At 44.9% G+C, this 43,296-nt stretch carries 41 protein-coding genes and 1 tRNA gene (1 of these 42 cut by a window edge); 30 read left to right on the top strand and 12 right to left on the bottom strand.

All coding sequences use genetic code 11. From position 1 onward, the window contains the following. The first annotated feature begins 167 nt into the window (after positions 1 to 167). From C7R94_RS22495 to C7R94_RS22480, 4 genes are read left to right on the top strand one after another with little or no spacing between them, the layout of a single operon-like run. Entirely contained in the window at positions 168 to 596 is a 429-nt protein-coding gene (locus tag C7R94_RS22495) for a MarR family winged helix-turn-helix transcriptional regulator (RefSeq protein WP_012685124.1), read from the top strand. 9 nt (positions 597 to 605) lie between these two features. Then, entirely contained in the window at positions 606 to 1,265 is a 660-nt protein-coding gene (locus C7R94_RS22490) for an HlyD family secretion protein (protein ID WP_047070629.1), read from the top strand. Between the two features lie 6 nt (positions 1,266 to 1,271). Then, positions 1,272 to 2,501, top strand: coding sequence for an efflux RND transporter periplasmic adaptor subunit (locus C7R94_RS22485; protein WP_106784887.1), 1,230 nt, complete (start codon positions 1,272 to 1,274; stop codon positions 2,499 to 2,501). 15 nt (positions 2,502 to 2,516) lie between these two features. After that, positions 2,517 to 4,091: a DHA2 family efflux MFS transporter permease subunit gene (locus tag C7R94_RS22480; protein WP_106784885.1), complete on the top strand. Its 1,575-nt coding sequence runs from the start codon at positions 2,517 to 2,519 to the stop codon at positions 4,089 to 4,091. Positions 4,092 to 4,153: 62 nt separating this feature from the next. Here C7R94_RS22480 and C7R94_RS30090 read toward each other — a convergent pair whose 3' ends face one another. After that, positions 4,154 to 4,294 (bottom strand): hypothetical protein, encoded by a 141-nt coding sequence (locus C7R94_RS30090; RefSeq protein ID WP_157966774.1) that lies wholly within the window; start codon positions 4,292 to 4,294, stop codon positions 4,154 to 4,156. Beyond that, positions 4,257 to 5,201, bottom strand: a complete 945-nt coding sequence (locus tag C7R94_RS22475) for a DMT family transporter (protein WP_106784883.1) — start codon at positions 5,199 to 5,201, stop codon at positions 4,257 to 4,259. Before C7R94_RS22475 ends, C7R94_RS30090 begins: the two co-directional genes overlap by 38 nt. 130 nt (positions 5,202 to 5,331) lie before the next feature. Here C7R94_RS22475 and C7R94_RS22470 point away from each other — a divergent pair, with 130 nt between their 5' ends. Then, positions 5,332 to 6,075: an N-acetylmuramoyl-L-alanine amidase family protein gene (locus C7R94_RS22470; protein ID WP_106784880.1), complete on the top strand. Its 744-nt coding sequence runs from the start codon at positions 5,332 to 5,334 to the stop codon at positions 6,073 to 6,075. Here the strand turns inward: C7R94_RS22470 and C7R94_RS22465 are convergent. After that, a complete protein-coding gene (locus C7R94_RS22465) occupies positions 6,046 to 6,828 on the bottom strand; it encodes a divergent polysaccharide deacetylase family protein (protein WP_106784878.1) in 783 nt (260 codons plus the stop codon). The two genes, C7R94_RS22470 and C7R94_RS22465, sit on opposite strands and share 30 nt — an antisense overlap. A 140-nt stretch (positions 6,829 to 6,968) precedes the next feature. On the opposite strand from C7R94_RS22465, the gene polA reads away from it, so the two are divergent. From polA to C7R94_RS22440, 5 genes are all read left to right on the top strand, one after another. Continuing rightward, complete coding sequence (gene polA / locus C7R94_RS22460; protein ID WP_106784875.1) at positions 6,969 to 9,617, top strand: DNA polymerase I; 2,649 nt, start codon at positions 6,969 to 6,971, stop codon at positions 9,615 to 9,617. Between the two features lie 48 nt (positions 9,618 to 9,665). Continuing rightward, positions 9,666 to 10,493: a DNA-formamidopyrimidine glycosylase gene (gene mutM / locus C7R94_RS22455; protein ID WP_047070636.1), complete on the top strand. Its 828-nt coding sequence runs from the start codon at positions 9,666 to 9,668 to the stop codon at positions 10,491 to 10,493. A gap of 21 nt (positions 10,494 to 10,514) precedes the next feature. Next, entirely contained in the window at positions 10,515 to 11,123 is a 609-nt protein-coding gene (gene coaE / locus C7R94_RS22450; RefSeq protein WP_047070637.1) for a dephospho-CoA kinase, read from the top strand. Beyond that, positions 11,120 to 11,683 (top strand): lytic transglycosylase domain-containing protein, encoded by a 564-nt coding sequence (locus tag C7R94_RS22445; RefSeq protein ID WP_106784873.1) that lies wholly within the window; start codon positions 11,120 to 11,122, stop codon positions 11,681 to 11,683. Before coaE ends, C7R94_RS22445 begins: the two co-directional genes overlap by 4 nt. Positions 11,684 to 11,858: 175 nt before the next feature. Continuing rightward, entirely contained in the window at positions 11,859 to 12,905 is a 1,047-nt protein-coding gene (locus C7R94_RS22440; protein ID WP_106784870.1) for a glyceraldehyde-3-phosphate dehydrogenase, read from the top strand. A 61-nt stretch (positions 12,906 to 12,966) separates the two neighbouring features. Here C7R94_RS22440 and C7R94_RS22435 read toward each other — a convergent pair whose 3' ends face one another. Continuing rightward, the gene (locus tag C7R94_RS22435) at positions 12,967 to 14,100 is read right to left on the bottom strand and encodes an HD-GYP domain-containing protein (protein ID WP_106784868.1); all 1,134 of its coding nucleotides are present in this window, start codon (positions 14,098 to 14,100) and stop codon (positions 12,967 to 12,969) included. 137 nt (positions 14,101 to 14,237) lie between these two features. Here C7R94_RS22435 and nrdR point away from each other — a divergent pair, with 137 nt between their 5' ends. The 3 genes from nrdR (at position 14,238) to dnaI (ending at position 17,257) form a co-directional block, all read left to right on the top strand. Then, positions 14,238 to 14,717: a transcriptional regulator NrdR gene (nrdR, locus tag C7R94_RS22430; protein ID WP_012685137.1), complete on the top strand. Its 480-nt coding sequence runs from the start codon at positions 14,238 to 14,240 to the stop codon at positions 14,715 to 14,717. 152 nt (positions 14,718 to 14,869) lie between these two features. Further along, positions 14,870 to 16,309 (top strand): replication initiation and membrane attachment family protein, encoded by a 1,440-nt coding sequence (locus C7R94_RS22425; RefSeq protein WP_106784866.1) that lies wholly within the window; start codon positions 14,870 to 14,872, stop codon positions 16,307 to 16,309. Positions 16,310 to 16,324: 15 nt separating this feature from the next. After that, on the top strand, positions 16,325 to 17,257 hold the full coding sequence (gene dnaI, locus C7R94_RS22420) for a primosomal protein DnaI (protein WP_088906362.1): 933 nt from the start codon (positions 16,325 to 16,327) through the stop codon (positions 17,255 to 17,257). Here dnaI and C7R94_RS22415 read toward each other — a convergent pair. Beyond that, complete coding sequence (locus tag C7R94_RS22415; protein ID WP_106784864.1) at positions 17,234 to 17,875, bottom strand: YdcF family protein; 642 nt, start codon at positions 17,873 to 17,875, stop codon at positions 17,234 to 17,236. The genes dnaI and C7R94_RS22415 overlap by 24 nt on opposite strands. A gap of 182 nt (positions 17,876 to 18,057) precedes the next feature. On the opposite strand from C7R94_RS22415, the gene C7R94_RS22410 reads away from it, so the two are divergent. The 3 genes from C7R94_RS22410 (at position 18,058) to C7R94_RS22400 (ending at position 22,802) form a co-directional block, all read left to right on the top strand. After that, positions 18,058 to 20,649, top strand: coding sequence for an Ig-like domain-containing protein (locus C7R94_RS22410; RefSeq protein WP_106784862.1), 2,592 nt, complete (start codon positions 18,058 to 18,060; stop codon positions 20,647 to 20,649). Between the two features lie 170 nt (positions 20,650 to 20,819). Beyond that, positions 20,820 to 20,895, top strand: a tRNA-Ala gene (locus C7R94_RS22405). Between the two features lie 419 nt (positions 20,896 to 21,314). Continuing rightward, entirely contained in the window at positions 21,315 to 22,802 is a 1,488-nt protein-coding gene (locus C7R94_RS22400) for a hypothetical protein (protein ID WP_047070645.1), read from the top strand. A 571-nt stretch (positions 22,803 to 23,373) separates the two neighbouring features. Here C7R94_RS22400 and C7R94_RS22395 read toward each other — a convergent pair. Continuing rightward, positions 23,374 to 25,149 (bottom strand): HNH endonuclease, encoded by a 1,776-nt coding sequence (locus C7R94_RS22395; RefSeq protein ID WP_047070646.1) that lies wholly within the window; start codon positions 25,147 to 25,149, stop codon positions 23,374 to 23,376. A 219-nt stretch (positions 25,150 to 25,368) separates the two neighbouring features. Between C7R94_RS22395 and C7R94_RS22390 the strand changes: the two genes are divergently transcribed. From C7R94_RS22390 to C7R94_RS22375, 4 genes are all read left to right on the top strand, one after another. Continuing rightward, positions 25,369 to 26,184, top strand: a complete 816-nt coding sequence (locus tag C7R94_RS22390; protein ID WP_106784860.1) for a hypothetical protein — start codon at positions 25,369 to 25,371, stop codon at positions 26,182 to 26,184. A 108-nt stretch (positions 26,185 to 26,292) separates the two neighbouring features. Beyond that, positions 26,293 to 27,015 carry a hypothetical protein gene (locus C7R94_RS22385; protein WP_047070647.1) on the top strand — a complete coding sequence of 241 codons (723 nt, stop codon included), beginning with the start codon at positions 26,293 to 26,295 and terminating at the stop codon, positions 27,013 to 27,015. A 493-nt stretch (positions 27,016 to 27,508) separates the two neighbouring features. Continuing rightward, positions 27,509 to 27,670 carry a hypothetical protein gene (locus C7R94_RS30085; RefSeq protein WP_158264701.1) on the top strand — a complete coding sequence of 54 codons (162 nt, stop codon included), beginning with the start codon at positions 27,509 to 27,511 and terminating at the stop codon, positions 27,668 to 27,670. A 335-nt stretch (positions 27,671 to 28,005) separates the two neighbouring features. Continuing rightward, positions 28,006 to 29,427, top strand: a complete 1,422-nt coding sequence (locus C7R94_RS22375; protein ID WP_233220634.1) for a hypothetical protein — start codon at positions 28,006 to 28,008, stop codon at positions 29,425 to 29,427. A gap of 170 nt (positions 29,428 to 29,597) precedes the next feature. Here C7R94_RS22375 and C7R94_RS22370 read toward each other — a convergent pair whose 3' ends face one another. Genes C7R94_RS22370 through C7R94_RS22365 form a run of 3 tightly spaced genes read right to left on the bottom strand, consistent with a single transcriptional unit; the run spans position 29,598 to position 32,018 of the window. Further along, positions 29,598 to 30,341, bottom strand: a complete 744-nt coding sequence (locus C7R94_RS22370; RefSeq protein ID WP_106784858.1) for a LytR/AlgR family response regulator transcription factor — start codon at positions 30,339 to 30,341, stop codon at positions 29,598 to 29,600. Further along, positions 30,316 to 30,849, bottom strand: coding sequence for a sensor histidine kinase (locus C7R94_RS30735; protein WP_255577163.1), 534 nt, complete (start codon positions 30,847 to 30,849; stop codon positions 30,316 to 30,318). The genes C7R94_RS22370 and C7R94_RS30735 overlap by 26 nt, the downstream gene beginning before the upstream one ends. Then, positions 30,846 to 32,018 (bottom strand): LytS/YhcK type 5TM receptor domain-containing protein, encoded by a 1,173-nt coding sequence (locus C7R94_RS22365; RefSeq protein ID WP_255577162.1) that lies wholly within the window; start codon positions 32,016 to 32,018, stop codon positions 30,846 to 30,848. The genes C7R94_RS30735 and C7R94_RS22365 overlap by 4 nt, the downstream gene beginning before the upstream one ends. A 270-nt stretch (positions 32,019 to 32,288) precedes the next feature. Here C7R94_RS22365 and C7R94_RS22360 point away from each other — a divergent pair, with 270 nt between their 5' ends. Beyond that, on the top strand, positions 32,289 to 33,620 hold the full coding sequence (locus tag C7R94_RS22360; protein WP_106784856.1) for an MFS transporter: 1,332 nt from the start codon (positions 32,289 to 32,291) through the stop codon (positions 33,618 to 33,620). A 126-nt stretch (positions 33,621 to 33,746) separates the two neighbouring features. Here C7R94_RS22360 and C7R94_RS22355 read toward each other — a convergent pair whose 3' ends face one another. After that, positions 33,747 to 34,277 (bottom strand): ECF transporter S component, encoded by a 531-nt coding sequence (locus C7R94_RS22355; protein WP_106784853.1) that lies wholly within the window; start codon positions 34,275 to 34,277, stop codon positions 33,747 to 33,749. Between the two features lie 326 nt (positions 34,278 to 34,603). Next, positions 34,604 to 35,179 (bottom strand): NAD(P)H-dependent oxidoreductase, encoded by a 576-nt coding sequence (locus C7R94_RS22350; RefSeq protein ID WP_106784851.1) that lies wholly within the window; start codon positions 35,177 to 35,179, stop codon positions 34,604 to 34,606. 142 nt (positions 35,180 to 35,321) lie between these two features. Here C7R94_RS22350 and C7R94_RS22345 point away from each other — a divergent pair, with 142 nt between their 5' ends. The 5 genes from C7R94_RS22345 (at position 35,322) to C7R94_RS22325 (ending at position 39,423) form a co-directional block, all read left to right on the top strand. Next, positions 35,322 to 36,341 carry an AraC family transcriptional regulator gene (locus C7R94_RS22345; protein ID WP_106784849.1) on the top strand — a complete coding sequence of 340 codons (1,020 nt, stop codon included), beginning with the start codon at positions 35,322 to 35,324 and terminating at the stop codon, positions 36,339 to 36,341. A gap of 130 nt (positions 36,342 to 36,471) precedes the next feature. Then, a complete protein-coding gene (locus tag C7R94_RS22340; protein WP_106784847.1) occupies positions 36,472 to 37,128 on the top strand; it encodes a TetR/AcrR family transcriptional regulator in 657 nt (218 codons plus the stop codon). Between the two features lie 11 nt (positions 37,129 to 37,139). After that, positions 37,140 to 37,508, top strand: a complete 369-nt coding sequence (locus C7R94_RS22335) for a DUF4180 domain-containing protein (protein WP_106784844.1) — start codon at positions 37,140 to 37,142, stop codon at positions 37,506 to 37,508. An 83-nt stretch (positions 37,509 to 37,591) separates the two neighbouring features. After that, positions 37,592 to 38,143 carry a MarR family winged helix-turn-helix transcriptional regulator gene (locus C7R94_RS22330; RefSeq protein WP_106784842.1) on the top strand — a complete coding sequence of 184 codons (552 nt, stop codon included), beginning with the start codon at positions 37,592 to 37,594 and terminating at the stop codon, positions 38,141 to 38,143. A 74-nt stretch (positions 38,144 to 38,217) separates the two neighbouring features. Next, the gene (locus tag C7R94_RS22325) at positions 38,218 to 39,423 is read left to right on the top strand and encodes an MFS transporter (RefSeq protein ID WP_106784840.1); all 1,206 of its coding nucleotides are present in this window, start codon (positions 38,218 to 38,220) and stop codon (positions 39,421 to 39,423) included. Between the two features lie 48 nt (positions 39,424 to 39,471). On the opposite strand, the gene C7R94_RS22320 is transcribed toward C7R94_RS22325, so the two are convergent. Continuing rightward, positions 39,472 to 40,932: an MFS transporter gene (locus C7R94_RS22320; protein WP_106784837.1), complete on the bottom strand. Its 1,461-nt coding sequence runs from the start codon at positions 40,930 to 40,932 to the stop codon at positions 39,472 to 39,474. A 276-nt stretch (positions 40,933 to 41,208) separates the two neighbouring features. Here C7R94_RS22320 and C7R94_RS22315 point away from each other — a divergent pair, with 276 nt between their 5' ends. The 4 genes from C7R94_RS22315 to C7R94_RS22300 form a co-directional block, all read left to right on the top strand. After that, positions 41,209 to 41,655 (top strand): SRPBCC family protein, encoded by a 447-nt coding sequence (locus C7R94_RS22315; protein ID WP_106784835.1) that lies wholly within the window; start codon positions 41,209 to 41,211, stop codon positions 41,653 to 41,655. A gap of 240 nt (positions 41,656 to 41,895) precedes the next feature. Next, positions 41,896 to 42,072: a hypothetical protein gene (locus C7R94_RS22310; RefSeq protein WP_233220633.1), complete on the top strand. Its 177-nt coding sequence runs from the start codon at positions 41,896 to 41,898 to the stop codon at positions 42,070 to 42,072. A gap of 83 nt (positions 42,073 to 42,155) precedes the next feature. After that, complete coding sequence (locus C7R94_RS22305) at positions 42,156 to 43,088, top strand: iron-hydroxamate ABC transporter substrate-binding protein (protein WP_106784832.1); 933 nt, start codon at positions 42,156 to 42,158, stop codon at positions 43,086 to 43,088. A gap of 123 nt (positions 43,089 to 43,211) precedes the next feature. Then, positions 43,212 to 43,296: the start of a DUF4253 domain-containing protein gene (locus tag C7R94_RS22300; protein ID WP_106784830.1), read on the top strand. The gene runs 677 nt beyond the window's last position; the window shows 85 of its 762 coding nt (coding positions 1–85); the start codon lies at positions 43,212 to 43,214; the stop codon falls past the right edge of the window.

Raw genomic sequence — 43,296 nt, 5'->3', positions numbered from 1 at the left:
TTCTCCTGTTTCCTCCCCACGACTACAGCCCGACCAACGACTGCTTTTAAAAGGTTGCCTAGTTAAAGTTTAACCTAAAGAAATAGTTGCCACGGAAAGAAAAACATCGTATAGTTTTCATGTGATAAATTTCGTACACGAAATATTACTTAAGAAAGGAGTGCACTATGAATAAATCACTGCATATTCGGGACTTGTTAAAACGGTTGAACAAGACATTTGGAACAATGGCCACAAAAGAACTGTCCCAATATGGTGTGACTGTCCCGCAGCTAATGGTCATTCGAGAAATACATCCTGATCCCAAAACGATCGGTCAGATAAGCAAAGCCGTAGACTTATCCTACAGCACCGTTTCTGGCATCATAGATCGTTTGGAACGAGAACAGCTCGTAGAACGTGTACGTGATGAGAATGACCGGCGTGTTGTCTGGATTCGTAAAACACCGAAGATTTCCGAGCTGTTCGCAAAGGTTGATTTTTTCTCAGAGAACTTTTACAAGCGTATTTTCCATGGATTTTCCGATGAGGATTTAGACATCATTATTCAGTCGATGGAAACATTGATTGCGAAACTAGAAGAACGAGAAAGTTGAGGAGAAACCATGAAGCGAAAACTGGTTTTGTATGTCATTTTGCTCCTGTTCGTGGCAGGTGGTGGAGGAATCGGTTACTACTATTGGTATCAAGGTGCACATTATGTAACCACACAAGATGCCCGGATTACGGGAGACATTTATCGTGTCATGCCGAAAATGACAGGCAAACTGACCGGACTCGCTGTCAAAGAAGGCGACACCGTTATAGCGGATCAAATCGTAGGGCAGCAAGATACAACCAACGTAGCAACAACCATGCTGGAAAACAGCGTGTTGCGTTCCCCCATTACAGGGACGGTAATTAAAACGCAGGCAAAAGAGGGAGAGATTGTTTCGACAGGGCAATCGGTAGCTCTCGTGATTGACGAAAGCAAATTGTACATCTCCGCCAATTTGGAAGAGACTGAAATCGAACGGTTGAAACTCGGTCAAAAAGTCGATTTTACGGTTGACGCTTACCCAGGTAAGAAATTGGGCGGTCATTTGATAGAGATCGGAAAGGCGACGAATTCTACATTTTCCTTGATGCCAGCGACCAACACGAGTGGGAACTTCACCAAGGTAACCCAGCGTATCCCGATCAAAATCGCCATAGATGACACAGCAGGCCTGGACCTCGTTGCCGGATTGAACGCCGAGATAAAAGTGCACGTGAAGGAGATGTAATCAAGCATGAAAAAAACAGCACAATGGAAAACAATCGCTGCAGTCATGGCGGCCGTTTCGCTTATTGCGGCGGGCTGTAGTGAGACATCTTCTGCATCGCAAACGAGCGAGAATGTCCCTGTCGTGAAGACGTGGAAGGTGACCTCTGCCTCTACGGGTGTCATCGCCAGTGGTAAGGTGGCGGCATCTGAGGAGATCCAAGTCGTTTCTAAAGTATCTGGAAAAGCAGCGAGCGTGAATGTAAAAGAAGGCGCAGTCGTCAAGCAAGGAGATGTACTGGTCACACTGGAGGCGGCCGATTTTCAGCAGCAAATTAATCAGGCACAGGCAGCCATTGCAGGCGCTCAAGCAAAGCTGAGAGATACGAAAGCAGGTGCACGCAATGAGCAGCTGACACAGCTTGGAAGTATTGTCACCCAGGCAGAAGCTAGCCTGAAGGTGGTCGAGAGCAACTACAATCGGATGAAAGCCCTGTTTGATGCAGGCGCATTGTCCCAGGCTGAGCTGGAGAAATCTTCTCTGGAATTGGAAAAGGCGCGCACAGGTCTTGAACAGGCGCAAGCCCAATACGATCTGGCAAAAGCAGGCCCAACTGCTGACACGGTAGCGGCTCTGCAAGCAGAAGTAAGCCGTTTGGGCTCCAATCTGGAGCTGGCAAAAAGCAATTATGACAATACCATTATTCGTGCGCCAATCACAGGTATCGTTGCCAAGCGCTCGGTTGACCCGGGAGAAATGGCAGCAGCGGGGACACCTCTCATGGTTCTAGTGAATATGGCAGATGTTAAAGTAGAAGCAAGCGTACCGGAAAACCAAATCAACCAAGTGAAGGTTGGCTCTACTGTTGATGTGAAGGTAGGCAGTCTGGGTGGGAAGGTGCTGAAAGGTACCGTTGAGTTTGTTTCTCCGATTTCGGATACCAACAGCAGTTCGTTCCCAGTCAAAGTGAAGGTAAATAATCAGGACGGCTTGCTGCGCGCAGGTATGGTAGCAGAGGTCATGCTTCAAGGCCAGGCAACAGCAGGAACAAAATTACCGACGTCAGCTGTGCTGGAAAAGGACAGCAAGCATTACGTCTATACTGTAGACGACAACGTTGTACATCAGGTGGAAGTTGCTGTAGAGAATGCAAGCGGCGACTGGACAACTGTCACGAATGGCGTCAAAGACAATGATCAAATTGTGCTGAACCCGACAGACAAACTGTCCGAGGGCAGCAAGGTGATCGCAAACTAACGGAGGTGTTGACACATGGCGGAAGCGGTGGCACACCGAGAGGAGAAAAGCGGGAACGGCGGCATGTGGCTGTCTCTTGTCGCCATCCTCTCAGGAACCTTCGTTGCGATTCTGAACAATAGCTTGATTAACGTTGCCCTGCCTGCCATGGTCAATATTTTTGGTTCAACTACTGAGACCATGCAGTGGGTATTGACCGGATATATGCTGGCAAACGCCGTCATGATTCCTATGAGCGGCTCGTTGTCCGCCAAATTCGGGGCGAAAAAAATATTTGTACTCTCCTTATCCGCATTTACTTTTTCGTCCATCCTTTGCGCCTTGGCGTGGAGTGACTCTTCGCTGATTGCCTTCCGCGTCGTGCAAGGTGTCAGCGGGGGGATGATTATGCCAATCGGGATGTCCATGATTTACATGATCGTTCCGCGTGAAAAGATCGGAATGGCTTTGGGGATATTCGGGATTGCTGCCATGACAGCCCCTGCGTTGGGCCCGACATTGGGTGGGTATCTCATCGAATTTTTAAGCTGGCAATTTCTTTTTCTGGTAGGTGTACCCTTTGGTATTTTTGCGGTGATCATGAGTATCGTTCTGCTCAAGGAAACGCCGAAAAAGCCAGAGTTGAAGTTCGACTTTTTGGGAGCGTTTCTTTCCATCGTCGGTTTCGGGACGCTGCTGCTCGCTTTAAGTAAAGGGCAAGCAGAGGGCTGGACCTCCTTTTTCATCGTCAGTCTGTTTTTCATTGCGGTAATGAGCTTGATCCTGTTTGTCTGGGTCGAGCTGGGGAAGGAAAGTCCGCTGCTTGATTTGCGGCTTTTGAAGATTCCTACCTTCACCATCAGCATTTTCACTTCCGGCTTCGTTATGATGGGGATGATGGGCGGTATCTTCCTGATGCCGATTTTCCTCCAAAACATTCAGGGCTTAACGGCGATGGAGTCAGGAATCCTGCTGATGCCGCAATCAATTGCCATGGCGATCATGATGCCAATCAGCGGAAAGCTGATGGATAAATACGGGATCGGTCCGATTGGATTGATCGGCTTGACCATCATGAGCGTCACGACGTATGAGCTGCACAATCTATCTGCTGACAGCATGCACTCGTGGATCGATATGATCTTGACCATTCGCGGGATTGGAATCGGATTGTGCATGATGACGCTGTCTACTGTAGGGATGAACGCCGTTCCGCGTGCAAGTGTGGGGGATGCTTCTCCGCTGTCCAACGTATTGCGTCAGGTCATGAGCTCGTTTGCCATTGCGATTTTGACCGTGATCATGCAGGCGCGTCAAAATTTCCACATGGCTTCCATCTCTGAAAACTTGAATACGGATATGGCGATGCAGTTTATCAGTGGTATTTCAGGAATGTATGGGCAAGTAGGGGTAGATGCGGCGAGTGCGTCAGGGGGAGCCAGCGCGATTTTGTATGGAATGATGGCAAAAGAATCGTTGGTCCAAGGTATCGGGGATACTTTCCTCGTCTCCGTTATCCCTATTGTTCTCTCGATTCCACTTCTGTACTTCCTGCATAAAAAGCCGAAAAAAACGCAACAGGTGCCAGCAACCGAGAAGGCAACAGCCTAATAGCAAGGGGCAAATTCCGCAAGTCTTATCGAAGACTTCATTGGAATTGCCCCTTTTGTCTTTCAGGACATCATTTTAAATAACCAGTACAAAATCCGTCCTGCAATGTAGCCAAGCAGAATCGTCCAGCCAATCTTCGCCCAAATACTCAGTCCCTTGACGAATTCACGCAAGCTTTTTCGGTTCTCCGGTTGCTTGTTCAATGGAGGACACTCCTTTAGCAGGTTGGTTAAAACGAATGAACACATAAATGCCGGCGATAATGATCAATCCGCCGATCCATTGCGGAGGCGTTACCACTTCACCCAAGATGAAGTAAGCGAGAATCGCAGTCCCGATCGGTTCTCCCAATATCCCCATGGATATCGTCGTCGTATTGAGCCACTTAATGATCCAGTTAAAAATAGAATGTCCAAGCAAGGTCGGGAACAGGGCGAGACAGAAGAACCAGCCCCAATCCGCAGCAGGGTAGCCGACAAGCGAATACCCGAGTGCCAGATCATAGGCGACCAGAATCACGCTGGTGGCCGTATAGACGACGAGTGTATAGGCAAAGGAGGACATATGCTGGCGAACGTACTGCCCAACCAGCCAGTAGCCCGTCACGGTGACAGCTCCCATTAATGCGAGGAAATCCCCCCACAGAGCCATGCCGCCTACTTGAAAATCTCCCCAGCCAATCACGAAGCTTCCTGCAATCGCCAGCAAGCCGCCGGATAGAGCTAAAAATCGAACTTTTTCACCAAAAAAGAAATAACCGCCGATGAATGCAAATAAGGGCTGCAAGGTAACGAGCACAGTAGAACTGGCTACAGATGTGTAGTTCAGCGATTCAAACCACAACAGAAAGTGGCTTGCCAAAAAGGCTCCGGATAAAATACAGAGTAGCCACACTTTTTTGGACATTTTTCCAATCTCTGCAAGGGCACCACGATTCCAGAATAAGAAAGGAAGTGTTAAGAGAACGGAAAAAATCAGACGGTACGTAGCAATAATCGGAGCAGGCGCATCCGATAGCTTTACAAAGATCGCAGAAGAGGAAATGGCGATCACCCCGATTAAGAGAGCCAAATACGGGGGGAATAACGGTTTTTCTAAAGATTGATTCATCAGTACACCTTCTTATGCGGGTAAGGTCATGGTTCATTATTGTAATTGTACAGTTGGATTAAAAAATTCACAATGTTATGTGTACCTTGCCGTTTGAAAGGTTTCTTTTCAATCCGGTTATCCTACTGGCATGAGAAACTTACAGGCTATTTTCCGTACCGCTGCTTTCATGCTTATCCTCATCTGTATCCCGACACGGGGCGAGGCATTGCCGCTCACGCCCTTTCATATTTTGATTGATGTTGGACATGGAGGTGTAGATTCGGGAACATCTTTTGGGGATTTGTACGAAAAAGACATCAATCTGCAAATTGCCAAACGACTCTACCAACAACTCACAGCTGCGGGTTACACCGTGGCTTTGAACCGCCACAAGGATGTCGCCCTAAGTGATGACAATCGTTGGTTAGACAACCGATCCCGCCATATACGTGACCTGGCTCAGCGCAAGAATTTGGCAAAAGAAATTGGCCCGCAGATGATGCTCAGCTTGCATGTAAACTGGTCACCCAGTCCTCGGCGCAGGGGAGCGGTTATTTTGCATCAAAATACAGAAGAAAGCTACCTGTTGGCAGAGCTGCTGCAAAACTCGCTGAACAAGCTCACAGGCACAAACGAAAAGCCAGTGAGGGGCAAGACGTACTACATGCTCCGTCATAACTACTGTCCGTCTGTCATCGTAGAGATGGGATTTATCAGCAACGCGCAGGATCGCGAAATGTTAACGAATCCCAAAGCACAAGAAAAAATCGCTCAGGCCATTACAGAGGCAGTGAGCGAATACGTAAAGCTGTCGGAAAGCAAGAAAACGGAGGCGAGCGTTGAGGAGCGCTGGTGGCGAAAATTAATGAGCAGTTTGCTGGATAAGCTTTGAAATGGTTACAAATTCGGCCTCCTTCTGAATCCGCGGGATGTACTGGCGCAGAACGGAGGCTGTTTTCTTGCCAGGGGGTCCGACATGACCAATCGCGATGCAGATCGGATGGTTTCCGATTCTTTGGCAGATCTTTTCCATTTGCTTGGTAATATGGGGGACCGTATAGATATCATCCAGAAAATATAGATTTTCTGCAAAAGGCACGCCCATTTCAGCTGCAACCTTACCTGCAACGCTCTTGTCGGTCGTTTTGCTGTCCAAATAGATCAGCCCGCGTTCTTTGACCACTTTCATAATGATGCGCATGATCCGCTCATCAGCCGTTATTTTTGAGCCCATATGATTGTTCATGCCAATCGCGTGAGGCACATCGTCTATGGCTTTCTCGACGCGACTGCGAATTTCTTCGTCGGACAGATCAGCGGTAATGGCACCGGGACCAAGCCAGGAGCGTTTTCCTTTCATCGGCTCCATCGGCATATGCAAGATGACATCGTGACCTTTTTGATGGGCGAGCTCGGCATCCTTCTTTGTACTTGGCAGAAACGGCATGACGGCGATAGTCAGAGGGACGGGCATCGATAAAATTTCCTCTGTCCCTTGCATGTTGTTTCCGAAATCATCGATAACAAATGCGATCACCTTTTTTCCAGCGGGTTTGGGCTCCACACTAGGGTTGGCCGTCGCTGGCAACCAGCCAAAGGATAGAAATAATGCGAGCAAGAGAGGAAGCGATTTCCTCCAATTCATCGAATCACCTTCCTTGTCTATTTTTTCATAGTCTGTTCAATCACCTTGTGCTTTACCCGCCATATCTACGGCTTGGCTTTGATGTTTGCCCTATGTTACGATTAAAGATAGTAGTTTTGTAACGAGAGGGGTCGAATTCCTTGAGTCATTTTGTGTTGATTGATGGAAACAGTGTTGCGAACCGGGCGTTTTATGCGCTCCCTTTGTTGTCCACATCGGCAGGACTGCATACGAACGCAGTGCTGGGCTTTACGACTATGCTGTTAAAAGTGTTGGAGGAAATGAAGCCAACGCATATTATGGTTGCTTTTGACGCGGGAAAAGTCGTGTTTCGCCATAGCGAGTATGCAGAGTACAAAGGGGGACGCAGCAAAACTCCACCGGAGCTGTCTGAACAGTTTCCACTGATTCGGGAGCTGTTGGATGCCTTCTCAATCAAACGCTTCGAGCTGGAAGGCTACGAGGCGGATGACATTATCGGTACGTTGACGAAGCAAGCAGATGAGCAAGCGTGGAAAACGACTGTCATTACCGGAGACAAAGATATGCTGCAGCTCGTGTCCGAGCATGTATCTGTGGCTTTGACGCGCAAGGGAGTCAGCGAAATCGAGCTGTACACTCCACAAGAAATTCACGAAAAGTACGGCCTGAAGCCGCTCCAAATAATTGATCTGAAAGGCTTGATGGGCGATTCGTCCGACAACATTCCAGGTGTACCTGGTGTCGGGGAAAAAACAGCGCTAAAGCTGCTGCACGAATACGGCTCTGTTGAGCAAGTACTGGAAAACATCGATAAAGTATCAGGCAAAAAGCTGCAAGAGAACCTGCGTGAGAATGTAGACAAGGCGAACATGAGTAAAGCCTTGGCAACCATTTTGCGTGAAGCGCCAGTGGAGCTGGATGTGCAAGAGACTGGCTTTGAAGGCTATGATGGCGTACCTGTCAGCGAGTTCTTTAAAAAGATGGAGTTCAAATCGCTCTTGTCCAAGATCAAAGTGGCGCAGTCAGCAGATGGAAGCGGACAAGCAGACGCCAAGCCGTTTTCGTTTGAGAGGATTTCAGAGGAAAACAAGGCGGCGTACGAGTCCAAGCTGACTTCGCCAATGGCTCTTTACATCGAAATGGATGGGGAAAACTATCATCATGCGCCTTTCCTCGGGATTGGTCTGGCTGCGGAAGATACAGTGATGTTCGTTCCGTGGGACGTAGCCAAGGAATGGAAGGTGCTCTGTGAGTGGCTGGCTGATCCGGCGAAGGAGAAGTGGGTATTTGACGGCAAGCGAGACACGGTTGGACTCGCTTGGCATGATTTAGCGATAAAAGGCATCAGCTTTGATGTGTACCTCGCTTCTTACCTGCTGAATGCGGCTGAGAGCAACCCGACCTTGGATAGCATTGCGGCACAATACGCACAGACACGGGTATTGGCAGATGAAGAGGTGTACGGCAAGGGTGCGAAGCGTCTTGTTCCTGAAATGGACGTGCTGAGCGAGCATGTGGCGCATAAAGCGGCAGCCATCTGGCAGAGCGTGCCTGTATTGCGCGAGCAGCTGGCGGAAAACGAAATGGAAAAGCTGCTCGGTGAACTGGAAGCTCCGCTGAGTATGGTATTGGCTCTCATGGAAAAGCAAGGCGTGAAGGTAAACAGTGAGCGTCTCGTGCAAATGGGGGAAGACTTGGATAAAAAGCTCGCGGGTCTGACAGATCAGATTTACGAGCTGGCGGGTGGGGCATTCAACATCAACTCGCCGAAGCAATTGGGTGAAATTTTGTTTGACCGCTTGTCTCTGCCTGTATTGAAAAAGACCAAAACAGGGCCTTCTACCAGTGCGGATGTATTGGAGAAGCTCGCCCCTTACCATCCGATCATTGATGCGATCCTGACCTTCCGTCAGCTAGGCAAGCTCCGCTCTACGTATATTGAGGGCTTGACTAAGGAAATCCATACGAAGACGAGCAAGGTGCATACGCTTTACAACCAAGCGACTACGGCGACAGGGCGCCTGTCCAGTACGGACCCGAATCTGCAAAATATCCCGATCCGTATGGAAGAAGGTCGCAAGATTCGCGAGGCGTTTATCCCGTCAGAGGACGGCTGGTATATGCTGGCGGCCGACTATTCCCAGATTGAGCTGCGGATTTTGGCCCACATTTCGCAAGACGAAAACTTGATTGACGCCTTCCAAAAAGGAATGGATATTCATACCCGCACCGCTATGGACGTATTTGGCGTGAGTGAGGAAGAAGTGACCTCGCTGATGCGCCGTCAGGCCAAGGCGGTCAACTTCGGGATCGTATACGGCATCAGCGATTACGGTTTGTCCCAAAACCTCAATATTACTCGTAAAGAAGCCGGGGACTTCATTGAGCGTTACTTTGACGTCTTCTCCGGTGTGAAGCGCTGGATGGACGAGATCGTCCAGCAGGCGAAGGCGGATGGCTATGTGACGACCTTGTTGAACCGCCGCCGCTACCTGCCTGATATTCGCAGCAGCAACTTTAACCTGCGTTCGTTTGCCGAGCGTACTGCGATGAACACGCCGATCCAGGGGACTGCTGCCGATGTGATCAAGCTGGCGATGATTCGCATGCAGGAGGCAATCGAGGAGAAGGGTCTCGCTAGCCGCATGCTTTTGCAGGTGCACGATGAGCTTGTATTTGAAGTGCCAGAAAATGAGCTGGAGGTCATGCGCAAGCTGGTACCGGAAGTGATGGAGAGTGCGCTGTCCCTCAACGTGCCGCTCAAGGTTGACGTTAGTGACGGGCGCACCTGGTACGATGCGAAGTAGGCATGCCTGGAACATAAAGATGGATAGGCAGCGAGAGGAGGAGGGCATATGCCAGAATTGCCGGAGGTAGAAACCGTCGTACGGACTCTGCGTGGTTTGGTTATGGGAAAAACGATTGAAAGAGTCAGTGTTCATTTGGCGCGTATCGTGCGTCAGCCGGATGACGTGGAAGCTTTCAAATCTCTCTTGGTGGGACAAACCATCCAGGATATCCAACGGCGGGCAAAATTCATTCAGTTTTTCTTGAACGAGGACGTGCTCGTGTCCCATCTGCGCATGGAAGGGCGTTATGGTGTGTATCAGGCGGATGATCCCGTTGAGAAGCATACCCATGTCGTCTTCCATTTTACGGACGGAACAGAGCTGCGTTATCGGGATGTTCGCCAGTTCGGGACGATGGATCTGTTCCCTAAGGGAAAGGAAACAACCGTCGGACCTTTGGCAAAACTGGGGGTAGAACCGCTAGATAAAAGTTTTACTCCTGAGGTTTTGGGGAAATTGTTAAAAGGACGGTCAACAAAAATTAAGCCGCTTCTCCTAAACCAGGAATGTATTGTAGGGTTGGGGAATATTTATGTGGACGAGTCACTCTTTAAAGCAGGCATTCATCCGGAGAAACCAGCAGGAAAGCTGACCGATAAAGAAGTTAACCGACTGCACGAAAGCATCGTCTCCACTTTGCAAGAAGCGGTAGAACAAGGTGGGAGCTCCATTAAGTCGTATGTGAACGGACAGGGCGAGATGGGAATGTTCCAGCAATCTCTATTAGTTTATGGACGAAAAGATGAGGCGTGTACGAAATGCGGGACCGAAATCATTCGGTTTGTAGTCGGTGGCAGAGGGACGCATATTTGCCCTGATTGTCAAAAGCTATAACAGTTCGACCGAGGGAGGAGGATGGGCATGATACTAGGGTTAACAGGCGGAATTGCCACTGGGAAAAGCACGGTGACAGGAATGCTTCGAGAGCGTGGAATTCCTGTCATTGACGCCGACCAAATCGCCAGAGAGGTCGTAGAACCAGGAAAACTGGCCTATGAAGCGATCGTGCGCCATTTTGGAAGAGAAATCCTATTGGAAGATGGTCAAATTGATCGAAAAAAACTAGGTGAGATCGTGTTTTCGGACGAGTCCGAGCGTCAAAAGCTGAATGCCATCGTCCATCCCGAGGTACGCCGCGTCATGCGGGAAGAGGCCGAATTAGCGGAAGCGAATGGAGCCGAGATCGTCTTTATGGATATTCCTCTGCTGTATGAGAGCAAGCTTACACATATGGTAGAAAAAATCGTGGTTGTCTATGCCCCCTACGAGATGCAATTGGCGAGAATGCTGGAGCGCGATGAATTGGAAGAAGAACAAGCACGAAAAAGACTGCGGGCGCAGTTTCCCATTGATCAGAAGAAGCAGGGCGCAGATTTTTTGATCGATAATTCTGGTTCACGTGAAGAAACCGAGCGTCAAGTGGAGGCGGTTTTAGCCGCGATTCGATCGGAGCGTCAATCATGAGTTTTGGCAAACGTGCAGCATTGATCGTGCTCGTTTTGGCGAGTGTATTTTTGCTGCTAAACACGCCATTGGTGTGGAAATGGATGTACCCGATCAAATATGAACAGCAGATTGTGACGGCTGCATTGAAATATGAGGTGGACCCTCATTTGGTATTGGCCGTCATTCGTTCCGAGAGTGGGTTTGCGACAGATCGCGTTTCGAAAAAGGGTGCGATCGGGCTCATGCAAATCATGCCAGAAACAGCGCAATGGATCGTCAAGGAGGCTGGCTTCCTTCCAAAGGACAGTCAATACTTGTACGACCCTGTCATGAACATCGAGATTGGGACATGGTATCTCGATTTTTTGCTGTCCCGCTATGATGGCGATATCGTTAAAGTCATTGCCGCCTACAACGCCGGTCCTGGAAAAGTAAACGGATGGCTCACGAGTGAGCAATGGAACGGAACTCGAGAGACGATTGAGGACATTCCATATGGGGAGACCCGTCAATATGTCCAGCGAGTGCTCTATTATCATGATCGGTACAAAAATATATACGACTTTCAATTACGTTAAAAATCATGAAAAGCCGCTTCTCTTACGGACTAGAGAGCGGCTTTTTCCTCTTTTTTTGGGTAGGGTAAATCGTCCAAATATTTATTTTTCAGTAAAACACATTGATAATTGTGTCATACTTATTATAATAAAAGTATCAGATAAGCGTAACTCAATTCGAAAGGGGTTTCTATATATGACAATTAAAATCGGTATTAATGGTTTCGGACGTATTGGCCGCATGGTATTCCGCCGCGCTATCCAGGACCCCAACATTGAAATCGTTGCAATCAACGCCAGCTATCCAGCGGAGACGCTTGCACATTTGTTGAAATATGACACAATCCACGGACGCCTGCAAAATAAAGTGGAAGTCCAAGACAACAAGATTATCGTAGATGGAAAAGCAACAGTTGTACTGTCTGACCGTGATCCGCTGAAGCTGCCTTGGGGTGACCTCGGAGTAGAGATCGTTGTAGAAGCTACAGGCAAGTTCAACAATCGCGAAGGCGCTGGCAAGCACCTGCAAAGCGGTGCGAAAAAAGTTGTGATTACAGCACCAGCGAAAGAAGAAGACGTGACGATCGTGATGGGTGTAAACGAAGGCACCTACGACCATACCAATCACCACATTATCTCTAATGCTTCCTGCACAACCAACTGTCTCGCACCTGTGGCAAAAGTGCTCAACGATGCATTTGGTATCGAACAAGGTCTTATGACTACCATTCACTCGTTTACAAACGATCAGGTGAATCTCGACAATCCGCATAAAGACCTGCGTCGTGCACGTGCAGCTAGCGAGTCCATCATTCCAACGACGACAGGAGCTGCTCGTGCAGTAGGAATCGTTCTACCAGAATTGAATGGCAAACTGAACGGTTTTTCCTTGCGCGTACCGACTCCAAACGTTTCTGTAGTAGACTTGGTGGTCAATACGAAGAAGCCAGTTACATTGGATGAAGTAAACCGCGTCCTGCGTGAAGCGAGCGAAGGCAGCATGAAAGGCTACCTCGAGTTCTGCGATGAGCCACTCGTTTCCAGCGATTTCAATGGCAACGATCACTCCTCGATCATTGACGGTCTTTCTACGATGGTAATGGGAGACAATCAGGTAAAAGTGATTGCATGGTACGATAACGAGTGGGGCTACTCCTGCCGTGTTGTAGACCTGGTTCGCCACGTATCTGAGCAGAACAATCAAGCTGCAACAAAAGAAGCAGCTGCTGTTGGTGTAAAATAAGTAGCATAAACAAAACCCCTTTGCCGAATTTCGAGCAAAGGGGTTTTTCGTTGCTTCGTATTTACGATGAGGTAGGAGATTCTTCTAATGAGTTCACGTTAAACAGATCATCATCTTCAAAGCCGACAATAAACAGTCGGATGTTCGCCTTGAGATCGAGGTCATAAGGGCTAGGGACGTCGTTTCCTCGTCCGTCTTTTATCACACGCACAGTAGGACGATGCGAATAATCCGGATCTACCCGACTCACTACCCCGACTTCTCCGGTATTCAAAACAACGCTGCTCCCAATCGGGAAGATAGCAATGTGCTTGATAAAGGCATTTACTAGATGGTGCTCGAATAGCGTACCGCCAGACCCAAACAGGTATTCTACAGCATCCTGTGGCATGTACCGCTTGCGCCATGGACGCGGGGAAGTCAATGAGTCGTAAATATCACAGAGACCGACGATTTGCGCGAATTCGTGAATTTGCTTGCCGGATAATCCTTGTGGATAGCCACTTCCATTTAGCCGTTCATGGTGCTGCAAGCAAACGTGGGCTGACAAAAGCGAGATGTCATGCTGCTTTCGCAACAAATTAAAGCCAAGCATCGTGTGTTGTTTGGCGATTTCCTTCTCTTCGTCCGTCCAACGCTCTGTTTTTTGCAACAGCTCTTCAGGAAGGCTCACTTTGCCGATATCGTGCAGCATCGCGCCTATCCCTAGGTTCATGAGCTGTGTGCGATTGTAGCCCAGAGACATGCCCACAGCAGTCGCCAGCACAGCCACATTCACGGAGTGATGGTATAACGATGGCGAATGGGAAGAGATCGTCGTCAAATGTCCAACCATTTGCTTGTTTTGCATCAGGTCGTCCAAAATTGAACTAAAGGCACGCTGAAAATGAAGGCCCATTTCTTTTAAGGAAATTTTTCTGGCCAGCTTGTTTGAGTTTGTAATTTGTTTGATCGTCTTCTCGATGGCTTCTACAGCTACTTGTCTGGTTTGTGGGCGAATCACTTCTTCCACAACGATGTCATTGGTACGGGGATCATCGATATACACCGAATCAACACCAGCTCGCTCTAATCCGGTAATGAGTCGTTCCGTTAATTGCATACCGGTTCCAAGTAGCACCTTTCCATCTTCCGTGAAGACCGTACGTCCCAATTTCATTCCAGGCTGTAGGTGTTTTAAAGATACTAAACGCATGACTATCCCTCCAACAGTACCATAATTGTACTCCATTCGACTTATGCTTTAAATAGGTACAAGGATTGACTTGACTTCTGACAGGAATATGAGGGACACTGTAGACAAGTATTGTCAGTATTGGAGTTGATTCTGATATGCGTTGTCCATTTTGCGAATATAATGGGACTAGAGTCCTGGATTCACGTCCTTTCAATCATAATAAATCCATTCGCCGCCGCCGTGAGTGCGAAGCCTGCGAGCGTCGGTTTACTACCTTTGAAATGGTAGAAGAAACACCTTTGTTAATTGTGAAAAAGGACGGAACACGCGAGGAATTCAGTCGAGACAAGATATTGCGCGGGCTGGTGCGCGCTTGTGAAAAGCGTCCCGTACCGTTGGAAGTGCTTGAAAATGTCGTGAATGACATTGAAAAAGAATTGCGCAGCTGCGGGCAAGCAGAGATCCCGAGCAATGACGTTGGGGAGAAGGTCATGGAGCGTTTATACCATGTCGATGAGGTCGCCTATGTGCGCTTCGCTTCTGTTTACCGCCAATTCAAAGATATCAATGTATTTATGAAAGAGCTGGAGGAGCTTTTGGCTCAAGCGCGAAACAGCTCGTTTCCAAAAGAATAGATGAGCTTTTCTCTGCCAGACTCGCAACATCTCCCTCGCTCTTGCGGCCGATCCGCCAGGGCTTCTTTGGCTTTCCAGCTGATTTTTCCGCGAATGAATAGGTAGTCGTGCTATAATAAAAGAATCGAATTTTGTCAGGAAGGAAAGATCTGATGCGTCGTTTAGTTTGGAACGAGTTGTTGCCGAAGGATCGTTATCTGGTGCGGATGGCAAGACCGATTGGCTTTGCCGAAATGGGCTTTGTTACGCAGCTATACTTGCCGATCATCGGTGTCGAATCGTACGCTCTCTACCAACTGCTCGCCCATGGTGTGCAGGAGGTGAGCGGAGCCTCCTCGGAGGGGACCCATCGCAGTTTGATGCTGACGACTTCGCTTTCTCTGGATCGGCTATTGGATGCGCGTGAACGTCTGGAGGCAATCGGGCTAGTCGAGGTGCGCCGCAGGGAAAATCAGCAGCGTGACTATTATTACGAGTATTTGATCAAACCGCCGCTTAGTCCGGCTGAGTTTTTTGCAGACTATGTACTGTCGTTGATGTTGTTAAACAAAATCGAAAACGTTCGCTATTCGCAACTGCGCCAGCATTATGCAGATACGCTCGGCAGTCAGTTGGATCAAGAATACACCATTGTGGAAAACGTCACGAAGGACTTTCATGATGTGTTCCAGTCGTTGAAGCCATCGGAGCTGGAAGTGAAAAAAGGATCGGAGCGGGATCAGTTTTTAACCGAGATGGACACCAGCTTCCCGCAAGCGCCGATGAAATCTGGCTACGAGGCACAAGTCAACCATTCGCTGAGTGTATCGTCCTTGCGCCTGTACCTGCCGGATAATGCCGACTCGGTTAAAGTTTTGGAAGGCAAGAGCATGGAGCTGTTGTTCTCACTATGCCATTTCTATCAGCTGGACAGCTGGGGGATGGGGCAGGAGCTGCGTGATTGGACGTTGTACAAATCGGATCGGAGTTTGGACGGAGAAGTTCTGCGCAAGCGTTTGGTACAACGCTACACGGAAGACAAGCTATACCGAACGGCACCTGCAACCGACATGGCAGAGGAGGGCTTTGGACCTGGCCGCTTGCCAGAGCCTGGCAGCGAAGCCTTTATCCGTGCTTGTCGCCAGCTATCTCCGGTGACCCTGTTGGAAAAAGTCGTCGGTGGCAGAATCAGCAAGGTCTTTTTGGAGCGGGCTGAAACGCTTGTTTTTACAGATGGGATGCAGCCGGAAGTCGTCAATGCGCTGCTGCTCCATACGCTAGCCAGCATGCAAATGGAACTGCCAAAAGCGTATATGGAGACGATTCGTGACAGCTGGAAAGCGAAACGGATTGCAACAGTTGACGAGGCAGTCAAGCAGATCCTCGAACGTGCGGATCAACGGGCACAAACAGCCGAGAAGGCAAAAGCGGGCAAGAAGGAATCGACCCCTGTCAGACGGAACGGTAGAGCCATCTTGCAGGACAAGCTGCCGGCATCTGTCGAGTGGCAGCTGTCTCAGGAGAAAACCACACCGGACGCTGAAAAGAAACAGTCCATTCAGGATTTTCCAGACTTGCAGAAAAGACTGGAAACCTTGCGAAAACGGAAATAAGGAGTGTGAGGGAACGTGGAATCTATCAGTGAGTTCATGCAAGAGCTCGCCAAACGAACGCCGCGTCAGTTGCTGACACCGGATCAGCAGTTAGATAAAATGTTCCGTTCGTCAGCGTATTTAAAAGCATTTCAACAAGAGCATCCCGCATTGACCAGAGACGATTACCTTCGCTCGCTCTCCAATATCTATACGGCAGTCAAGGAGCAGTATTGGTGTGAGCGTTGTCCGGGTCTTGGCGAATGCCCGAATCTGGTCAAGGGGCATAGCACGCATTTGGAGCTGGCTCACCAGCATATTATCAGCTCGATGACGCCCTGTTCCAAGCAGCTGTCGCACGAGGAAGAGATTCGCCGCCGCCGACTGATGCGCAGCTACTACGTTTCCGAAGAGACCTTGAACGCGAGCTTTGAGGGCTTGGTCATTGACTCCGGGAATTTGGCTACCGTAGATGCGGCGATTCAGTTCTGTGAAAAAGTAGGAACAGGCGAGCGGGTAAAAGGACTTTATTTGCACGGTCCGTTTGGTGTTGGAAAAAGCTACATCATGGGAGCAATCGGTCGTGAGCTCTCGGAGCGCAATGTCGCTTCCTTGCTGGTGTATGTGCCTGACTTTATCCGGGAGATGAAGGATTCTATCTCAGATCAATCGTACGCGGGGAAGCTGGAGCTGCTGAAAGAAGTACCTGTACTGATCCTCGATGATATCGGTGCGGAGAACCTGACGCCATGGGTTCGGGACGAGATTTTGGGGGTTATACTGAATCAGCGGGCAAACAACCATTTGCCTACGCTGTTTACTTCCAACTACTCGCTGAATGAACTGCAAGAGCATTTGTCTATCTCCAACGGAAATCGGATCGAACAAACAAAAGCGGCTCGCATCATGGAGCGAATCCGCCATTTTGTCGATGTGTATGAAATTTTACGCGAGAACCACCGTTCCTAGCACTTGTGTAAAGAGGCGAGAGAGCTCCCAATATGTGAGAGCGAGTACTTCTCTCGCCTTATGATACGGTCCGAATAGGACCTGTGACGTCGTCCCTACGGGAGAGGCGACAATTCCCAGTGAATCAGCCATGATCATGGCACGGGCCAAATGATAGTCGTGGCTGATGATCAGGGCGTCCTGAATATGATGCTCCTCCAAGACCTGCTGGCCGTACAGCAGGTTTTCGTATGTGCTGGTAGACTTGCTTTCTAGCAAAATGTCCTTTTCGGGAATTCCTTTGGCCACCAAGTAATTTCTGCTTACAGCAGCTTCCGTGATCGTTTTTCCTTCACCAAGGCCGCCTGTAACCAACAGCTTCGATACATAGCCTTCTTCATACAGGATCGCCGCCTGCTCCAGACGTTCGCGCAGACCAGGACTAGGTCCCTCACCCCAGACCGCTGCGCCAAGGACAATGCCGACGGTTGCGTGTCGGGCGTTGGCCTTCTCAATTGTCTGTTCGATGCGGTACAAGTTGTAGCCCGACCATATCAGACCGAGCAGCGTGACAAGCCCCAACAAGATCCATATCCCGCGCCAGCAAGGACGCTGTGCGTTTATTGTTCGATTTTTCATTCTTCGAAATCTCCCTCGTAGTCGCTCTCTTTATTTAGACGTTTGAAATGGGAGCTAGTTACAAACCTTGACACACGCCTGACACGAAAAACTAGTAAATTGTTCCTTGCACTTTGCCGATATACTAATGGTGGAATGGTTTCGAAGAACAGCAAATTTCATACTTGCGAGGGAGGCTAGCAATGTTCTGGAAAAAAACGATGCTCTTGTTTCTGGCCGTCCTGCTATTAGTGGGGACAGGAAACGCAGGGGTAGGATTGGCTGCCGATGAAATCAGCCGACTCGTTCTGTCCAAGAACGAGGTAACATTGGAAAATGGAGATTCTACCAACCTGACGGCTACCGCTATTTATGTGAGCGGAAAAACGGAAGACGTCACCGTCAAGACAGAATGGACGACACAGGATGCGAATATCGCTTCTGTTTATGCCGGACAGATCACAGCCAAATCGGTAGGGAAATCTACCATTACCGCTACTTACATGGGTAAGCCTGTCGTAGTGGGTGTGAATGTAACCAAAAAGGTAAAGGCACTGACAACAGAAGATCAAACGTTGAACGTACGGATCGGCAGCACGGCAAACGTAAAGCTGACAGCTGTATACAGCGATGGGACAACAGAAGACGTAACGACTAAAGCAGACTGGTCCATCGATAATCCTGCGATTGCGACAGTAGTAAATGGAGCAATCAAAGGTCTGAATTCAGGATCAGGTACTGTGACAGCAAAATTCGGAAGCCAGTCGACAACGATCTCTGTAAACGTCGAGATCGCCCACAGACTGGAGCCTAGCAAAAACCAGGTGTCACTTTTGCTGAACGGCGAAGAAAAAATCAAGCTCAAGGCCATTTTCCCGGATGGAAGTGTAACGGAAGATGTATCTGACAAGGCTGATTGGTCTTCAGACAATACCGCTGTAGCCGATGCGCTCAAAGGCACGATCAAGGCTTATGGCGCAGGTACAGCAACCATTACGGCGAAGTATGGAACAAAAACAGCGACGATCAAAGTCGATGTGGATACAACGCAAAAGCTGGAACTCAACAAGCAAAACATTTTCATGAATGTAGGCAAGGAAGAAGACATCGAGCTGAAGGCAACCTATGCCAATAACGGCGGTTCCACAGTAGTGAACGATAAGGCCGAATGGTCCTCCGATCGCGAGGATGTTGCTTACTACAGCAACGGAAAAATCCATGCGGTGAAGTCCGGTGAAGCGGTGATTACTGCGAAATACGGAAACAAATCCGTTCAGGTACGTGTAGATGTAGAAGTACCTCGTTCCTTGTATATCGTTCCTGCTTACTTGACGATGAAAAGCGGATCAACGAAAGACGTAATTGTAAACGCGTCCTTCGCTAATGGTACGAGTGAAGACATCACTTCAAAAGTTGAGTGGTCTTCGGACAATGCAGATGTCGTATTTGCAAGCGGCAAGACCGTATCCGCCTACAAGGCTGGAACGGCGAATGTAACGGCTAAATACGGCGGGAAAACAGCGACACTGGTTGTCGATGTAGATGTACCACAAAACTTGACCGCAGATATCACGACAGTAGCGATCCCAGTGGGTGGCGCGAAGCAAGTGACGGTAAAGGCTTCGTATCCAGATGGAAGCTCTGCTGAAGATGTCACACAAAAAGTCGTTTGGTCATCTAGCGCACCTAACGTAGCAAGCGTGCGTCAAGGCTTGATCACAGGTGTGTCCACAGGTGCAGCGACCGTAACAGCAACATACGGAACACGCACGGTAAACATTTCCGTATCCGTTGGCGTCATGCAGACATTGACGGTAGACAAGAAAAAGATCGTGCTTGGCAATGGCAAGTCCGAAACCGTTAAGCTGACAGCAGCTTACGCAGATGGAACGACCAAGGATGTAACAGATACAGCGACATGGAGCACAGCTTCTGCTGCTGTAGCAGAAGTAATGAACGGGAAGATCACTGCGACAGGAGCAGGGAAAACGACCGTAACAGGTACCTTCGACGGCAAGTCGGTTACGATTGCGGTAGAAGTAGACCAAGCGACGAATCTCTCTGTTGATCCTCGCATGCTGATCCTGAACGTCAATGAATCAAAAGACATCAAGCTGAGCGCAACAGACTCCGCTGGCAATTCGGACAATGTGACCAACGATGCAGAATGGTCCTCGTCCTCGCTGAAAGTAGCGGATGTGGTAAACGGCCGCGTAACAGGTCTCTCAAACGGACGTGCCACGATCACCGCGAAATACGGTGGCAAATCGATCAGCATCCCAGTAGAAGTCGGAATCGTGAGCAAGCTGGAAGCAAACAAGCGCTTTGTATCGACGAAGTCGAACAGCAACGTACAAGTAAGCTTGACCGCTACCTTCTCCGATGGCCGTACTATGGATGTTACTAATCTGGCTGACTGGAAAACGAGCAACTACAAGGTAGCTGACGTAACCAAAGGCCTCGTTTCAGGACGTGCCTACGGAAAAGCTACGATTACAGCGAAGTACAACGACAAGAGCGTGTCCATCCCAGTAGATGTTGATACGTTGAAATACTTGAAGACAGATGTCGTTCAGCTCGTGATGAGCAAAGGCGAAACAAAGCAAGTGAAAGCCATCGCGACGTACATGGATGGCTCTGAGCAAGATGTCTCCAAGCCAGCTCTCTGGACCACTTCTCGCCTGTTGGTAGCTGATGTGAAAGATGGCATCATCAAGGCTACAGGGTCGGGTAAAGCGACGATTTATGTGCAATATGGTGGGAAGAAGACACCGATTGTGGTGACTGTGAGATAGTGGGTTGATGGGGAAAAGAGGAAAGCCAACCGGGTGGGATCGGTTGGCTTTTTTCGAGGTTTTTTTCAGTAGGGACGGGGATTTATCAGTTTTTTTCGCTTGCAGTGTACGGCGGGCGTATGCTATACTGATTTCACTGAGGCGGTAAACGCTGGAAGTACTATACATATGGGCCCTTAGCTCAGCTGGGAGAGCGCTACACTGGCAGTGTAGAGGTCGTCGGTTCGATCCCGATAGGGTCCACCATATAAGTAACTACGGAAACGGCAGAGATGCCGTTTTTTTGTTTTGAAGTTATGTTTCTGAATTAAATAACAGATGTGGAGTGCTTTGAGTTGCTAGTAAGAAAGTAGTGTCTGGATCCATATTCCAATACTATGTCAGGGTTCAATCCCTTAGTTACATTCCACTATAAAAATTTGGAAGAAACTTGACAGTCAGTGCTCTTTTTGAGGCGCTTACAGGCAATGCTCCATATTACAGTAGTAAGGGAAAAATAGCGATAAGGTACATATGATGAATATTAGTTGTCGGAATTTGTTGATTTAATTTCGTTACTATTTAAACTACCATGATATACTAAGTCTAAAATACTAAGCCTAAAGTGCGATAATTATATCACATATAACGTTAGGTGATTATGTAAATAAAATGGAGGGTAGTCAATGAAAATTAGCGAAATTTTCAATCTTGGAGTACAACAAGTTCAGCTTGATTTTGTGGATATCAATCTAAAAAAAGATTACCCATTGTACATAGATCCATACTTAATTTCAACTAGAACTGATCCATGGTCTATAGAGGTAGATCGAACAATAAAAAGTTTTTTCTCAAAAATAGCAGAACATATTCGAAATGATGAGCATGCTAAAGCAATTGAACTGTTTCAATTTATGTCAGAGCCTAAAGAGACTTGCCTAGGTATCAGCCGTACAGGTACTGATAACGGTAGGGGAGTAGGTGAAGAAAATGCAACTGGAATAATAAAGGAGATTATTAGAAGTAAAGCAATTGAAACGGGTGTTGTTCAAAATATTGAAGATATTATTGTATTCGTTGATGATGTAGATAAAGATAAACTTTCTGATATGACCACAAATATTATCAGGAAGCACTTGATAGATTATACAAAAGAACAATGTAAAATATGGGGTATCCCTTTAACAATAAACGAGTCTTTACCTTACTGGGATCCTATTGAAGAAGATTGGGTTACTTGCCAAGATGAATTGCTTTTCTATAAAGGACGTGAGTTAGTATTAGTTCCAAAAGCGATCGTGTCTTATATCTCCGAGTATAACGCCCAGAAGTATGGCTGGCACTTTGTTATAAGCGAAGAGCGTGATGAACAGTTAAGACGAAGAAGTGCTCTGGTAAAATTTAAGAAATACAAAAACGGAAAAGAAAAGTATTTTCTTCCAAAGAAAGATGTCGACAAAGCAATTAGTAAACAAATTGCCGATGGTGAGTTTGAAAGTAGAAAAGATTTTTTAAGACAGTACACTCAAAATAAGCCAGAGCTTTTTGAGAGGTTCAGAAAAACACGAACAGGGACAGTGAAGTCTCTGTCAAACGATGAAATAATGCAATTTACAGGGCATGAGGATATAAATAAAATTATTGATGCGTTAGTAATGAATCTTAAGAGTATCCCAATAGGCACAAAACATGCTTCAGAGTATCACAAATTTATCAGATCAGTATTGGAAATACTTTTTTATCCTCATCTTAACAACCCAACTATTGAAGAAAAACTTCATCAGGGAAGAAAACGAGTAGATATTGTGATGAACAATATTTCTTGTAGCGGCTTCTTTTATAGGCTACAAGACATAAATAAGATTTTTTGTCCTTATGTTTTTATTGAATGTAAAAATTATGGAAAAGATATCGCAAATCCGGAATTGGATCAGTTGTCTGGGAGATTTGCCTTTAATAAAGGTAAATTTGGAATATTAATGTGCAGAACTATAGTAGATAAGAAGTTACTTTATCAGAGATGCTCAGACACCTTTAAAGATGATAGGGGTTTAATCATTCCTTTGGACGACAATGATATAATTGAAATGCTTGAATCAATAAAAAATGAAGAAAAAGATGGGATCGAAAAATCTCTCGAAATGATTAAAAGAATAATAATCTTAAACGGGTAGTTCTAAAACAATATTCCTGTTTTTTTATCCAGTCGATCTAAAGCTACTGTTCCAACCGCAGCCAACACTTCAATCAAATCGTAACTAAAATAAACTGTTCAAAAGTATTATGCATACTACGTAGTCAATTATGTAAATTGGCAATCTTGTGTGCGTCCGGCATGGGTGATAGTTGAGAGTCCTGAAAGGGGAGTTTATTTGTGAATAAGGATATGGGCCAGAAAGGAATGACAATCACACAAATTTCCAACGGAGTTGGGGAGAGATCTAAAGACAATCCGTAACTGACTGAAAAAAGCAGAGGCAACAACCTACTAAGGAAAATCTGCAATCGGATGTATTTATCCCCTTTCAAAACTTATATTCGTTAAAAGAAAAGTATGTCTGTAAGCGATGGTGCTGTTAGATGAAATCAAGGGACAAGGATATCCTGGAGAAATAACTACACTACGCCTGTCCATGAATCCAATTCGACATACTTTTATGGTTGATTTTTTAAGAAGGGCTCCATTAAAAAGATTATATAAAGAGGGTGTGATTCTACTTAAATCATACCCTCCTTCTGTTAAAATCAATTTGCCATTCGAATAATATATTTCTCAACTTCATACTTTTTCCAAATTGGAAATAATAAACTCTTTAGCTCATCTAAAATAGCTTGATTTATGGCTAGAGACGGCTGTCTTATAGTATACCTAATGACCTCAAGAATGCATCTACATATTAAATCAATAGTGATTTCATTATATTCATGTTGATCAATGGTGTTTATCTTATGCTTGAGAAATTGAAGTATGCCTGATTGAGTTCGAATTTTATCACAAGATAATTTCCCTCCTATATAATCATATGCATAATCAGGTAATAATGTATGGAGAACTAATAAGGAAAGGGCTTCGTAAGTTTTTTTTGCTTCGATAGGAGATATATAAATGTTTTGATTACTAGTGAAAAAGACTTGTAAATTTCCAACTAAACTATTTAATTCAGAAAGGTTAGTTATTGTCCCTAAACTATGTTCAAAATGAGCGAAACTTGAGAAATTGATGTATTGATTTATATCAAATTGATTTTGAAATTCGGCATATGTAATAGTTCTCTTAAACGATTTCTTTTTTTTTACGATCTCAGTGTAATAAATTACATAAGGAATAAACTTTTTCGTCATCCATAAGTAAGCCTCTTTAGCCCCCCAAGCAGTTTTCATATTTATTAAATCTGGCTGTTCTATTGGTTCCCAAACAATACAAACCGATTCATCTAAGTGCATAAAAGAACTATATACGTTATTTTCAGAATGAACGGGATAAAAACGTGATAGTATTGTATTATTTGGATAAATAACAATAGTGCCGTTTGTTGCATTAAAAATATGCCACTCTGTATTACCTTTAGCATAATCGAATTCCCATGAAAATTGAACAAGCAAATTCCAAAGATGTCGATTCATTTCAAACATGTTAACAGAGAAATTTATTGGGTTAATTTTATTGAAGTTGCAAGTTTCGTATTGTTTCTCTAGAGACTTAAATTTATTAATGTATACGTTAGAAAATTCATCGACTATTTGACACAATTCCTCAACTTCATTTTCTAATAATGTAAACCGATTATTTCCTATTTGAACATAATAAATATTCGGGGAGTACTGATTTATAAATGGGATAAAGCCTCTTTTACCCAATTGTGGTTTAGTGTTAAGACCTTTAAAAAGTTGTTGAATAATTTGATGGTGATTTAATGTAATCATACAGTCACTCAAAAATAGACTGCGAAACATCAGCAAACAACAACCTTGTTCCTTAAATGATCTAGGTAAATAAGCATCTAAACTTACTGAAGGCAGGCTGAGTACAAAATGATCATCTGAGACGAAATGCTTTTCTTCAAAGCTATCTCTTTCATTATTAATAAACTCAATTAACTTTGATATTTCTTCTCTGGGATTAGTAGAAGAAATCACATGGTTGCTAATAATGGCAAGAGATCTTTCAATGTTTTTATACGTTTTAAGTTGTTCTATGCGTTTTGAAATTTTTTGAACTTTAGATTTTGCTTGTTCTATATAGTGCAACACTGTATTAACATCATATTCTTTATCTCCTTTGGCAGTATTAGCATCAAAACTAGACGGGACTAAATTATCAAGATTATTAATATCAAACTCCCCAGTATAATTTTTGATATACTTCAATAAGATGTCAGATTTATTCTCGAATGACTGAGGTATGATATGGTCTATGGTACAATTTAATAAATTCAATCTTTCTTTAGTATAGAAGCAAACAAAATTGTGAGCCTCAAGTATTGCAAATTTTACTATAGGATCTCTTGGATTTACTTTCATCTTTTCACCAGCCTTAATTAATAGTGCTTTAATTAATTTAATTATAATTTTTGGAGGTACATCTCTATTTTAACAGTTGAATCGAAAGTAGTTGTTAAGTCTCAATTTTTGATCAAAAGGTTTACCATTTTCCATATATGAAATGAAAAAACTTTATCAGGTTTAATATCGTTTCTTTTAAAAATTGATATTAATAAAGGCTGAAGGAGTCTGATATTAATGCATTACTTAAAATTCAAAAGAGAAAAAATAGATAGATGTAATATATGTAGTCAGATAGCTCAACTAACATGGGATCACGTTCCACCACAAGGAGGATATAAAGTTACAGAAGTAGAGCAAGAATCTATTATTCAATATTTAACTGGCGGAGCAAAAAAGAGTTATACATTTTCACAAAACGGTGTAAAGTATAGGAGTATTTGTGGAAGCTGTAATAACGGACTACTTGGTTCAAGGTTTGATACTGTTTTGAATGAATTTACGACTGACATTATGTTAATGGTAAAAACATCCATTCAATTACCTAAAGGTATTATAAGAGTTAAAACCAGGCCCGGGCTCTTAGCAAAGGCTGTTATTGGCCATATGCTTTCAGCATCTGGAGAGTACGGAGAAAGTAAATTTGATGACCGATTTAGAAAATATGTGTTAGATGATTCGCTAATATCTCCTGAAGGGCTAAGAATTTTTTATTGGATTTACCCCTATTCAAGTATAAAAATAATAAGAGATGTGGGGATGCCAAAATACAGGGGATCTTGGGAGGATTTCAAAAGAGGCATTGGAATTTTTAGTATAATGAAGTATTTCCCAATTGGTTTTATTGTTTCTGATGTGGAAAAATATGAGGGACTTGAAGAGTTAACTCAATACTGTGGAAGTAACTTGAGCGATGAAGCATTTATACGGATTAATTTGCATGATGTTAGAGAGGAATATTGGCCTGAGGTTGGGGATGATAATATTTTGTTGGGTGGTAACGGATTAGGGAACGGAGTTTCCGCACTTCCGAGAAGACGAAAGAAAAATTGAAATAGGAAAAAGAAGTGAGTAGTACTAGAAAGACCTATATAGAAGAAGTCTAGGTCAACTAAATAAATTCGTAAATATTAATAAGCAAAACAGGAGATTGTTATAAGAATGGTAGAAGAACTCATTAAATATTATAAAGATAATGTATCAGCTTATGCATTGGTCTTTAGACATTTTAAAATAACATATACATTTAGTGCCATTATGCTGATTTTACTAATATTAACAGGGTATTTAGCAATAATAACAGTTCCACTTGTTTTTATCAGTATCTGGATTTTTTCTTCTATAGTTGTACTATTCTTGGCTACATTAGCCGTTACTATAATAACTGTAAGCATACTCGATTTAAAGGCAAAAGATGTGGTGCGGAGAAGATATTCAATTAGGCCAAAGAAAGGTATGTGGAGAACGGAAGAGTTTAACAGGATACAAGATCAAATCTTCGTCGATTATCTAAAGGAAAAGGGTCTATATACTAGTGATAAACTCGAACTACTAATAAAGTATATTGATAAAGATATTGAACGAAGCAAGTTACCTCCATTAGTAGCTCCAGGTATATTTATTGCACTTTTTGTGCCAATTTGGTCTCAGTATGTAATTTTATTGTTTAAAAAGATAGCAAGCAATAATGCTGAAGAAACCTTACTCCTTATTGTTTTTTTGGCTCTAGGGATATTATTCATAGCAATATGTGTAGGTTTTTTTAAGCGGATTTCCAATTTTATTTTGGACAATTTAATAGTTAATGTAAATATAAAAAAGAGACTACTGGAGAAACTTGAAGATAGTTTGATTAAATTTAGAGATGAATCCGATAAAGTATGAAAATAAGTAACTCATTAATGCTCATAGATCGTGGTTTCGTGGCGTCTTGGGTAGTAGTGAGACTGCCTATTTCGGGAGAGCGCTACACTGGCAGTGTAGAGGTCAGCGGTTAAATCCCGCTATGCTCCACCATATGAAAGACATTAAAACCCTTGATAAATCAGGGGTTTTCGTCATTCTTGGGGAAGGTAGCCAATACAGAGGATTGGGGACGGATTTTTTCACCTTTCTTCAACCCGCTGAACACGACTGTAGCTCTTTTGTTCATTTTCTGGCAAGGAAGTGAGTATACAGTTCCCCTGTGATCCGGATATTGGAGTGACCAAGTAGCTCCTGGATCTCTGTTAGCTAGTAAACTTTGAAAAGTAGATATGTTGCATAACTGTGACGCAATCCGTGAAGAGATCACGTTTTTGTGATTGAGTCCATGCCGCTTGAGAAATATACTAAACCAGTTAAGTGGAGAGTCAGGGTAAGTGGGTAGGCAGTTGTCTTGTCCAAAGAGCAGCATTTTGTCGTTTTCCTGCAAACCGGTACCGAGTATAACTTATTTTTCTTTACCGCATTAGTCAGCTTCTGGATCAGTGGAACAACCTCGGAAGGAACAGCGATGGAGCGTCGGGATTTTTTTTTCTTATCGTCCTTGACGATATAACCTGACGTGCAGCTTTTGCTACTGATTCACGAACCTCAATGAAAAGTGTTTCCTCTTCATCAACCATCTCTCAACGTATCCCCATAGTTACTGCAGGCTCCAATGTAAGTTCTCCATTTTAATGGCTCGTCCAACAGCTCTCTCAAAAATATACGAAGTATTCGGTGTACATAGCGTCGCGTGATGCTGACATTTTTGAATATCACTAAAAAATTTTAAAAAAAGAGAAACAAAATACAATTCTTAAACGTCTAAGATAAGGATTTTCAAAAATACCACATTATGGCATAGTGATTTTCAAAATAAATAAAATGAAATTATCTAAAGAGGATATTATGAGAAAAAAGCCACTAATAATTGGTACTGCGTTTGTTCTTTTTATCTGTATATTACTACTCTACAAGAACAACGAAAGTACGGAAAAACCAATATTGCAGTCAAATGAATCCACGTTTGAATTTGGAACAGTTGTGGAGCAGAAATATCAATTCAGGAATAATGACTTGTATTGGATAAAAAGAATCGAAGCACACAAGGATTCTTCCCCATATGTTTTCCATTTAAGAGTTCCTGGTAATAATGCGGTGTTTAGGTATAACGAATATCAAGATAATAAATTTGAGAAAAGTGTCTGGAAGATAATAAAACTAAATGACGTTCAATTTTTGCCATTATCAACAGGTTTCATTGAAACCGAAAATAGAAACATTTGGATCAGCATGCCAAATGTGTATGCAAATTTGGGAAAAGGCACGATTGAAGAAAAATTTGATCTACAAGAACAGATACAAGTAATAAAAGATGAAGAAGGATACTTATTAGAGATTACCTTACCAGTTTATCAAGGGTTAATTAGTGAAATTTGGGCACTCGAATCTAATGAAAAACTTGTTCGTTGGGATTATGGACGGATGTCAGACATCTGGCTGACTTTAGATCTAAATAGAAAAGGGAAATGGTCCTATGATGGTTATTATGTCAAATCTCCTTCGACATATTTGCCATATAATGCGAATTCATTTTGGAGGATTCCTGAGAACTACATCTTAAAATCATTCATATACACCGGAGAAAGTAGAATTGCCGAAGATATGGGATATGTAATGTTGGAAACAGCATTGAAGAATCAGGAAGCGGAAGGGTATTGGAAATCATTGCCGGCCTCTACTTGGCTCCAAAACGATTATGGGATCCAAGATGGTTTTTTCGATACCAGGTTTAATATAGGGCAAGCTGATCTCTTATTAGAAGGATGTAAAAAATATCAAGAAGAGCAATTTTGTAAAGCAACACAAAGATTCGCCGATTATTTCAGTAATCACGCAGAAAAAAATCATTTTAATGTATTAGGTGGTAAAGTTGGTTGGCTTGTAGAAGACTATGCCCACCCAAACGGAAATTGGCCAACTCATGTTTCTCTAAATCACCAATTAGCAGAGATTAATTACTTGTATAAAATGTACAACCATTTTCATAATGAAAATTATAAAATCCTTGCCGAAAAATTATTGTACGGTATAGAAAATATAGGAGGGAAATGGATTACAGAAAGCAGTGATTTACATTATGCGTATTTTCCAAATGGTACGCTAGGAAGGCCAGATTATCCATATCTGACTTTTAATGATTTGCAAGAAACCCAAAAGTGGCAGCGTGAAATTTATGGTACAGAAAATGATAAGCTCAATCAGCTTATTCAAAGCAAGAAAAAATGGATGCAAAGTAACAATATAAAAAATCCATTTGGTAGACTTTGAAAAAATACCTAGGCTGCAAGCTGAACTGCACCCCAAGTGTTAGACACATCTAACAGTTGGAGGTGCAGTTTTTTGTCTAAGTTTACTGTAAAAGATCATTATCAGCAGTTCTTCTCCATACAAAAGTATGGAGTTGAGGTATGCAATGCGAGAAACACGGTCCCCCAAACTCACAAATTCATCAAACCCCGAAACGCTTTCATCTTCCCCCTGCTAACAGGAATATCCGTCTGGCTGTCATCATTCATCTTAATCAAATACGTATTATTAAACCACGGAATAATTTCTTTAATATGCTTCACATTCAAAATATAATTCCGATGACTTCGAAAGAAAGAACGGGACCGGTTCAAAATCTCCTCCAGCTCATTTAAAGACAAATCACACTTGTCGATACTCTCTTTTGTCGCAATATATAAATCTCTCTCCCGCACAAACGCAAAGTAAATCTGACCTACAGGGATCGGGATGATCTTGTTGGTCTTGCGGATGCAGACATGCTCTTCCAGCGGGAGAACTGTCGGGGTGCGGTCTTTCATGGCCGATCGGTTCCTCAGTGTCCTCACTTTTTGGATCACGTCGTCCAATTTCGATTCCATGATCGGTTTGGTCAAATAGCCCACTGCCAGCGTGGAAAAGGCCTCCAGAGCGTGTTCATGATAGGCAGTCGAAAAAACGATCAAGGGGGGATTGGACATCTGATTCAATGTTTTGGCAAATTCAAGACCATTCATTCCGGGCATCTGAATATCAAGCATAAGCAAATCAGGCTCGGAATTGATGATATGAGGCAATGCTTCCAAGGGATTGGTATAGATTGCGTCCACCTGGATATCGATATATTTTTTCAGCAAATATTCCAATTCGGAACAAATAGCTGGCTCGTCATCAATGATGATCGTTTTCAGGAGCATCTGGATGCACTTCCTTTTCAAATGCAGATAACGGAGCGACAAAGGATACGACTGTTCCCAAACCGGGCTTGCTTTGAATCGTGAGGCCATATTTTTTGCCATAAATAGATTGCAGTCGTGAATGGACATTGACAAGGCCGATGCCTTTCGTTTGGCTGTTCCAGATTTCGGCCAAGCGTTCTTCACTGATTCCGACTCCATTGTCTTCAATGCTGATTTTCACTTCATGGTCGTACGGTTCCACTCGAATCGTGAGCAGACAGTCGCTAACTTTTGGAGAAAGTCCATGGTGAATGGCATTTTCCACGATCGGCTGCAAAGTCAGGACAGGCAATTTGCACTCCAGCAGCGATTCGTCGACCTCCATGTTCACCTTTAATCGGTTGCTAAATCTGACCTTCTCAATTTCCAAATACGATTTGATTCCGTCCAGTTCTTCCCGCAGGCTGTGATGATTTCCCTTGCTTTTCAAATTGCGCCGGAAGATGTCACTTAAATGACCGATCAAGTATCAGGGTCTGTACGACAATAAGACATAATCGTCCCCAAGGTGTTGAACAAAAAATGCGGGTTGATTTGTGCTTGCAGGGCGCTCACTTCAGCCTGCTTCCGCATTTTCGCTTGATGCTCGATCTCCGCCAGTTCAATCTGGACAGACAGCAGCTTGGCCAGGCCGTCCACTAGCTTCTCGTTGATCTGGGAAGTCTTGGAGGAAGAGGTTTTATAGTAGAACTGCAGCGTCCCGATTTTCTGGTTTTGATGGTATAACGATGCGGCGCTGATCGATTTTAGGCGAGGCGGACGCGGAAGAGCAAAATCTTTGTCGCACCATACCCCAGTAGGGTGGGTCAAAACAGCCTCCGCTACTTGTGCGCACAGCGTCTCTTTCTGCACATGATTCTCCAGTTCGTGTCCTTTTGCGCTGAGCAGCTTTTCGCGGTCGGTAATCGCGACTGCATCCACCCTGGCCATTTCACGGATCAGTTCTGCGGTTTTTTTCGCAGAATATTCATTTAGCCCCGTCCGCAGATGAGGCAACGTCTGGCTTGCAATCGACAAGGCCAGGTTTGCCCCCAATGCGCCGGACTGGTCTTGCATCATTTTGAGATTTTGGAAAACGCGCGTGAAAAGCAGCAGTCCTGCAATGGTCATAATCGTGGTCGGGATCGCGATTTTTACTTCCAGTTCGAGTGCCGCTGAAAAAGGCTTGGCCATGAGTAGCACCAACACTTTTTGAATGAGCTCGGCTGTAACGCCAATCAGTACGATATGCTGCCATTTCAGACGCAGCATATTCATTTTCGTACTTACGATTCCGGCCAAGTAGCCGTTCATTACGGTTGAGATGGCACAGGCGAATGCGGTAAATCCACCTAGCGAATAGCGATGAATACCTCCGATAAGGCCGGCAATAAATCCAACGACTGGCCCTCCGATCAACCCGCCCGCGACGGCACCGACAATGCGCGTATTGGCGAGTGCGTCATTGACCCGTAGCCCATTCTCCGTTCCGATTACCGACAGGAACCCAAACAGCGTAGAGAGGATTACGATCCGCATCCAGTTGTTTTTCCCGTACACAATGTTCCGAAAGTAATCCAGTTGGCCGATGATAAGGGCGATGACTGCAATTACAGAGATGTTTTCAAGCAGTCCCAGTAGCATAGTGATTGTCATAACAGCCGCCTCCCTATGGAAAAGGGTAGCCCGATCCGAGCGAAAAATCAATGTAACTCAACTGGGTTTTTCGGCAGCTCAGATGCTGTTTTTGCACATCTGGAAGTATTCAATAGATTCTAGCAAAACAAACAACTTAGAATGAAAACAGTTCTTCGAGAATCCATCCGGGTAAATATGTAACCCCTTTCAAAAGCTTGTTTCTTTTGTAAGCGGTTAAACGATCCCAATTGCGAATGGATTCGGGTCAAACATAAGGAGGGGGCAACAATGAAGCCAACGAGTGATCGTGAAAATACGCGGCGCATCACAAGCAACATCTTTAAAGGTTCACTGGGGAACCTGATTGAATGGTATGACTGGTATGTCTATGCAGCATTTGCGGTGTATTTCTCGTCTCAGTTTTTTCCAAAAGGAGACCCTACCAGCCAGTTGCTGAATACTGCCGCTGTTTTTGCTATCGGATTTTTAATGAGACCGATCGGGAGCTTGCTCCTGGGTCGATACGCTGACCGTCATGGGCGCCGTGCCGCGCTGACGCTGTCTGTTACCATCATGGCAGGTGGTTCTCTGGTGATTGCCGTAACACCAAGCTATGAAACGATCGGCGTGTTTGCACCTATTATTCTCGTTCTTGCCCGCCTGCTCCAAGGTCTTTCGCTTGGCGGGGAATACGGAACATCTGCCACGTACCTGTCTGAGATGGCTTCGAGTGGTCGCCGAGGGTTCTATTCTAGCTTTCAGTACGTCACGCTAATCAGTGGACAATTGCTGGCACTGGGTGTGCAAATTATCCTGCAGCAAATGCTTTCGGAAGAAGCGATGATGGCATGGGGCTGGAGAATTCCTTTCATCATCGGAGCATTTGGTGCAGTAGCCGTGTTGTGGCTTCGCCGCAGTATGGACGAATCGGAGCAGTATACCAAAATGGAGTCGAAAAACAAGGAGAAGGCGGGGACGCTTCGAGAGCTGATGAAGCATCCAAAGGCGGTGCTGGCAGTCGTCGGCCTTACACTCGGGGGAACCATTGCCTTTAACACCTACACGACCTATTTGCAAAAATTCATGGTGATTACGGTAGGGATGCCGAAAGATGTAGTCAGCTGGATTAACTTTACCGCTTTGCTCGTATTCGTCGTCTTGCAGCCGCTTGCGGGTATGCTGTCCGACCGAATTGGACGTCGTCCGCTGTTGATTGGCTTCGGTATTCTTGGAACATTGTGGACCGTACCGATGTTTATGCTCCTGGAACAAACGACTAGCCCTTATGCCGCTTTCTTGTTAATGCTGTCTGGACTTATCATTGTTACTGGCTATACGTCCATCAACGCGATCGTGAAAGCCGAGATGTTTCCTACCGCGATTCGCGCTCTGGGCGTAGGCTTTCCATACGGGGTGACCGTCGCGATTTTTGGAGGTACAGCGGAGTTCATCGCGCTCTGGTTCAAAAGCATCGGGAACGAGTCTCTGTTCTATTACTATGTAGCAGCTTGTATTGCCATAAGCCTCATTGTCTACTGGCGCATGGGTGAGTCGTCGAAAAACTCTCAGATCGAAGCTGAGTTGAATGTTGCAAAGGACAAGCATGCTTCTAATCAATAGGTAGCGAACTGACATTTTCAAACTTCCCTACAAAAGTAGATGTGCCGGGATCATCGGTGAAGGATGCATCTCTTCACAAAAAAAATCGCCCAAGAGAACTCATGTCTCTTGGGCGATTTTTCAATTTTACCCTTGCCCTACAATCTTCTTCAAGCGTCCCACCAGCGGGATCACAATAACCGCTGCTACAACCACCTGCAAAACGTTCCCCGGAATGGAGCCAAACGGCTGAATCCAGTTCCCGTAAAGAATAACCTCAACAAAGTAGTAGCCCACGATCTTAATCACCAATGCAGCGACAACTGCCAGTGCGTACACAAATACCCGATTGCCAGGCACCTTCTCGGCGATGAGGCCAGCTACATAGCCCATTGCACCAACGATTACGAAGGTAAACGGCGCCCATGCTGTCCAACCGGAGATAAGGTCAAAGAGGCCCATCCCAAAAGCTCCAGCAATAGCTCCTGTTTTTCTGCCATACACAAAGGCTGCGATTAAAAGAGGCACGTTACCGAGATGAATGAGGCCACCGTTCCCCATGATCGGGAGTCGTAAATTGATAAACATGGTGGCTGCGAGAGTAAAAGCGATAAAGAGTGCGTTAATAACTAAGATTTTCGTCTTTGATGCTTTTCTTGCTGAAAAAGTAGAATCCATACGATAGCCTCTTTCTTATTATTTTTACTATTATCATACTCACAATCAGCTACATAATAAATACACTTTGTACGATTTATTTGCCTAGGTAAATCATTCCAACGGAAGAGGTACACTCGAGATAGGCTAGGAAGCAGGTGCAGGACAGTAGCAGATTTGGATAAACTAGCTTATCCGCTGCTGAAAGATGGCCCCGTATTTAGCCGCATGAAGTTTTAAGAATGTGTGCAAAAACACCTCGATAAGTAAAACAACAGGAAAAACTCAAGCTGAAATAGCCTTGAGTTTTTGTTTTGTCGCTCTGTCCCTGCTTTTTCATCGTACGCTTAGGCAAGCCTCTCCCCAAGCTGTTTCACTTTCTCCAACCACTTCTTGCGCTTTTCCTCCGCAGCGGCATTCACCCCACTGATCTCCGTAACCTTCACAGGCTTAATCCCGCAAAACTTCAAAATGTTGCGTTTCATCACGAGATGTCCGGCCTGCCAGTAGATCAAGCGGTTGTACCAAGACGGAGTATCCATGGTCACAATCAGATGCGCGGTTTTGCCCGTTAACAGCTTATCCCATAGAGGAGAGCCTTCCCGATATTTATAGGCGAATCCGGGTAGTAAGACACGATCGAAAAATCCCTTCAAGATAGCGGGCATCGTGCCCCACCAGGTCGGATAGACAATAACCAGATGATCCGCCCAACGGATGAGATCCTGCGCCTCTTTTAAGTCATCCTCCAGCTCCGTTCTTTTCCGATATCCGTGCTTCAAATTTGGGTCGAAAGCGATTTGGCTCAAATCAATGGTGCGAATTTGCGCGTCTTTGCCTTCGGCTCCTTTCATATAGGCATGCGCCAACGCAGAGCAATAGCTCTCGGGATCTGGATGTCCGATGATTACGAGAATGTTCATTTTCATATCCCCCTGTAGAGTTGATTCTATAACCGACAGATCGTGGTAAACTGAACTGTATTCAGCATATCGTGTGGAAGGAAACAGATGAATGATCGATAGCGCATAAATGTTGTGGATTCACGCAAAGGAGGTTCCATACTTGGAAAAAGCGCATGGGTTTGCGATTTCGATGGTGTATCCAATTATGAAGACAATTACTCACAAGAAGCTTGATTTTGAGCGTTTTTGTGAGCATATTTCTTTCGACAGCAGCTTGCTAAAAGATGTAGAGGCGCGCATTGATGAAGCGGAGCTCGAGCGTTTGATGAAGGAAGCGGCCAGTTATACGCAGGATGATCATTTCGGGCTGCATCAAGGACAGTTAACCGATATTGCCGATCTGGGCATTCTTGGGTATGTCATGATGCATTCGGAAAAAATCGTCGATGCATGGAAGGCTTATCAGCGGTATCACGTCATCCTTTGCAGCGGGTACGAGCTGGATTGGGAAGAGCGAGGGAACGATGTTTTCCTGGGGTTTCATAGACAAAGCACTGGGAGCGTTTCTCGACATTGCATGGAGGACATGGTCAGCTCCTTGTACCACTTGATCGTTCGTATGAGTCATCGGTCTATTCCGTTACAGGCGATACATTTCACACACGACGCTACGGATGATATCGCTCCTTATTTGAATTTGTTCGGAATGGAGCCTCACTTTGGTGAAGAAAAAAATGGGCTCTTGGTAGGCAAAGAAGTTTTGCAATACCCGATTCTGTATTCGGATGTCCGGCTGCGTAAAGCTTTTGAACCAATCGCGGAAGAAATTAGGGAGAAGCTCATCAGGGGGCGGGAATTTTCGGACCGTGTGTTTCAGTGGATGATGGGATGTATGCCTGCTGCTTTTCCGACCTTACAGCAGACTGCTGCTGCTTTTCATATGAGTACGAGATCCCTGCAAGCGAAGCTAAAGGCTGAGGACACTTCCTATCATGAATTGTCCACAAATGTACGCAAAGAAATGGCGATGAGGTATTTACAGCAAGCGGAGCATTCCATTGGAGAGATTGCGTATTTGCTGCATTTTTCAGATCCGAGCTCCTTTCAAAATGCTTTCAAGAAATGGACGGGATTGACACCGGGGCAATATCGGATCAGTCGCCAAGCACTTGCCATGTAACGTCAGGACGGAACACGCTGTGTAAGCGTGTTTTTTGTGTTGTGGAGCTTCTTTATTTGACAGACTGGAAAATCATGGTGTACACTTTTTTTATTCCGACCGTACAGTATAAATAAATCGAGGTAAAATCATGCCCAAATTAGGAATGGAACCAAAGCGCCGAGCAGATGTCATCAATGCGACCCTCACTTGTATTAGCAAACACGGGATTGATGGCATGACGCTGGATAAGGTGGCGGAGTATGCGGACTGCTCAAAAGGTGTCGTTACGTATTATTTTAAGAATAAGGATAATTTGACGAGTGAAGCTTTTCAGGCATTCTTGGCCTACTATGGCTTGAAAATCGGGTCTGATATTGAGAACACCATGACCGCCAAGGAAATGATGGATGTAACGCTTACGCATATCTTGCCGCCATACGTGAACGACAAGGAAAAACGGATCAATGTTTCGCAGCTGGATGGCATCGCTGAGATGTACATCCCACATGAAGATCAAGCAAGGCTCTTTGTCCAATTCTTCTCCAAAGCCGCATTGGACCCCAAGCTGCAAGAAGTGGTTGCGAACAGTTATGTGAGAGATTTGCAGGGCATCACCAAGATTTTTGAATACGGCAAGCAAACCGGGCTGATGTCCGTAGAGGATTCGCAAAGCGCTGCCTACGGGCTCATGGCGATGGTTGTGGGCTTGAGCTTCTTTCGAGTGGCGGGCGTTTCGCCAGCGAAGGGGGAAGACAACCGATATATTTGTGAGGATTTTGTAAGGCAGATGACCAATAGAAGATGAGGAGGGTACACATGAATATTACAAAGGTAGAAGCTGGCGGGAAAAATATCGCCATTGTGAGTGGTAGCGAGGTAATTATTGAGGATGTGCAGTCTGCATTGGACCTGATTGCAACGGTACATTATCAAGCAGACAGTGAGCGTATTGTTCTCAACAAAGCATTGCTTAACGAAAGCTTTTTCGATTTGAAAACACGCTTTGCTGGTGAAATCCTTCAGAAGTTCATCAATTATCGGGTGAAAGTGGCAATTGTAGGAGATTTTTCGGTGTACACAAGTAAAAGTCTAAAAGACTTCATCTATGAATCGAACAACGGAAACGACATCTTTTTCTTGCCGACCGAAGAGCAGGCGATCGAGAAGTTAAGCCAGGTGAAATAGAGATGGAACGGGGGGTTGCAAAATCCAAAAGAATCCATTACATTTATTTTAGTTAGATAATCTAATTATATGCAAGGTGGATCATGAGCAGAAAAAACAAGTGTGAGCGTACATCCGATCAATTGCCGAAACTTGGTATTCAGCCGTATTTGAATCTGATGGAAAAAACAGCTCTGCAAAATACGGATCGCAAATTGGCTCATTTGGGGTTATTGATGCTATGGCTGGGGGATAACGCTATAGACGTCATTGATTTGAATTTGGAGAAATTCGGCATAACGGAGTGTAAATGGGACGTATTGCTGTTGCTTACGTTACATGAAGACAGAGAACTTATCACTCCCTCTTCGCTTGCAGACAGGCTGGGCATTCGGCGTGCTTCTGTTACAGCTTTGCTTGACTGGCTGGAAAAAAGGCATTGGATCATCAGGGAGCAAAGCACGCTGGATGGTCGCAAGATTCATGTCAAAATAACTCAAGAAGGCAGAGAATTAGTAGCTAAAGCACTGCCAGTTTTTTGGTCTGCCTGCTCCTCCATTATGAGTGAATTAGAAGAGGAGGAACGGATGCTGTTGGAAAAAATCTTGATGAAGTTGAATAGCAGCATGGAAAAGAAACTGGGGGTGGGAAGATAAGATCATATTTTTTTGTGCATATAATTAGACAATCTAACTAAATTGCGTGTACATATTTGAAAAAGAGGTGTGCGATGTCACAGAGAAACTACTCACTCATGACGGCAATCTTATGCTGGTCTGGAATCGTCGTTATGTCGAGCTTATATGTTACGATTCCCCTTATGACCATATTTGCCGATCTTTTTAGCATTACGATGACACAGGCTGCAGCAGTAGGCAGCGCATTTTCGGTTGGGTTTGCCATTGGGTGCCTGATTTATGGACCGTTGTCCGAAAAGTATGGCCGCAAGAACGTTATTGTGATCGGGATGATTGCCCTGGCTCTCTTTTCTTTGTTGCTTGGTAGTGCAAATGATTTCGCATGGATCATTATCCTGAGGGGCTTGCAAGGTGCTGCCGCTGCTACGTTCTCGCCTGTTGCGCTCGCCTATGCTGTGGAAATGTTCCCTGCGGCAAAACGGGTAACGGCAATCGGATTTATCAGCACAGGATTTTTGGCGGCAGGAATCATTGGTCAAGTGATCAGTACCGTAATGAGTCAGCAATACAGTTGGCACGCCGTATTCTATATGCTTGCTGCTATCTATTTCGTGACGCTGCTCGTGGTGATGAGGTGGCTGCCAAAAGAAGAGAGTCCCCTTGCTACCGTTCATATTTGGGAGCCGATTAAGCAAATTCCCTCCCTATTCAAACAAAAAAATATCGTCTATGGCTACATAATCGCCCTTGTTTTGCTTATGTCATTCGTTAATATGTATACGGTCTTGGGCAGTTATTTAGCGGGATCTGATTTTGGGCTTAGCAACAAGGAGATTCTGCTTGTTCGAACGATTGGTATAGTGGGTATGCTTATTTCTCCCCTGGCGGGCGGGCTGGCAAAACGGTTTGGCTTTCGTACCGTGCTACGCTGCGGATTAGGTCTGGCAGTGGTCAGTATGGCTTCCCTCGGTCTAATATCTAACTTGTCTCTTTTGATCGGTACGAGTGTGCTTTTCGTTGCTGGAATTGCGTTATCCGTTCCTTCCGTGATCACCCTTATTGGACAGCTAGGGGGCAAATCGCGGGGAATTGCGGTTTCGGTTTATACGTTTATCCTGTTTTCGGGAACAAGTCTTGGGCCGATATTGTCCATCCGTTTTATGAATGTTGGCAGCTTTGAACTTACTTTTTTGCTGCTTGCAATCGTACTAGGGATTGGTCTGTTGGCTGCATGCCTGATTAGCAGTGATTCTGCGGTTGAAAGCAGTAGTACAAAACCTCCTTCGCCACTAGCTTAGTGGTTGAGGAGGTTTTGCTGTTACAAATGAAGGCTGCTATTGATTATTTTATTGATTCAACAGTCGTTCTCGCTGCTTATGCATGGCAATGAAAGCGGCAAACACGAGCAGCAAGCTTCCTGTGAACAGAAATCCTTCCTCGATGGAGAACGGCAGCCAACCTAAAAGGCCTGAGCCTACGACCACACCGAGAGAGAAAAAGGCGTATAAGTAACCGTGTGCTTTCCCCCGCAATTCTTGCGGTGTCGATTGAATGAGCATCGTATTGACAGAGGGAAACAAGAGAGCAAAGCCTATCCCATATAGTCCTAACATGCAGTACAGTGCCCATGTCGTGTTGGATTGACCAATAAGCAGCTGACTCACGCCCATGAAGCCAATTCCGATGGCCATCGTTTTGGAAGGGGCCACTATATCAAAAATCCGGTTGGTCGGAAGCACGAAAAGCAGGACGGCAATCATCCCAAACGTGCTCATTAATGTACCGCTTAATTTCGAATCGTATCCAAGCGATTGGACATGCAAGGGCAAAAGGTAGGCGATCACACCTTGTGAAAACATAAGCAAAAAGGCACCGCCGTAAGCCTTGATGATCCCAGCATTGAAGATCAAGGCTGAGGTTGGAATGTCCTTCTTAAGCTTCTCTTTCTTGCAGGCCTGAGTGGATCGCAGAAAAATAACGGACAGGATGGCTAGGAAAAAGCCCATAACAGCTACACATGTAAAGACAAAAGGCACGGAGGTTTTGCTTGCCATAATGCCGCTGAATGCAGGTCCGATAATTGCTGCGAGTCCCACGAAGGCACCAGTGAAAGCAACCTTTCGTCCTTGCTGCTCATGTGTAGTGTTATTCGCAGAGAAAGTAAAAGCAGCAGGAACGATCAAACCGGCGACAAATCCGTGAATGATTCGTACGATAATCAACAGAAACGGCTGATCGACGATGTGATACAGCAGCAAGGCACAGCTTGATAGCACTAATCCGATCAACAGTGGTTTGGATGGACCAACCTTATCTGTCAGCATACCTGAGATAATATTGCCAAAGGTATTGGCTAGCGAATACAGACCGATGACAAAGCCTATAACAAATGAGCTGGCACCTACAGAAGCAGCAAATGTACTCATGACCGGCAGTTGCGAGAACAAATCAAAGAACGAGAAAAAAACGATGCCGTATACGAGCAGCACATTATTAAATGGCTTCAGAGGATACACATCCTGTGCTGTTTTCAGTCTGCGATCCAGAAAGAAGTTCCCAAACGGTACAAAAGCGGCGAGTAACGCAGCAAGAGACCAGAGCAGGCTCCATCTCACGCGAATGGCCGCATAGAGTATCGCCAGGGCATACAAGCAAAATATACCGCCGTGAATACTTCCTATGATGGTTACGGCTTTGTCTAAGCCCCAAACGTATTTCAAGGGCATCGCGATGCCCATCAATACTAATAAGGAAAGACCATCGAGTAGGCCTGTAAGACGTAAAAAGTAAATTGGATGTACCCGCACTTGTGACTCTCCTCATTTTTTATGAAGTGATGCCTCTATCCTAACATTTTTTTTGATGAAGAAAGTGAACAATTTCGGGTCATTCCTGTGTCGATATCATGAGGGCGGTTTACAATCAACGACTTGGTCTTCTGGTTATGAGTGACATTTTATTGGCGATTGTTTACAATTTGCATAAGTTTTTGAAGGGATTTCAAGTCATATATTTTCTTTTGTTACGCGATTTTGGTATTCGTGAAAGTTCATGCTAACAAACTTGATTGGCGAGGTGTCCCGATGAAGAATCAAAATACCGCATCACCCAAAATAGTTGGACAAACGGCAGCGACTGGCTTCCAGGTAGGTGTACGCAGGACGATGCCGATTACCTCAGAACAGGCATGGGCGTTTTTAACCTCGTCTGAAGGGGTGAAGTTATGGCTTGGACATGTATCGAATCTTACCTTTAACGAGGGGGAGACCTTTACTTCCAGCGATGGAATATCGGGTCAATTTCGTGTTGTAAAGCCGTACCGGCAGTTGCGTTTGAAGTGGTCGATGAAAGAATGGGAAAAGCCATCCACATTGCAAATCCGGCTGATATCCGACAAGCCTGACCGAACGACAATTAGTTTTCATCAAGAGAATTTGGATCACAAGAACACAAGGGAGCAAATGAAGCTTCATTGGGAAGAAGTTCTGAATGAAATTAGGCAAAATGTCTCCACGATGTTGAGGGAATAAGCTTTTAAACTGCACCTCCTGTTGATGTGTTTCACAATGGGGTGCAGTTTTTTTGCGTGATAAAGCAATTTCGTTCAGAATGTGACTGTTAAAAAGCATGGAGTTATCCCTTTTGCGACAGGCGTATTCCTTTCATTAAAGCTGGAAAGCTTCCTCTGTTCATAATTGGCAAGAGAATGCAAATAGCTTATTAGTAACGGCGCATTAGTCCTTGCAGGTAAATGAGGTGGGGGGAGACAAATGAGCAATGAAATGATAAGCAGCTACATGCTTTATTTTCCCAATAGGGAGGTACATCTGATCGGGAGCTTCAATCAGACTACGTATCAAGCAAAAGGGATGAACTATCTCTTTTTTCATGTGCTGCGCAAATTAGCGAAGGCAAAACCCCGTGAAGTTTCCAATATTGACAAGTAGAAGAGAAATGACTATAGTAGGTGAGTAATTGCGATTGATAATCACTATCATAAATAGGATCAGGAGTTAAGGAGAAGCTTACCATGAAAAAAGCAATCATCCCTGTCATTCTCATGTTCATGCTCTTGCTTAGCGCTTGTGGGTCTCAACAAGCTCAACCAGCACAGCCAGAGACACCGGCGGCAGGCAACGAAACGAAAGAGGGAACGGTGATTTACCAATCGGAAAAAGGACCTGTTGAGGTTCCGGCACAACCGAAACGAATCGTCGGACTTACCAATGCCCCGAATCTTGTATCGATGGAAGGCACACTTGTCGGAGTAGATCAATACACGAAGCAAAATCCGCTTTTTACAGAAAAATTAAAAGATGTGGAAGTCGTATCGGATGCAGATTTGGAGAAAATCCTTGCCCTGAAACCCGATCTGATTGTGGCGGGTTCAGAAATGAAAAATCTTGATCAGATCAGCAAAATTGCGCCGACTGTCGTGTTTACGTGGGGTAAACTGGATTACTTGTCTCAGCAGTTGGAGATCGGCAAGCTGTTGAATAAGGAAAAGGAAGCCCAAACGTGGATTGATGATTTCAAGAGCCGTGCAAAAGCAGCCGGTGAACAAATTAAAGCGAAAATCGGTGAAAATGCAACGGTATCTGTCATCGAGTATGACACGAAAGATTTTTATGTTTTCGGAAATAACTGGGCGCGTGGTACGGAAATCCTCTATCAAGCGATGGGCTTAAACATGCCGGACAAAGTAAAAAAGGACGTTCTCGGTCCTGGTTACTATAAGCTATCGCTGGAAGCGATTCCTGATTATTCTGGTGATTATCTCGTCCTTAGCAGAAGAAACGGTAGTACCAATGATTTCTTGGAATCTGCGACATGGAAAAACGTTCCGGCTGTCAAACAAAATCGCATCATTGAGGTTGACACAGAAGCTTCCACTTATAGTGATCCGATCACACTCGAATATTTGCTGAAAATCTTTATGGAACAGTTTCTTGCCAAATCATAAATGCTTGGGAATCCAAGCATTTTTCTTTTGTTTTTTGTTCATTTCCACTGTATATGGAAATTGAAGTAAAATAGATGAGTAATCCTATGATTTGCACAAACCAACAGAAAAAGAGGTGTGACGATGGTAGAAGAGTTGTCGAATTACCTAAAAGAATGTGACATAGAAGTGGTTGCTGCGGAGGATTTCACGGTACCTGCTACAAAGG

Origin of the sequence: Brevibacillus sp. NRRL NRS-603 (assembly GCF_003013445.1) — a bacterium.
GTDB classification, from domain to species: domain Bacteria; phylum Bacillota; class Bacilli; order Brevibacillales; family Brevibacillaceae; genus Brevibacillus; species Brevibacillus formosus.
Note: the sequence above shows the minus strand (reverse complement) of the source record. Positions and strands in the feature narration are given on the sequence as shown.

Coding starts and splice junctions, on each gene's coding strand:
- C7R94_RS22495 (WP_012685124.1), top strand. CDS start 168: ATGAATAAATCACTGCATATTCGGGACTTGTTAAAACGGTTGAACAAG.
- C7R94_RS22490 (WP_047070629.1), top strand. CDS start 606: ATGAAGCGAAAACTGGTTTTGTATGTCATTTTGCTCCTGTTCGTGGCA.
- C7R94_RS22485 (WP_106784887.1), top strand. CDS start 1,272: ATGAAAAAAACAGCACAATGGAAAACAATCGCTGCAGTCATGGCGGCC.
- C7R94_RS22480 (WP_106784885.1), top strand. CDS start 2,517: ATGGCGGAAGCGGTGGCACACCGAGAGGAGAAAAGCGGGAACGGCGGC.
- C7R94_RS22475 (WP_106784883.1), bottom strand. CDS start 5,201: ATGAATCAATCTTTAGAAAAACCGTTATTCCCCCCGTATTTGGCTCTC.
- C7R94_RS22470 (WP_106784880.1), top strand. CDS start 5,332: ATGAGAAACTTACAGGCTATTTTCCGTACCGCTGCTTTCATGCTTATC.
- C7R94_RS22465 (WP_106784878.1), bottom strand. CDS start 6,828: ATGAATTGGAGGAAATCGCTTCCTCTCTTGCTCGCATTATTTCTATCC.
- mutM (WP_047070636.1), top strand. CDS start 9,666: ATGCCAGAATTGCCGGAGGTAGAAACCGTCGTACGGACTCTGCGTGGT.
- coaE (WP_047070637.1), top strand. CDS start 10,515: ATGGGCATGATACTAGGGTTAACAGGCGGAATTGCCACTGGGAAAAGC.
- C7R94_RS22445 (WP_106784873.1), top strand. CDS start 11,120: ATGAGTTTTGGCAAACGTGCAGCATTGATCGTGCTCGTTTTGGCGAGT.
- C7R94_RS22440 (WP_106784870.1), top strand. CDS start 11,859: ATGACAATTAAAATCGGTATTAATGGTTTCGGACGTATTGGCCGCATG.
- C7R94_RS22435 (WP_106784868.1), bottom strand. CDS start 14,100: ATGCGTTTAGTATCTTTAAAACACCTACAGCCTGGAATGAAATTGGGA.
- nrdR (WP_012685137.1), top strand. CDS start 14,238: ATGCGTTGTCCATTTTGCGAATATAATGGGACTAGAGTCCTGGATTCA.
- C7R94_RS22425 (WP_106784866.1), top strand. CDS start 14,870: ATGCGTCGTTTAGTTTGGAACGAGTTGTTGCCGAAGGATCGTTATCTG.
- C7R94_RS22415 (WP_106784864.1), bottom strand. CDS start 17,875: ATGAAAAATCGAACAATAAACGCACAGCGTCCTTGCTGGCGCGGGATA.
- C7R94_RS22410 (WP_106784862.1), top strand. CDS start 18,058: ATGTTCTGGAAAAAAACGATGCTCTTGTTTCTGGCCGTCCTGCTATTA.
- C7R94_RS22400 (WP_047070645.1), top strand. CDS start 21,315: ATGAAAATTAGCGAAATTTTCAATCTTGGAGTACAACAAGTTCAGCTT.
- C7R94_RS22395 (WP_047070646.1), bottom strand. CDS start 25,149: ATGAAAGTAAATCCAAGAGATCCTATAGTAAAATTTGCAATACTTGAG.
- C7R94_RS22390 (WP_106784860.1), top strand. CDS start 25,369: ATGCATTACTTAAAATTCAAAAGAGAAAAAATAGATAGATGTAATATA.
- C7R94_RS22385 (WP_047070647.1), top strand. CDS start 26,293: ATGGTAGAAGAACTCATTAAATATTATAAAGATAATGTATCAGCTTAT.
- C7R94_RS22375 (WP_233220634.1), top strand. CDS start 28,006: ATGAGAAAAAAGCCACTAATAATTGGTACTGCGTTTGTTCTTTTTATC.
- C7R94_RS22370 (WP_106784858.1), bottom strand. CDS start 30,341: ATGCTCCTGAAAACGATCATCATTGATGACGAGCCAGCTATTTGTTCC.
- C7R94_RS22365 (WP_255577162.1), bottom strand. CDS start 32,018: ATGACAATCACTATGCTACTGGGACTGCTTGAAAACATCTCTGTAATT.
- C7R94_RS22360 (WP_106784856.1), top strand. CDS start 32,289: ATGAAGCCAACGAGTGATCGTGAAAATACGCGGCGCATCACAAGCAAC.
- C7R94_RS22355 (WP_106784853.1), bottom strand. CDS start 34,277: ATGGATTCTACTTTTTCAGCAAGAAAAGCATCAAAGACGAAAATCTTA.
- C7R94_RS22350 (WP_106784851.1), bottom strand. CDS start 35,179: ATGAACATTCTCGTAATCATCGGACATCCAGATCCCGAGAGCTATTGC.
- C7R94_RS22340 (WP_106784847.1), top strand. CDS start 36,472: ATGCCCAAATTAGGAATGGAACCAAAGCGCCGAGCAGATGTCATCAAT.
- C7R94_RS22335 (WP_106784844.1), top strand. CDS start 37,140: ATGAATATTACAAAGGTAGAAGCTGGCGGGAAAAATATCGCCATTGTG.
- C7R94_RS22330 (WP_106784842.1), top strand. CDS start 37,592: ATGAGCAGAAAAAACAAGTGTGAGCGTACATCCGATCAATTGCCGAAA.
- C7R94_RS22325 (WP_106784840.1), top strand. CDS start 38,218: ATGTCACAGAGAAACTACTCACTCATGACGGCAATCTTATGCTGGTCT.
- C7R94_RS22315 (WP_106784835.1), top strand. CDS start 41,209: ATGAAGAATCAAAATACCGCATCACCCAAAATAGTTGGACAAACGGCA.
- C7R94_RS22310 (WP_233220633.1), top strand. CDS start 41,896: ATGAGCAATGAAATGATAAGCAGCTACATGCTTTATTTTCCCAATAGG.
- C7R94_RS22305 (WP_106784832.1), top strand. CDS start 42,156: ATGAAAAAAGCAATCATCCCTGTCATTCTCATGTTCATGCTCTTGCTT.